Origin of the sequence: Nonomuraea sp. B5E05, from assembly GCF_039880665.1 — a bacterium.
Classification (GTDB): Bacteria; Actinomycetota; Actinomycetes; order Streptosporangiales; family Streptosporangiaceae; genus Nonomuraea.
Map to the genome: position 1 here is coordinate 283,725 of NZ_JBDPMJ010000009.1, position 56,462 is coordinate 340,186.

The window sequence follows — 56,462 nt, forward strand, 5'->3', positions numbered from 1 at the left end:
GCGTGATGTAAGTGATCTCGCCTCCGGACATCGCGAGATTGACCCGCTGCCCCGAGCGCAGCAGCCGCAGCGGCCCCGCGTCGAAGGCGGGCGTGCCGAACTCCAGCACGGTCCCGTCGTCGAGGAACACCGTGCCCGAGCGGGTGGCCTCGTCGAAACTCCGCACCGTCGCCTGCACGAGGACCAGCGTAAGGCGGCCACGCCGACCGGTCCAATCATCGTTCGTCCCCGCCCGCCCCCTGACCGCCGCCCGGTCATGCCTCCGGCGGTGACACCCCGGCCACCGGGCCAAGGTCGTGGGTCCGCCCCCAACTCCCTGACCACGCCCGGTCATGTGTCCGGCGACGCCCCGGGCCGCCGCGCCACGGTCATGTGCCCGGCCACAACTCCCTGACCACCGCCGCGGTGTGCCGGCCGAGCCCCAGGGCGACGGCCGCGCGCAGGTCGTCTGGTGTGTCGACGTCGCGGCGCACCGAGTCGATCCCCGGCACGGCCAACTCCTTGGCCCCGGCGGCCAGGTGCCTGGCCCGCGACTCCCCGCCGAACCTGGGGGTGAACGGCGTCCCAGGAAGCACCCCGTAGAAGGTCGTCCCCACGTCGAGCGCGTCGGGCACGAACGCCTGGTCGAACTCGGCCGCCGCCTCCAGCGCCAGGCCGAGTTCGGCCGGCCGCAGGGCGGGCAGGTCGGCCTGGAGCGCGCCCACCGCGTCGCCGGGCGCGACGCGTACGGCATGGGCGGCTCCGGTGCGCAGCGCGGTGTTCAGCCCGCGGTCGGGGTCGTGCACCACCTCGGCCCCGAGCCCGGCGAGGGGCCCCGCGGCGGCCGGGTCGGCGGTCACCACGATCACCCGCGCCACCCGCGGGCACGAAAGCGCCGCCGCCACGGTGTCGCAGGCGACGGCCACGGCCAGCCTGGTGCGGTGCGGCCCTGTGGCCGCGGCGAGCCGGGTCTTCGCCGCGACCAGCGTCTTCACCGGAATCACCAGTGACCACCGGATGCTCATAACCTTAAGCATCGCGCCTCGACATCCCGAGCGGCGAAACGGGAGACTTGGGGCGCATCCCGCAGGTGTTGGAGGAGACCATGAGCCGCCCCACGCGACCGTCGCGTTTCTGGGAAACCCTGGCCGTAGTCGTGGTGAAACCGCTCTCCCGGCTCCTGGTCAGGAAGGACTGGCGCGGCGGGGAGCGCATTCCCCGCACCGGCGGCGTGATCATCGCGACCAACCATCTCTCCTGGGCCGACCCTGTTCTGCTGTCGCACTTCCTCTACAACAACGGGCGCTGGCCGGTAATCCTCGCCAAGTCCGCGCTGTTCAGGGTGCCGTTCCTGGGCCGGGCCGTGGCGGCGCTGCTGGCCATCCCGGTCGACCGCGGCAGCAACGAGGCGGCCAGATCGTTGCAGGTCTCGGCCGAGCGGCTCGCCGACGGGTGCGCGATCATGTTCTACCCGGAGGGCACCTGCACCCGCGACCCCGGCCTGTGGCCCATGGTGGGCAAGACGGGCGCCGCCCGGCTGGCGTTGCAGAGCGGCGCGCCGGTCATCCCGGTCGCCCATTGGGGCGCGCATGAGCTGCTCCCCTATGGGGAGAAGAAGCCCAGGCTGTTCCCGCGCAAGACGTTCCGCGTGAGCGTGGGGCCACCGGTCGATCTGTCGAAATACGCGGGCCGGCCACCGCACGCGGCCGTGCTGCGCGAGGCGACGGCCGACATCATGGCGGCGATCACCACGCAGCTCGCGGAACTGCGTGGCGAGAAGGCGCCGGAAACCCCCTACGATCCCGCCGGACGGTGATGGCATGACAAAGGTGGCCGTTTTCGGCACGGGCTCGTGGGGCACGACGTTCGCCATGATTCTGGCGGAGGCCGGCAACGAGGTCACGCTGTGGGGGCGCAGGAAAGAGCTGGTCGAGGCGATCGACCGTGATCACGGCAACCCCGACTACCTGCCGGGCATCGCGTTGCCGGCCACGCTGCGCGCCACGACCGACGCCGCGCGGGCGCTCGACGGGGCCGACTTCGTGGTGCTGGCCGTGCCGTCGCAGCGGTTGCGGCCCAACCTGGCCCGCTGGCGCGAGCACCTCCCGCCCGGTGCGGTGCTGGTCAGCCTGATGAAGGGGATCGAGCTGGGCACGACCAAGCGGATGAGCGAGGTGATCCGCGAGGTCGCCGAGGTGCCGGAAGAGCGCGTCGCGGTCGTCTCCGGGCCCAACCTGGCCAAGGAGATCGCCATGCGCCAGCCCGCCGCCACCGTCGTCGCATGTGCCGACGAGTCCGTCGCCGCCCGTCTCCAGGAGGCATGCCACCTGCCGCCCTGGTTCCGCCCGTACACCAATCCCGACGTCGTCGGCGTGGAGTTGGGCGGCGCGGTGAAGAACGTGATCGCGCTGGCCGTCGGCGTCTCGGCGGGCATGGGCATGGGCGACAACGTCAGCGCCATGCTCATCACCAGAGGGCTGGCGGAGATCTCCCGGCTGGGTGCGGCGCTCGGCGCCGACGCGCACACGTTCGCCGGGCTGGCCGGGATGGGTGATCTCGTGGCCACGTGCACGTCGCCGCTGTCGCGTAACCGCACGTTCGGCGAGAATCTCGGCAGGGGCATGACGCTCGACGAGGTCGTCGCCGCCACCAGGCAGACGGCGGAGGGCGTGAAGTCCTGCGAGTCCGTGCTGGAGCTGGCCAGGAAGCACGACGTGGAGATGCCGATCACCGAGGTCGTCGTCGGAGTGGTGCACGACGGCATGTCGCCGGCGGAGGCGGGCATGTTGCTGATGTCGCGCTCGCCCAAACCCGAGCGTTACGGCGTATAAGAGAAAGGCCTGATTGCGGCGTGCTCGGCTCGCTGTGACAGGGACACCCCGGTAGATTCGGACACCATGAGCAAGCCACGCGTCGCCGTCGTTTTCGGAGGTCGCAATTCTGAGCACGCCGTGTCCCTGATGGGCGCGGGCAGCGTTCTGGATGCGATCGACAGGAGCAAATATGAGGTGATCCCCATCGGGATCGCCCAGGACGGCAGGTGGGTGCTGGCCACGTCCGACCAGCGGTTCGCCATCGAGTCGGGCGAGCTGCCGGTCGTCGACGGCGCGGGCGCGGCGCTGGCGCTGCCGTCGGGTGGCAACGCGCTGGTCGCCTACGATCCGGGCAGTATCCCCGTGGAGCTCGGCTCGGTCGACGTGGTGTTCCCGGTGATGCACGGGCCGTTCGCGGAGGACGGCACGATCCAGGGTCTGCTGGAGATGGCCGGCGTGCGTTACGTCGGCTCGGGGGTGCTGGCCAGCGCCGTCGGCATGGACAAGGCTCACATGAAGACCGTGATGGCCGCCGCGGGGCTGCCCATCGGCCGTTACGTCGTCGTCCGCGACCGCGACTGGCGGCTCGACCGGGAGCGCGTGGTCAAGGAGGCCGAGGAGCTCGGTTTCCCGGTGTTCGTCAAGCCCGCCAGGGCCGGTTCCTCGCAGGGCATCTCCAAGGCGTCCGACCGGTCCCAGCTGGAGGCGGCGGTGGAGGCCGCCAGGCAGCACGACCCCAAGGTGCTCATCGAGGCCGCCATCGCCGGCCGCGAGATCGAGTGCGCGGTGCTGGAGTCGCCCGGCGACGAGCCGGCCGCCGCGTCGATCCCCGGCGAGGTCAGGGTCGAGGGCGGGCAGGAGTTCTTCGACTTCGAGGCGAAATACTATCCGGACCAGATGTCGCTGACCGTGCCCGCCGACATCCCGGCCGAGACGGCCGAGGAGCTTCGGGCGATGGCCGTGCGCGCGTTCGAGGCGCTCGACTGCGAGGGGCTCGCGCGGGCCGACTTCTTCTACACGCCCGAGGGCGGGCTCGTCTTCAACGAGATCAACACCATGCCGGGGTTCACGTCGTTGTCGGTGGCGCCGCAGCTCTGGGCCGCCTCGGGCCTGCCCTACCCGGCGCTGGTCGACCGGCTCATCCAGCTCGCGCTGGCCCGGCCGGCGGGACTTCGCTGAACGACCACCTGGTCAGCGGGCCGACATCTGGGCTATCGGTTTCGACAGGTCCGCGAGCACCTCGGCCGGCACGTGCTCGCCTCCGACGGTGACCTCGACGTACGCGGTGTCGGTCACCGCGGTGAACAACGTGGGCCTCTCCGGATCGGCGAACCAGCCCACGCCGCCGATCTCCTGGAGCTGGTCGGTGGGCGCCATCCTGACCGGGCGGCCCACCCCGCAGCGCAGCGCGACGGTTCCTTCGCCCCAGACGGCGACGTACGGTGACTCCGGCGTGGACGTGCCGCGCTCGTCACCGTCGAGGGTCTCGGGCAGCAACCCGGCCAGCTTGTCGCACGCGGCCACCGCTTCCCCCTGCGGTGTGGGCGGATCGACCTGTACCGTGCCGCACCCGGCGAGTGTCAGCAGAACGAGCAGGACGGCGGCGGCACGCATGCGACGACTGCCTTCAGATGTGGACGATCGGACACGTCAGGGTACGCGTGATCCCTTCCACCGCCTGAATCTGCGCGACGACGAGCTTGCCCAGCTCGTCGACGTTGTTGGCCTCCGCGCGCACGATCACGTCGTAGGGCCCTGTCACGTCTTCCGCCTGAGTGACCCCGGGGATGCCGGAAATCTCGTGGGCCACGGCAGCGGCCTTGCCTACCTCTGTCTGAATAAGGATGTAGGCCTGCACCATTACGTCCTCCCGGGCGATTGGATCACGCCGATGGGTAACCGTACCCTGTGTGCGTCAGGAGGTGCGTCATCACAGTCGGAGATCTCGGCGAATTCGGTGTGGTAAATCGTATTACCGCACGCCTTCCCCAGGGTGCGGCGGTGATGGTCGGGCCGGGTGACGACGCCGCCGTGGTGGCCGCGCCCGACAGGCGTGTCGCGGTCTCGACCGACCTGCTGCTGGAGGGCCGGCACTTCCGCCGCGACTGGTCCGGCGGCTATGACGTGGGCCGCAAGGCCGCGGCCCAGAACCTCGCCGACGTGGCGGCCATGGGCGCTGTCCCCACCTCGATCGTGGTGGGGCTCGGCATCCCCGCCGACCTGCCCCTGGCCTGGCTCGACGAGCTGACCGACGGGTTCCGCGACGAGTGCGCCGTGGTCGGCGCCAGTGTCGCCGGCGGTGACGTCACCCGGTGTGACCAGGTCGTCATCGGGGTGACCGCGCTGGGCGACCTGCAGGGACGCGCTCCCGTGCTCCGCTCGGGGGCCAGGCCAGGGCACGTGGTGGCGGTGACGGGCCGGCTCGGGTACGCGGCCGCCGGATGGGCGCTGCTCGAGGAGGGCCTGCCGGCCGGCTCTGCGGCCTTGGAGGAGGTCGTGGCCGCGCACCGCAGGCCGTCCCCTCCGTACGCGATGGGGCCGCGGGCGGCCGAGCTGGGCGCCGGCGCGATGCTCGACGTCAGTGACGGGCTGCTGCAGGACCTCGGCCATGTCGCCGAGGCCAGCGGGGTGGGGATCGAGCTCGATCCTCAGGCGTTCGCCGTGGCGGAGCCTGTCGCGGTGGCGGCGAAGGAGGTGGGGGCCGATCCGCTGGAGTGGGTGCTCACGGGGGGTGAGGATCACGCGCTCGCGGCGGTCTTCCCCCCAGAGGTACGCCTGCCGGAATCGTGGCAGGTCGTGGGCCGCGTGGTCGAAGGGGCCGGCGTCGTGGTGTATGGCCGGCAGGTCGGGCGCCGCGGCTGGGATCACTTTGCGTGATTACTTATCCCGATTTGCGTGAGAATTTCCCGATTTGGGGCGTGACTAACGGGATTGTTGTGACAGCGGCGTAGTGAAGGTGTTATGAAGATTGGCGGCCACTGTAACCGGGAGAAAGGGCAGCCATGGGCCGCCACGGCACAGGTGGATCCGAAGATGGGGACGAACGGGGGAACGGCAGCGCATTCTGGGGTCCTGACGAGGAGGTCGACCAGCCAGGCTGGCCTTCCATGCCGGACCAACCCGAGGTGACGGGCCAGTGGGCTCCCATGCCACGGCGTACGGACGCACCCCCGCCGCGCGCGCCGCAGTCCGAGCCGTTCGAGACCACCGGAGCCTTCGCGCTGCCCGCCGACGCCGCCAGCGGATTCCCACCGGCCAACGACTCCAGGAGCCCGTTCCAGCCGCCTCAGGGGCAGGGGATCGAGGAGGCCGGGCCGATGGAGACGACGGGCGCGTTCGCCCGCCCGCCCGAGTGGGGCCCGCCCGCCGACCGGCCCTTCAACGGACCTGGCGCAGGCCCTGCGGGCGATCCCGCCGACCAGACGGCCGTGTTCGGCGGCCCCGCCGGCATGCCGGCTCCCGGGGCACCGGGATCGGGCCACGCGAGCGCCTTCAGCCGTCCCGCGGACGACGGGCAGTTCGGCGACCCGGCCCACCAGCCGTTCGGCGGCCCTGCGAACCTGCCTGGTCCGTCCGGCGCATCCGGGGATCCCTCTGATCCGTTCGCGCCGGACGACAGGTCCGGGCCGTTCGGGGGCCAGGACGACCGGACCGCGTTCTTCGACGGTGCCGCGGATCGTTCCGGGTTCTTCGACGAGCCCGATGACCGTACCGCCAGATTCGACGCACCCTCCGGCCCGATCCCCAGCAGCGGCCCGCCCGAGCCCGGCGACGTCAAGGTGGCCGGAGCGCCGACCGCCGCGCAGGCGCCGGCCTGGGCCGACACGGAGACCGGGTTCCTGGGCTCCGGCTGGTCGGCCGACTCCGGCCCCGCCGGGCCTGAGGGGCCCCGCGACCGTCGCGGCCGCCGCAAGGGCCGCCGCGACGACGAGTTGCTCTCCGGCGCCTCGTCGGGCGGCGGCAAGGGCCGGGTCGCGTTGCTGTCCGTCGCCGCCGTGGCCGTCGTGCTCGGCGGCACCGTGGCGGGCGTCAAGTTCATGAGCACCTCCGGCGGCACGGACAAGTGCGCGGGCACCACGTGCGCGGCCGTGCAGGGTGCCACCAACCGGCCGGGACCGGAGGCCTCCCAGCCTCCCGTCGAGGAGACCGAGCCGGAAGAGGAGCCCTCGGACGAGCCGGTGGAGGACACCGGGCCGGCCGAGACCCCGAGGCCCACCGTCACGTACCAAGCCCGCCCGCGCCACACCGAGCAGGCCAAGCCGACGCCCACCAAGACCAGGGTGAAGAAGTCGAAGGAGCCGGCCAAGGAGCCCTCGCAGGAACCGGTGCAGGAGCCGGACGACGAGAGCGTGCCCCAGGACACGCCGCTGGACGAGCCCTCCTCCGTGGATGCCGACATCGGCGCCGCGCCGACCACCACCAGCGTCCCCGAGCCCACGGACAGCGAGGGATCCTTCGGATCGCCGTCCGGCGGCAACGGCTCGGTGAACGTCCAGCAGACCATCAGGCAGCGGATGACCACGTACGCGGTCAACCTGCGCCTGTCCAACACCTCGGCGGGGACGCTGCGGAACCCCACGGTCTCCGTCCCGGTCGAGGGCAGGGTCGTGGACGTCCGGGGCGCCGACTGGACGCAGGACGGTGACCTGCTGATCCTCGACCTGTCGGCGCAGCTGGCCACCGGGGCCACGGTCGAGGTGTCGTTCACCGCGACGGGCAGGGGCGCGCCCGCGGCCAACTGCGGGATGGTCAGCGGGGAGTGCGTCGTCAGCTGAGTGGTTGGATAGGGGACATGACGGAGCGATCCCCGCAAAGCACCCCTTCCACTGCGGTCTCCACCCCGCCATGCGTGCTGACCATCGCCGGCTCCGACTCGGGGGGCGGCGCGGGCATCCAGGCCGACCTGAAGACCATGATGGCGATGGGCGTTCACGGCATGAGCGTCATCGCCGCCGTGACCGCCCAGAACTCGCTGGGCGTCCAGGGCTACTGGGAGCTGCCTCCCGAGGCCGTACGCGCGCAACTCGACTCGGTGCTCGGCGACATCGGCGCGCAGGCGGTGAAGACCGGCATGCTCGCCTCGCCGGTGCTGGTCGAGACGGTGGCCGACGCACTCGGCCCGTACGACGCGCCGCTGGTCGTGGACCCCGTCGGGGTGTCGAAGCACGGCAACTCGCTGCTCGCTCCCGAAGCGGTCGAGACGATGCGGACGCGCCTGCTGCCCGTGGCCACCGTGGTGACGCCGAACCTGTGGGAGGTGGAGCAGCTCACCTCGGTCAAGGTCGAGGACGAGGACGGCCTGCGCAGGGCCGCCGACGCCGTCCTGGAACTGGGGCCCGCGTGGGCGCTGATCAAGGGCGGCCACCTGCCCGGGGCCCCGGTCGACCTGCTCACCGACGGCACGGAGGAGTTTCGCTTCGCCGCCGAACGCCTCGACAACCGCCACACCCACGGCACGGGCTGCACGCTCGCCTCGGCCATCGCCTCCCGCCTGGCGCTGGGCGACGACGTGCCGTCGGCGGTGGGCAAGGCGAAGGAGTACGTGACGGGAGCGATCGCCAGGGGTTTCCCCCTCGGCGGCGGCATCGGCCCCGTCGACCACGCATGGCGCTGGCGCTGACCGTCTCCTCCGTGAACGACGGCGAGGGAGAACCGTCCACCGGGGTGCTGGGCCGCCCTCCGGCCGCCGGGCCAGAGTCAGGCGGCCGAGGCACCGCCGGCGCCCCGCACCGGCTCTCCTGGGCTGTCGTGTCCCGCAGCGGGCCGGGACCCCGCCGCGCCTCGCGCCTCACAACCCCCGCCCAGGCGTTCCTCCGGCCCAGGCGAGGTGCTTCGGAGGTGAGGTGAGAGCCTCGCCACGGGGGATGGGGATGACGAAAGCCCGCCGGCTCCCTCAGGAACGGACGGGCTTCGTGAAAAGTGCGGACTAGCGGGTGACCTTGCCCGCCTTGATGCACGAGGTGCACACGTTCAGCTTCTTCGGCGTGCCGCCGACGACCGCGCGGACCGTCTGGATGTTGGGGTTCCAACGACGGCGGGTGCGGCGGTGGGAGTGGGACACGTTGTTGCCGAACGTCGGCCCCTTGCGGCAGACATCGCAGACGGAAGCCACGGTATCGCTCCTTAAAACAGTCGATGTAGCCCTGTCCGCGGATGAATTCCGGGCGGAGGGCATGCCGGGACAACCGGCCAGCCAGACGAGAATATCCGATCCACCCCGATGGGCGCGAACCAGAGCACTGGACCAGGTCCGATGCGGCGATATTCTCCTCGCACAACCGTAGCGCATCGGGGAGGTCGGAGGGCCGGCATGAAGATCCTCGACCCGCCCGCGGTGCGCCGCTGGGCCCGCCTGGCCGCCGACGCGCTCGGCCGAGGCGGGCCCGGCGGTCGAGGCGGGGCTGCGGGCGGGCAGCACGATCCGCTGCGCCGTTTCGACGACGATGTGGTCGCGATGACCGACGCGGCGGGCCACACGCGGCGCGGACACGTGACGGTGGCCGACAGGGAGGCGTTCACCAGCGCGGTGACGTGCTCGGCCTGATCGGCGGGGACGTCGCCGTGATCGGCGACACGGTCGACCACGTGGCCACCACGGTCGTGGACCGGATGGTGGCGGGCGGCGGCGAGCCGGTGACCCTGGTCACGGGCGCGCAGGCGCCCGCCGGGCTCGCCGGCCGCGTCGAGGAGCATCTCAGGCGCGCTGCCGGATTCCCATGAAGGCGGCCAGGATCGGCACGCGGGCGGCGGGGAAGGGGATTCCTGTCGGCCTCAGGCGGTAGAACTAAATGCCGTGAGCCGTTTCGAAGAGCCTCTGACGAAGGCCCTCGACCCGAAGACCGCCAAGCTGCTGCACAGCGTGCTCGGCCTGGAGACGGTCGGCGACCTGCTGCGCCACTATCCGCGCCGCTATGCCGAGCGCGGCGAGCTGACCTCACTCGACGCGCTGGCGGTCGACGAGCACGTCACGGTGGTCGGCGAGGTGACCAGGCTCATGCGCAAGCCCATGCGCAACCGGGGCGGCACCTGGCTGGAGGTCGAGATCGTCGACGGCAACGGCAACCGGCTCTACCTGTCGTTCTTCGGCAAGGGCTCCCACGCGGCCGAGTCGCGGCTCAAGCCGGGGCGCCGCGGGATGTTCGCCGGCAAGGTGGGGTTGTTCGGCGCGCGGGCCAAGCCGCGCTGGCAGCTCGCTCATCCGGAGTTCGAGTTGTTCGAGGAGGGGGAGGCGAGCGCGGAGGAGTTCGCGGCGGCGCCGGTGCCGATCTACCCGGCGGGCAAGGACCTGACGCCGTGGGCGATCAGGCGCGCGGTCGGCGTCGTGCTCGACACGCTGGGCCCACTCGATGATCCGCTGCCCGCCGAGCTGCGGGCCCGCCACGGCCTGCAGGACCTGGGCGAGGCGCTCGTGGCCATCCACCGGCCGAAAGACTTCGCCGAGGTCGGCAGGGCGCGCAAGAGGCTGAAGTTCGACGAGGCGTTCGTGCTGCAGGCGGTGCTGCTCCAGAGGCGGCAGGCGGCCACCGCCTGGCCCGCCAGGCCGAGGCCCAGGCGGTCCGGCGGCATGCTGGACGACTTCGACGCGCGACTGCCGTTCTCGCTGACGGAGGGCCAGGCGAAGGTCGGCGAGGAGATCGCCGCCGACCTCGCGCTGGAGCATCCGATGCACCGGCTCCTGCAGGGCGAGGTCGGCGCGGGCAAGACGGTGGTGGCGCTGCGCGCGATGCTCCAGGTGGTCGACGCGGGCGGCCAGGCGGCGCTGCTGGCGCCGACCGAGGTGCTCGCCCAGCAGCACCACCGCTCGATCACCACCATGCTGGGCGACCTGGCGCAGGGGGGCATGTTCGGGGGGACGGCCGTCACCCTGCTGACCGGCTCGATGGGCGCCGCCGGCCGCCGGTCCGCCCTGCTCGACGCAGCCTCCGGCACGGCGGGCATCGTCGTCGGCACGCACGCGCTGCTGCAGGAGCACGTCCAGTTCGCCGATCTCGGGCTGGTCGTGGTCGACGAGCAGCACCGGTTCGGGGTGGAGCAGCGCGACGCGCTGCGCGAGAAGGCGGGCGGGACACGCCCGCACGTTCTGGTGATGACGGCCACGCCGATCCCGCGCACGGTCGCGATGACGGTCTTCGGCGACCTGGAGGTCTCGACGTTGTCCCAGCTCCCGTCGGGTCGTGCCCCCATCACCACCCACGTCGTCCCGGCCGCCGAGAAGCCCCACTACCTCGAACGCACCTGGGAGCGGGTCAGGGAGGAGGTGGGGCTGGGGCGGCAGGCCTACATCGTGTGCCCCCGCATCGGCGACCTGGAGGGCGACGAGGGCGATCTCGCGACCCCCGCCGACGAGGAGCGGCGCCCGCCGCTCGCGGTGCTCGACGTGGCCAATCTCCTGTCCGAGGGGCCCTTCCACGACCTGCGGGTCGGCACGCTGCACGGCAAGCTGCCTCCGGAGGAGAAGGACGCGCTCATGCGCGCCTTCACGCGAGGCGAGCTCGACGTCCTGGTGGCCACCACGGTCATCGAGGTCGGGGTCGACGTGCCCAACTCCTCCGTCATGATCATCATGGACGCCGACCGCTTCGGCGTCTCCCAGCTCCACCAGCTGCGCGGCCGCGTCGGCCGGGGCGGCCTGCCCGGCCTGTGCCTGCTGGTCTCCGACTTCTCCGAGGGCACCCCGGCCCGCGCCCGCCTCGACGCGGTGGCCGCGACGCTCGACGGGTTCGAGCTGTCACGGGTCGACCTGGAGCAGCGGCGGGAGGGCGACGTCCTGGGCGCGGCGCAGTCGGGCAAGCGTTCCTCGCTGAAGCTGCTGCAACTGCTGCGTGACGAGGACGTCATCGCCACGGCCAGGGAGGAGGCCGGCGCGCTGCTGGCCCGCGATCCCGAGCTCACGTCCCACGAGGGTCTGCGCGCGGAGATCGCACGGCTGCTGGCCGACGAGCGTGCGGAATACCTGGAGAAGACCTGACGCGCGGCCGGGCGGTCGCCGATGAAGATGATCATGCAAAAGGCCCAGCCGCGGGGACGGCCTCCCCCCGAATGCCGTCCCCGGCTGGGCCCACCCTCGGGTCAGGTGCCGAGGGAACCGGCGTGCGGAAGGGCTCACGACCACGCCGGTCGGCCTTCACGTGGGTCACCTTGAAGGCCGCAGAACTCATCATGCGGGCCGATCCCCCCGATGTGAATCACCCTTGCGTACTCGAGGCAGACACTTGTGCATCCTTGACCTGCGCGAACATACGGAACAATGGGTCACATGACGCGGATCATCGCAGGCATCGCGGGTGGCAGGCGCCTGGCCGTGCCGCCGGGGCGCGGGACGAGACCGACCAGTGACAGGGCGCGAGAAGGGGTCCTCTTGACGCTCGACTCCCTTCACGGGATCCGCGACGCCCGGGTGATCGACCTGTACGCCGGTTCGGGCGCGGTCGGGCTGGAGGCGTTGTCCAGGGGTGCGGCCGCGGCCCTGCTCGTCGAGTCCGATGCCAGGGCCGTCAGGACGATCAGGGCCAACGTCGAGTCGCTCGGCCTCGACGGCGCCCGCGTGGTGGCCGACAAGGTGACGCGGGTGCTCGGGAGGGCGCCAGATGAGCCGTACGACATCGTGTTCGCCGACCCGCCCTACGCCACCACGGACGGCGAGGTGGAGCGGGTTCTGGAGTTGCTGCGCGACAACGGCTGGCTGGCTGAAGAGGCGTTGGTGGCGTTCGAGCGGGAAAGCAGGGGAAAGGCCCTTATGTGGCCGGAAGGCTACGTTGAGGAGAGGGTCCGTCGATATGGTGAAGCGTCCGTTTGGTACGGTCGCGCCGCCGGGAACCCGTAGACCTGCCCGTAAACCTGGGAGGCGTCTTGCGCCGTGTAGTCTGCCCGGGGTCGTTCGACCCCATCACCAATGGCCACCTCGACATCATCGGCCGGTCCGCGCGGCTGTACGACGAGGTGACCGTGGCCGTTCTCATCAACGTCGAGAAGAGCAGCCTGTTCACGGTTGACGAACGGATCGACATCCTGCAGACCGTGACCAAGGAATATCCGAACGTCAAAGTCGAGAAGTTCCACGGCCTGCTGGTCGATTTCTGCAGGCAGCACGACATCCCCGCCATCGTCAAGGGCATCAGGGTGGTCAGCGACTTCGACTACGAGCTGCAGATGGCGCAGCTCAACTACCGCCTGTCGGGGGTCGAGACGCTGTTCATGCCGACCAACCCCGAATACTCGTTCCTCTCCTCCAGCAGGGTGAAGGAGATCGCCCGATACGGCGGGGACGTGTCGGGCCTCGTACCGGATCTGGTGCACAAGCTGCTCATCGAGCGCCTCAGAAGCTAGCGCCGAAGCGGAGCTTCGGCGCCGAGAAAACGGGCGCAGCGCGATGCTGTCGGGGGGTATGCGGGGGGCATGTCCCCCGCAGGGCTGCTATTCTTTCTATTCGGCCTTGTACGACGGCGACGGTTTTCGCCATGCCTAGCGAGAGCAGGATGACTCAGCACCTCGACCCCCGCTCCCCTTGGGTGATCTCCACTCATGACCTGGGAAAGCGGCCGGGCACGATGAGGCAGACGACCCTGTCGCTCCCGGCACCGGCAGATCTCGGCGTCGACATGATCGGTGTCCCCAAAGACGCCGAAGTCGAGCTGGATCTCCGGCTCGAAGCAGTGATGGAAGGCGTGCTCGTCTCAGGCACGGCGCAGGCCCCGCTGGCCGGGGAGTGCGCGCGGTGCCTCGACCCTGTCACCTCGGATGTCGAGGTCAACTTGCAGGAGCTGTTCTTCTACTCCGACGAGGACGCCTCGGAGGAGGATTCGCTGCTCGACGGGGAGCTGCTCGACCTCGAGCCGACCTTCCGCGACGCGGTGGTGCTCGCACTTCCGTTGAGCCCGGTGTGCAGGGATGACTGCGAAGGGCTCTGCGCGGAGTGCGGGATCAAGCTGGCCGAGGCCGGCGCGGATCACCGGCACGAGAAGATCGACGCCCGCTGGGCGTCGTTGCAAGGTCTGATTTCCGAGAACGATAACGATCAGGAGAAGTGACGTGGCCGTCCCGAAGCGAAAGATGTCGCGGAGCAACACCCGCGCCCGTCGCTCCCAGTGGAAGACGACTGCTGTCGCCCTGGTGAGCTGCCCGCAGTGCCGTTCGCCGAAGCAGCCGCACATCGCGTGCCCCACCTGCGGCACCTACAACCGCCGTCAGGTCATCGAGCCGTCCGCCTGATTGACGTGATGCCGACCGGGTGCCATTGTGCCTCGGTCGGCGTTACCGTTTCAGATGCGTGCGGCGGCGGTTCGCCCGCGGCCGTGGTGGACGCCGGGGCTACGCGTTACCCCGACGCCCACCACGTTTTCGGGCATCTTCCGCAGCCGGCGCGCCATGTGAAGATGTCCGAGGAGGAAGCACGTGGGCGCAGGTCCTAAGCCGGTGGCCGTGGAGGTCGCCAGAGACGAGCTGGAGCGGGTCCTGGCGGTCGCCCTGGACCCCGCGATTCTCGAGCGGGGGCTGACGCACCGCTCCTACGCGTACGAGAACGGTGGCCTGCCCACCAACGAGCGCCTGGAGTTCCTGGGCGACTCGGTGCTGGGTCTGGTGGTCACCGACACTCTCTACCGCAACCATCCCGACCTGCCCGAGGGCCAGCTGGCGAAGCTGCGCGCCGCGGTGGTCAACATGCGGGCGCTGGCCGATGTGGCCCGCGGGCTCGGGCTGGGCCGGTTCCTGCGGCTCGGCAGGGGCGAGGAGGGCACCGGCGGGCGCGACAAGTCGTCCATCCTGGCCGACACGCTCGAGGCGCTGATCGGCGCGGTCTATGTCGACAAGGGTCTCGACGAGGCGTTCCGGGTGGTGCACCTGCTGTTCGACCCGCTGATCGTGCGTTCGGCGTCGCTGGGCGCGGGGCTCGACTGGAAGACCTCCCTGCAGGAGCTGACCGCCTCCGAGGCGCTCGGCGTGCCCGAATACCATGTCGAGGAGAGCGGCCCCGACCACGCCAAGTCGTTCACGGCGATGGTGCGGGTCGGCGGCGAGTCCTACGGCTCGGGCACCGGGCGCAGCAAGAAGGAGGCCGAGCAGCAGGCGGCCGAGGCGGCGTGGACCCGCATCAGGGCCCGCAGGGAGCAGCGGGAGAGCCAGCCCGCGAGCTGAGTGTCCGCGTGCGGGGTTTCCACAAGGTGAGAGTTCGGCGTCCAGAGGGCGAGGTGCGTGATGCCCGAGCTGCCCGAGGTCGAGGTCGTCAGGCGCGGCCTCGCGCAATGGGTCATCGGCCGTGAGATCGCCTCGGCGGAGGTGCTGCACCCCCGCGCGATCAGGCGTCACATGCCCGGCCCCGACGAGTTCACCGCGCGGCTGAAGGGCCGCACGGTGCTGTCGGCCGAGCGCCGCGGCAAATATCTGTGGTTGCCGCTGTCGGGCGCCGAGGAGGCGCTCTTGGCCCACCTGGGGATGAGCGGCCAGTTGCTGGTGGTCGACGGTGACGCGCCGCCGGAGAAACACCTCAGGGTACGCCTCCGTTTCGAGGACGGCGGCCCCGACCTGCGCTTCGTCGACCAGCGTACGTTCGGTCACGTCATGCTCACCGCCCTGGCCGGCGGGGTGCCCGAGCCGATCGCCCACATCGCGCCCGACCCGTTCGAGCCGGCGTTCGACGAGGAGGAGTTCACCCGCAGGCTCAGGGCCAGGCGCACCGAGATCAAGCGGGCCCTGCTCGACCAGTCGCTGATCAGCGGCGTCGGCAACATCTACGCCGACGAGGCCTTGTGGATCGCCCGGCTCCACTGGGCCCGTCCCACGCAGACGCTCACCAGGCCCAAGATCGCCGAGCTGCTCGCCGCCGTCCGCACGGTGATGGCCGCCGCCCTCCAGCAGGGCGGCACGTCGTTCGACAGCCTCTACGTCGACGTCAACGGCGACAGCGGCTACTTCGAGCGTTCCCTGGAGGTCTACGGCCGGCGCGACCTGCCGTGCTCCCGCTGCGGCGCCCCGATCCGGCGCGAGGCGTTCATGAACCGGTCGTCCTACTCCTGCCCCAGATGCCAGCGACGACCGCGCCCAGAGCGGCCAGGCCCGCCGCCAGCCCCATCACCGCGCTGATCGAGACGCCGTCGACCACCCGGCCGCCGGCGAACGCGCCGAGCGCGATGGAGACGTTGAAGGCGCTGACGAACAGTGCCGTGCCGAGCTCGCCGCCGCCCTCCCGCATGATCCACAGCTGGAGGGCGACGCCCACGCCGCCGTAGCCGAGTCCCCACACCACGAGCACGGCCAGGGGCAGCTCGATCACCGGCAGCGCCGCCGTGGCCAGGGCCATGAGCGCGGCCAGCGCGATCAGCACCGGCCTGGGGTTCCTGGCGGCCAGCGCGCCCGAGGCGAAGTTGCCCGCCACGCCGGCGGCGCCGTACACGAGGAGCGCGGTGCTGATGAGGGCGGGGCCGGCGTGCGAGACCTGCTCCAGGAACGGCCGGACGTAGGTGTAGGCCGCGAAGTGGCCGGACACCAGGAGGACGGTCAGCACGAGCACGAGCCTGAGCGGCCGTGAGAGCCACGCCGGCCGCCTGCCGGCCCGGTGGGTGGCCTCGGTGCCCCCGGCGGCGTCCCGCGCCGGTGTGGAGCCGTTCTGGGCGCTTTCGCGGTCGTTTCGCGGCCGGGTGGGCGCGGGCGGCGGGTCGCCGGGCAGCGGCGGCAGGGTGGCGGCCAGTACGGCGAGCAGGACCAGCGCCACCACCCCCATGGCGATGAACGCGCTCCGCCACCCCGCGAACGACGACACGAACGTGGCCGCCGGCACCCCCAGCACCGACGCCACCGACACCCCGGACAAGATGATCGACGTGGCCCGTCCGACCGACCGGCCGGGCACCAGCCGGGGCGCCAGCCCGGCCGCGAACGCCCAGAAACCGCCGATGCTCACCCCGGTCAGCACCCGGGCGGCCATCATGACCACGTGGCTCTGGGCGAGCGCGCCCGCCAGGTTGGCCACCGCCAGCAACGCCATCAGTCCCAGCAGCGTGACCCGCCGGTCGACCCGGCGGGTGGCCACCGCCAGCAGGGGCGCGGCGACCGCCGCGACCAGCCCAGGGGCCGTCATCATCAGCCCGGCCGTGCCGTCGGAGACGCGGAGGTCGGCGGCGATCGCGGTCAGCAGCCCGACGGGCAGCATCTCGCTGGTCACGATGGTGAAGGTGCCGACCGCGACCGAGGTCACGGCGAGCCATCGCGCCTGGGTGGAGGCGCGTACATCGGTCAATGTCATGTCGTTCAGCCTTCTGGCGTCCGCGGGCGGGAACAATGGCGAAGGCCGAAAGCTTGGTTTAGGCAGGCTAAGCGATCGGTGGAGGTGGAGATGGAGTTCAGGGAGCTGGAGTGCTTCGTCGTGCTCAGCGAGGAGTTGCACTTCGCGCGTACGGCCGAGCGCCTCTACCTGTCGCCGGGCCGGGTGAGCCAGCTCATGCGCTCGCTGGAGACCAGGATCGGCGGCCGGCTCTTCCAACGGACCAGCAGGCGGGTGCGCCTGACACCGCTCGGCGAACGTTTCCTGGCCGACCTGAGGCCCGCGTACGAAGGGCTGGCCACGGCCGTGGGCCGGGCGAAGGCGGCCGCCCGCGAGGTGACGGGCGTGCTCAGGGTGGGGTTCCTGGCCACGCCCACGGAAGTGGTCACGGGCAGCGTACGCGCCTTCGAGAGCCGCCACCCCGGGTGCGAGGTCGAGCTGGTGGAGATCCCGCTGTCCGACCCGTTCAGCAGGCTGCGGGCCGGACAAGTGGACATCGCGTTCACGCTGCTGCCGGTGGACGAGCCCGATCTGGCGGTGGGCGAGGGCCTGAACCGGGTGTCGTACGAGCTGGGCGTCTCCGCCCGCCATCCCCTGGCCGGCCGGGCGAGCATCGGCGCGGAGGAACTGGCGGGCCTGCCCCTGATCGGCCTGGACGGTCCGGCGCCGCGCGCCTGGCGGGAACGCGTGGCACCCTCCGTGACCCCTTCCGGACGTGCGATTCCCCTGGCAGGTACGGTGACCACGAGCCAGGAGGGCCTGACCCAGGTGGCGCTCGGCCGGGGCGGCATGTTGTTCTGCGCCCCCACGGCCGCCCACCACAGGCGTCCCGACGTGAGCTTCGTTCCCGTCATCGGCCTGCCTCCGTCGATCCTCGGCCTGGCCTGGGCGCGGGCGGCCGAGACGGCGGCGATCCGGGCGTTCCGCGACGCGGCGGCCCGGCACGCGCTCGGGTCGGAGGCCTTGGTGGCGTGAGAGCACAGGGGAGACCAAATGTCGGAGAACACGAAAAATACGGAAAAATCGGAGAGCGTCCGGGTGACCGCCTGGGTGCGGGGGAGGGTCCAGGGTGTGGGGTTCCGCTGGTGGACCCGGGCCAGAGCGCTCGAGCTCGGACTGGCGGGATGGGCGCGCAACACCGAGGACGGCCGGGTGGAGGTGGTCGCCGAGGGGCCGCGGTCCGCGTGCGTCAAGCTGCTGGAGCTGCTCAGAGGTTGCGACACGCCGGGCAGGGTCGATGGAGTAGTGGAACGTTGGAGCGAACCACGAGGTAGTTTGGGCGGTTTTGTGGAGAGGTAGCGACTTCCCTTAAACCCCCCAAATGGGGTATAGTTGTATGTCGGGAGTGCCCATCAGTAGGGCTCAGCGGTTCGATCGACTTGACCGCCCACACTGCCGGTGCGACTCTTGTTAAGTACCACGCGCACCCCTCCCGCGGAATAGAAGTGCGCGAACCAGTCTGGTCACTCAGCGTGGAGGACCCTTTACCATGGCGAAGGCTCTACTCGGCCACGTCGGCGGTCCTGACCCTCGAATGGTCTCGGAAATGCGCCGCCTGCAGCAGCGTATCCGGGATCTGGAGGCAGAACTCATCCGACTTCAGGCCACGAATGACGCTCTTGCGGCGCAAACCCGCGACGAGGCGCTAAGTCGCATGCAAGAGCGCGAGCCGGCACTCACCTGAGAGTGATCGGAGCGCAAGACCCAGGGACGTCTCGAAGAGGCGTCCCTTGTTATTTTCCCCTGCTCGGAAAGCTTCCTTTGCCCTGGTCACGCCGGTTCCGACGGCATGCGCCCGCGAGGCGCATCGGAGACCAGTAGTCTTTTCCGAAGTCGTCGAGGGAAAGGGGGCCGCGCTTGTATTTGAAGACCCTCACCCTGCGTGGCTTCAAGTCCTTCGCCTCCGCGACCGCCCTGCGGTTCGAGCCCGGCATCACCTGCGTCGTCGGCCCCAACGGCTCGGGCAAGTCCAACGTCGTCGACGCCCTGGCCTGGGTCATGGGCGAGCACAGCGCCAAGTCGCTGCGCGGCGGCAAGATGGAGGACGTCATCTTCGCCGGCACCTCCTCCAGGCCCCCGCTCGGGCGCGCCGAGGTGACGCTGACCATCGACAACAGCGACGGCGCGCTGCCGATCGACTACACCGAGGTCACGATCAGCCGGCTGATGTTCAGGTCGGGGCAGAGCGAATACGCGATCAACGGCGACACCTGCCGCCTGCTCGACATCCAGGAGCTCCTGTCCGACTCGGGCATCGGCCGCGAGATGCACGTCATCGTCGGGCAGGGCCAGCTCGACGCCGTGCTGCACGCCGGGCCCGAGGATCGGCGGGCGTTCATCGAAGAGGCCGCCGGCGTGCTCAAACACCGCAAGCGCAAGGAAAAGGCACTGCGCAAGCTCGACGCCATGCAGGCCAACCTGACCCGCGTGCAGGACCTCACCACGGAGCTGCGCCGCCAGCTCAAGCCGCTGGGCCGCCAGGCCGAGATCGCCCGCAAGGCCGCCGTCATCCAGGCCGACCTGCGCGACGCCAGGCTCCGGCTGCTGGCAGACGACGTGGGCACGCTGCGTGCCACCCTGGAGCGCGAGGCCGCCGACGAGGCCGCGATCACAGCCAGGCGCAACCAGGTCGAGATCGAGCTCGCGGAAGGCCAGCAGCGCGAGACCGCGCTGGAGGCCGCCGAGGCGGAGGCGCAGCCCCGGCTGGCCGCCGCCCAGGAGACCTACTTCCGGCTCTCGTCGCTGCGCGAGCGCATCACCGGCCTCGAACAACTCGCCGCCGAACGCCACCGGCACGCGCTCGACGCCGCCGCCATCGAGCGCAGGGGCCGCGACCCCGAGGAGCTGGAGCGCGAGGCCGCCGAGGCCCGCGAGCAGGAGCTGATTTTGCGGGCCGAGCTCGAACACGCGCACGAGCTCCTGGAGGCGGCCGTCGAGCGGCGCACCGAGGCCGAGGCCGAGCTGAACGCGGAGGAGCAGCGGCTCGCGATGGCCGCCAGGGCCGCCGCCGACCGCCGGGAAGGGCTGGCCAAGCTGCGCGGCCAGGTCGATTCCGTACGCAGCAGGGCCAGGGCCGCCGAGGAGGAGATCGGCAGGCTCCAGGCGGCGGTGGCCGACGCGACCGAGCGCGAGCGCCAGGCCACGGAAGACCTGGAGGCGCGGCGGCTGGAGGAGCCCGCCGCCGACCCCGCGCTGGCCGAGGAGCTGGCCACGGCGCAGGCCATGGTCGAGGAGGCCGCGGCGGTGGCCGACGAGGCGCGGGCTGCGGCCGAGGAGGCCAAGTCCTGCCTCGACGCGCCGCGGGCCGCCCTGCAGGCCGCGAAGTCGGCCGTGGCCACGGCCCGCGCCGCCGACCAGGAGGCCCAGCGTTCGGTGGCCGCGCTGGCCGCGCGCAAGGAGGCGCTGGAGCTGGGGCTGGCCAAGGGCGACGGCGGCGCGGCGCTGCTGGACGCCGGCCTCGACGGGGTGCTCGGCCCGCTGGCGGCCGCCATGCAGGTCACGCCGGGGGCGGAGCCGGCCGTGGCGGCCGTGCTCGGTCCCGTCGCCGAGGCGATCACCGTGAAAGGCCTCGACACCGCCGTCGAGGCCATCGACCTGCTCCGCGCCCAGGGCAAGGGCCAGGCCACGCTCCTCGTCGCTCATGCCCCCGACCACCCCTCATCGGCCCCGTCCGGCCAGGAGGCCGCAGCCGGCCCCGGAGCGGCGGGCGCGGGGGCTGCGCGGCGAGGGGAAGCTCCCGACGGCAGTCGCTGGGTGGCCGACCTCGTCACGGTGCCCGGCCATCTCCGTCCGGCCCTCGATCACGTCCTGGCCGGCGTGGCGGTCGTCGACGGCCTGGAGGCCGCCCGCGAGCTGGTCGAGCGCCATCCCGGCCTGCGGGCCGTCACCACGCACGGCGACCTGGTGGGCGCGTACGTGGCCGATGGCGGATCCGACGGCGGCACCTCCGTGCTCCAGGTCCGCGCCGCCCTCGACGAGGCGGTCAAAGACCTGGAGGAGGCCGAGAGCAGGGCGGAGGAGACCGTCCGCGCCCTCGACGAGGCGATCGGCCAGGAGCAGTCCGCTCAGACGGCCCTGGAGGCCGCGCAGGCCCGCGTCAGCGAGGCCCAGACCGCCGTCACGACCGCCCAGGCCGGCGTGAGCGCCGCGCAGGGCACGCTCGACCAGGTCAGGAGCCGCCAGCGGGAGGCCGACCAGCGCAACGCCGCGGCCGCCAGGCAGCTGGCCCAGCTCGAGGCCGCCGCCGGCGCCGCCCGTGCCGAGGCCGAGCGCCTGGCCAGGAGCGTCACCAAGGCGGAAGAGGCCCGCGCGGAGGGCCTGGAAGAGCTGGCCGAGCTGGAGATCCGGCTGGCCGAGGCCGAATACGCCCAGGAGCTGGAGTCCGAGCCCACCACCGACGGCCGCGACGAGCTGGCGAGCGCCTGCGAGGCCGCCAGGCAGCGCGAGATGGACACCCGCCTGCAGGTGCGCACCGCTGAAGAGCGCGTCAAGGGCATCGAGGGCCGCGCCGACGGCCTGCTGAGGGCCGCCCAGCGCGAGCGCCAGGAACGCGCCCAGGCGGCCGCCCAGCGCGCCAGGCGCAGGCAGCAGGCCGCCATGGCCGAGGCCGTCAGCAAGGGCGCCAAGCGGGTGCTCGAGGCCCTGGCGACCTCCATCCAGCTGGCCGCAGGGGAACGCGACGAGGCCGACCTCACCAGGGTCGCCGTCGACGCCGAGCTCAAGCAGGTGCGCCTGCGCGTACGCGAGCTCGGCCAGGAGCTGGACAAGCTGGTCAACCGGGTGCACGGCAGCGAGGTGGCCCGCACCGAGCAGCGCCTGCGGCTGGAGCAGATGGAGCAGCGGGCACTGGAGGAGTTCGGGGTCGAGGTCGAGTCCCTGATCTCCGAGTACGGCCCCGACGCCCCGGTGCCCGGTGACCCGCCCGTGCCGTACGTCCGCGAGGAGCAGGAGAAGCGCGCCAGGGCGGCCGAGCGGCAGATGAACCAGCTCGGCAAGGTCAACCCGCTGGCGCTGGAGGAGTTCGCGGCGCTGGAGGAGCGGCACGCGTTCCTCACCTCGCAGCTCGAAGACCTCAAGAAGACCAGGCGCGACCTGCTGACGGTGGTCAAGGAGGTCGACGACCGGGTGGAGCAGATGTTCGCCTCGGCCTACGACGACGTGGCCAGGGAGTTCGAGCAGATCTTCACCAGGGTCTTCCCCGGGGGCGAGGGCCGGCTGGTGCTCACCGAGCCGGCCGACATGCTGACCACCGGCATCGAGGTCGAGGCCAGGCCGCCGGGCAAGAAGGTCAAGCGGCTGTCGCTGCTGTCGGGTGGCGAGCGCTCGCTGACGGCGGTGGCGTTCCTGATCTCCATCTTCAAGGCGCGTCCGTCGCCGTTCTACGTGATGGACGAGGTCGAGGCCGCGCTCGACGACACCAACACGCAGCGCCTGCTGACGTTGTTCGAGGAGCTGCGGCAGAGCTCGCAGCTCATCGTGATCACCCACAACAAGCGCACGATGGAGATCGCCGACGCCCTCTACGGCGTGTCGATGCGCGGCGACGGCGTCACACAGGTGGTCAGCCAGCGACTGAGAGAGCGCGAGTCGGCCTGATAGGTGTGCCTTGGGCATGAGCATGGGGGTCGATCTGGAAAACTGACATGTTGTGGATGGTTACCTCGGCGTCATTGTGATCGTGGCCGTCGTCGCCCTGCTGGCGGTCGGCGGTCTTTTCCTGCTCTTCCGGCCGGGCCGAAAAGCGCCTCCGCCGGTCAAGCCGCCCGAGCCTCCCGTGCTTCCCGAGGAGAAGCGGCCCGCGGGGGCCGGCGAGGAGGGCGAGGGCGCGACCACCACGCTGCCGCCTCCGGCCAAGCCGGCCGAGCCGGTCGTGGTGGAGCCCGAGGTCGAGGTGCCGCCGCCGTCCGCGGGCCGGATGGTGCGGCTGCGCTCGCGGCTGGCACGCTCGCAGAGCGCTCTCGGCCGCGGGTTGCTGGAGCTGCTCTCCCGCGACCGGCTCGACGACGACGCGTGGGACGAGATCGAGGAGAGCCTGATCACGGCCGACGTGGGCGTCGCGCCGACCCAGGTCATGGTCGAGGAGCTGCGCACCAAGGTCAAGGTGCTGGGCAGCCGCACGCCCGAGGAGGTGCGCGGCCTGCTGCGCGAGCAGCTGCTCGCGCAGGTCGGCCCCGATCTCGACCGTACGCTGCACGTGCGCAAACACGGCGAACGGCCCGCGGTGGTGCTCGTCGTGGGCGTCAACGGCACCGGCAAGACCACCACCACGGGCAAGCTCGCGCGCTCTCTCGTCGGCGACGGCAAGAGGGTCGTGCTCGGCGCGGCCGACACCTTCCGAGCGGCCGCCGCCGACCAGCTCCAGACATGGGGCGAGCGGGTCGGCGCCGACACGGTGCGCGGCCCCGAGGGCGGCGACCCGGCCTCCGTGGCCTTCGACGCGGTCGCCAAGGGCACGGAGGAGAAGGTCGACGTCGTCATCGTCGACACCGCCGGCCGCCTGCACACCAAGACCGGCCTCATGGACGAGCTGGGCAAGGTGAAGCGGGTCATCGAGAAGAAGGCCACGGTCGACGAGGTGCTGCTCGTCCTCGACGCCACCACCGGCCAGAACGGCATGCGCCAGGCCCAGGTGTTCGCCGAGGTGGTCAACATCACCGGCATCGCGCTGACCAAGCTCGACGGCACCGCCAAGGGCGGCATCGTGATCTCGGTGCAGCGGGAGCTGGGGGTGCCGGTCAAGCTCGTGGGGCTGGGCGAGGGGCCCGACGATCTGGCGCCGTTCGATCCCGAGGTTTTCGTGGACGCGATCCTCGGCGACTGAGGACAATTTCCGGCTTGGCCGTAAATAGTCCTGAAATAGGCATTACCAAATAATCATTGCTTAATGTCTTTTTCGTGTGCTGACATGTACCGGTCATCAAACTGAATGCTCGGTTCCATTCAACGACGAAGGGGCACCATGAAGAAGATCGTTGTTCACCGGCCAGGAACCGTGAAGCCGACCGCCGCGGCAGCGCCGAGGCACGGCACCTGACGCACCCCGGCCGGCGCCTGACAGCGGGCGCCGGCCCTCGCCTGAGCACGGAAATGGGGTCGTGTGGAAACGATCACGCTGGACGCGGACCGCCGCATCGGCGGCCCCTACACGTTCGCCGCCGGGCTGCTCGGCCATCTCGTCCCGGCTGCCCTGGCCCGGCATCCCGAGCTGGTCGCCGCGCATGACATCGAGATCCGGACGGCCGGGCCGAAACTTCGCGACGTCGTGCCGGCACGCAGGCTCTCACTGGCCGACGACCTCCCCCGCGCGCAGCGCATCCTCATCCCCGCCGCCCGGCGCAGCCTCAGGATCGCCAACGGGCTGGCCGAGTTCGTCCGTGACCACCTCGACCACGCGGGCCCGCTCGCCGTGACCGTGGCCAACCTCGACGCCGCCGACCACACCGACGCCGAGCTCGTCGCCGTGCTGCGGCGCCGGCTCGACCCCGGCCTGCTGCGGATCGACGAGGGCCCGCAGGCGCCGTCGACAGGTGCGCTGCCGGCCGACTTCGACCGTTACCGCGACGAGGGTTTCCACCACGCGATGGCCGAGTCGGGCCTGGAGGCGCTGCGCGGCATGGCGCACGACGCCGACCCGCGGCGGTGGCGGCAGCTCCTGCAGCGCGTGGCCGCCTCGCTGGAGGCCATCGAGCGCGAGGACGAAGCCCGCGAGCTCTACGACCGCGCCAGGCGCGAGAGCACCGACCCCAAACACCGCGCCACCATCGCCTACGCCACCGCCATGATCCTCGTACGCCACCACGACCCCGCCCGGCGCGACCCCGAGGAGGCGCTGGCCTGGATCAACGAGGCGATCACGATCACGTCGCTGCTGCCCGACCCCAGGGAGCGGGCCTTCCACCTCGGCTTCGACCTCAACGGCAAGGCCCTGGTCGAGGTGCGCAGGGGCCGCCGGGCCGCCGCGATGGAGCTGGTGCAGCAGGCCATCGACCTGGCCGAGGCCGACCTGCCGGCCGAGCATCCGATCCACAAGCTCGTGCTCCACGCCAACCGGGCCCAGCTCCTGGCCATGACGGGCCGGGCGGAGGAGGCGCTGGCCGACTACACGCGGGCCGTCGAGGCCGACCCAGGCTATCCCGACTACTACCTCGACCGGGGCAACCTGCTGCACAAGCTGGGCCGCGACGGCGAGGCGCTGGCCGACTACGAGAGCGTCATGCGCCTCAGCCCGCCCTTCCCCGAGGCGTACTACAACCGGTCCGAGCTGCGTTACGCGGCGGGTGACCTCGCGGGCGCCCGCGCCGACCTGGATCACACACTGGAGCTTGACCCGGAGTTCGCGCCCGCGTACGTGAACAGGTCAGGGCTGAGCGCGGCGGCCGGCGCGTACGTCGAGGCCCGGCAGGACGTCGAGCGAGGGTTGCGGCTCGCGCCGCGCGACCCGCACCTGCTGTGCGTGCTCGGCCAGGTCGAGCTCGCCGGGGCGCGCCACCCGGAGGCGCGCGCCGCCTTCGACCGGGCCCTGGAGCTCGACCCCGATCTGGTCGCGGCCTGGGCGGGGCGGGCCGAGCTGGCCTTCGAGCTCGGCGACCACGGCGCGGCCCTGGCCGACCTGACGAGCGCGCTCAAGCGTGCGGAGACGGCCGAGGTGCTGTTCAACAGGGCGGTGGTGCACCGGGCCGCGGGACACCCGGACAGAGCCCGCGACGACCTGCTCAGGGCCGCGGCCCTGGCACCCGGCGACGGCGACATCGGGCAGGCTCTCACCGAGGTCTGAGTCCATGGGACGGCGCTACTGGCTCCTGCTCAGCGCGTTCCTCGCCTCCTCGCTCGGCACCTGGATCTACCGGCTGGCCCTGCCGCTCCTGGTCTACGACCTGACCGGCTCGGCGCTCGGCACCGGGCTCGTGTACGCCATGGAATACCTGCCGTACGTCGCGCTCGGCATGGTCGGCGGGGCGCTCGCGGACCGGGTGAACCGGCGGCGCCTGCTCGTGATCGGCGACCTGACGTCCGGCGCGGTCACCGTGCTGCTCGCGGTGATCGTGACGGCCGGCGTGCGGCAGCTCTGGGCGATCTACGCGGTGGCGTTCCTGCTGGCCTGCGTCGACCCCCTCTACCAGCCCGCGTTCCGCTCGATGGTGCCCTCGCTGGTCCCGGTCGAGCGGCTGCCGCAGGCGAACGCGCGGCTCCACATGGGCGAGCACGCGGTGAACATGGTCGGCCCCGTGGTCGGCGGCGCGCTCGTCGTGGGCCTCGGCCACCAGGCCGCGATCTACGTGGACGCGGGCACGTTCCTGCTGTCGGCCCTGCTGATCTGGCCCGTCAGGGTGGCGCGGGGCGCGGTGACGAAACGCGGCCGGTCCATGCTCGCGGACATCGGGGAGGGCCTCAGCTTCCTCTTCCGTGGCGACAAGGTGGTACTCACCACCGCGCTCGCGACCGCGGCGTGCAACTTCGGGGTCTGGCTGCTGCTGGCCGGGCTCGTCTACTACCTCAGCTCGTACCACGGGTTCACCCCGGGGGAGATCGGCGTCGTCTACGCCTTCCAGGGGGTGGGCGCGGTGCTCGGGGCGGTGCTCGGCAGCCGGCTGCTGCGCAGGTATCCGCCGGGGCCGGTGATCTGCTGGGCCATCGCCGCGGGCGGCCTGTCGATGCTGGCCATGATCGTGGCGCGCGGCCCTGTGCCGATCGGGCTCGCCTGGCTGGGGCAGTTCGCCGCGGCGGGGACATCGATCGTGGCCGTCGTGACCGTGCGCCAGCTGCTCATCCCTGACCATCTGCTCGGACGGGTGCTCGGCACCGCCAGGATGATCGCCTTCCTGTCCATCCCGCTCGCGTCGCTGGCCACGGGCGTGTTCGAGTCGGAGACGCGCAACGCGTACGCGCTGATGGCCGCCGCGGGGGTGGGCTGGCTGGCCATCGCCGCCGTCGTGGCGCACACGCCGCTGGGCCGGCTCAGGCTTCCCGCTCTGCGGGACGCGCCCGCGAGCCGATCGGCACCACCAGGGGAGTGCCGGCCACCGGATCCTCGATGACCTTGGCGTCCAGCTCGAACACCTCGCGCAACAACTCCTCGGTCAGCACGTCGTGCGGGGCGCCCGAGGCGATCACCTGCCCGGCGCGCATGGCCACGAGCCGGTCGGCGTAGCGGGCGGCCAGGTTGAGGTCGTGCAGGACCATGACGACCGTGCGTCCGGCCCGCTGGTGCAGGTGGCGTACGAGCTCCAGCACCTCGACCTGGTGGGCGAGATCGAGGAAGGTCGTGGGCTCGTCGAGCAGCAGCAGGTCGGTGCCCTGGGCCAGGGCCATGGAGATCCACGCCCGCTGCCGTTGCCCGCCCGACAACTCGTCCAGCGGCCGTTCGGCCAGGTCGGCGAGGCCCGTCATCTCCAGCGCCGCGGTGACCGCGCCCTCGTCGTCGGAGGACCACTGCCGGTACCACGTCTGGTGCGGATGCCGCCCCCTGGCCACCAGGTCGGCCACGGTCAGCCCTTCGGGCGCGACGGGCGCCTGGGGAAGCATGCCGAGGATCTTGGCGACCTCCCGGGTGGGGAGCTTGTCGATGCGCTTGCCGTCGAGCAGCACCTCGCCGCCCTGCGGCTTGAGCAGGCGGCCGAGCGCGCGCAGCAGGGTGGACTTGCCGCAGCCGTTCGGGCCGATGATGGTGGTCACGGTGCCCGCCTCGATGCCGAGGTCGAGCCCGTCGACGATGACGCGCTCGCCGTACCCGAGCCTGACGTCGGCGGCCTGCAGTCTCACTTGCGTGACCTCCAGATCAGATGGATCAGGTAGGGCGCGCCCAGCACGGCGGTGACGATGCCGACGGGCAGTTCGAGCGGGGAGAACGCGGTGCGCGCGATCAGGTCGGCGCCCGTGGTGAGCACGCCGCCGATGACCGCCGAGCACAACAGGGGCGGCCGTCCTGACCGGACCAGCCTGAGCGCGATCTGCGGCGAGGCGAGGGCCACGAACGCGATCGGGCCGGCGGAGGCGGTGGCCACGGCCGCCAGCAGCACGGCGGCGAGGATCAGCAGGGCGCGGGCCGGATTCATGCGGACGCCGAGGGCGGTGACCGTGTCGTCGCCGAAGCGCAGGGCGTCGAGCGAGCGGGTGCCGAGCAGGGTCAGCGGCACCAGCACGGCCAGGGCCAGCGCCGTGGGCGTCACGTGCTCCCAGCCCCGGCCGTTGAGCGAGCCGCTGATCCAGATCATGGCGCGGCTGGTGTCGTTGACGTCGCCGACCGTGAGGAGCCAGAACTTGACGTTGGTGAACACGGCGGCCACGCCGATGCCGACCAGCACCAGGCGGTAGCCGTCCAGGCCGCGCCGCCAGGCCAGCCCGTAGACGACGGCGGCGCCGAGCAGGCCGCCGAGCAGGGCGAGCGCGGGGATGCCGAGGGTGGACAGCAGGCCGCTCACGCCGCCGTAGACGCTGCCGCTGGCCACCACGCCGGCCACGACCGTGACGGAGGAGCCGGTGGTGACGCCGAGGATCTCGGGGCTGGCCAGAGGGTTGCGGGCGATGGACTGGATGATCGCCCCGGACAGCGCGAGCGCCGCGCCGACGAGGGCGCCGGTGAGCGCGCGCGGCAGGCGCAGTTCCATGATGACGAAGTGGCCCGCGTCGCCGGCGTCGAACGTGCCGGCGAGCACGTCGGCGAGGCTCATCTCGATGTCGCCGATGCGCATGTTCAGGGCCATGAGCAGGGCGAGCAGGACCAGCCCGGTCAGGGTGAGCACGACGGCGCGCGGGCGTACCTGCCAGGACAGGCCGGCGACGCGCAGGGGGAGAGTGGTCACAGGCGCACCGGCTTCCTGCGCCGCACGAGGGCGACGAAGAACGGCGCCCCCAGCAGCGCGAGCACCACACCGACCTCCAGCTCTCCCGGCGGGGCCACCACGCGGCCGATCACGTCGGCGAGCAGCAGCAGCGCCGCGCCGACGAGCCCGGAGTACGGCAGCAGCCACCGGTGGTCGGTGCCCGACAGCGGACGGACCAGGTGCGGCACGATGAGCCCGACGAACGCCAGCGAGCCGCAGGCGGCGACCGACGCGCCCGACAGCAGGGTGACGGCGGCGACGCCGACGGCGCGGGTCACGGGGATGTTCTGGCCGAGGCTCCTCGCGACGTCCTCGCCGAGCGAGAGGGCGTTGAGCCCGGGGGCGTTGACCGCCGCCAGCATGAGGCCCACCAGGATGAACGGCAGCACCTGCCAGACGACGTCGGCGCCGCGGGCCGCGATCGAGCCCGCCTGCCAGAAGCGGAAGACGTCCATCGCCTGCTCGTCCAGCAGCACGATGGCCGAGGTCAGCGCATAGAGGAAGGCGCTCACGGCGGTGCCCGCGAGCGCCAGCGTGACCGGGGTCGGGCTGCCCTTGCCGCCCGTCATGCCGAGCGCGAACACCGCGACGCTGGCCACCAGCGCCCCCGCCAGGCCGAACCAGATGTAGCCGAGCAGGCTGGAGACGCCGAGCAGGACGATCGAGGACACCATCGCGAACGCCGCCCCCTGCGTGACCCCGAGCAGGCCGGGGTCGGCGAGGGGGTTGCGGGTGTGGCCCTGCATGAGCGCGCCGGCGACGCCGAGCGCGACTCCGGCGAGCACGCCGAGCACCGTCCTGGGGACGCGCAGCGCGCGGATGACGATGTCGTTCTCGGTGCCGGTCGGCGCGGTGAGCGCGTGCCAGGCGTCGGTGAGCGGGACGGACTTGGAGCCGACGGTGACGCTCAGCACCACGGCGACGAGCACGGAGGCGACCAGCACGAACAGGACAGTGAGCCGCCGGTGGCGGACGCCACGAAGCCCGGGGGCGACGGCCGTTGCGCTCACCCGCGCCCTCCTCGATGTTTGCCGGATCCCGGTGCAGTATGCCAGCTTAGGCAGGGCTAACCTAAATTAGGTTTGCCTTATCTTGACCGAAAGGGTGCTGATGAGACCGTTGCGCGCGCTGGTCTGCGCTGTCCTCGTGGTGGGGCTCGCCGCCTGCGGTTCCGCGGAGCCCGCCGACGCCCCCTCGCCGAGCGCCCCCTTCAGGACCGTCAAGCACGTCATGGGCGAGACGGTGATCCCGGAGCAGCCGAAGCGGGTGGTGGCTCTCGACCAGAGCTTCGTCGACGCGGTGCTCACCCTGGAGACGCCGGTGGTGGGCTACACCACCTACCGCTCGATCGACACCGAGCTTCCCGGCTATCTCGGGGCCGTCGCCGAGCGGTACGGCAAGCAGGCCGCTCCGGTCGGAACACTGGAGCAGCCGAGCCTGGAGAAGATCATCGCGCTCAAGCCCGACCTGATCGTCTCGGCCAGGGTCCGCCACGAGGCGCTGTACGACAAGCTCTCCAAGATCGCGCCAACGGTCTTCAGCGAGACCACCGGGGCCATCTGGAAGGACAACCTCCGGCTCATGGGCCGGGCCCTGGGCAAGGAGACCCTCGCCGACACCAGGATCAAGGAGTACGAGGAGCGCGCCGCCGCGATCGGCGCGGCGATCAAGAAGCAGGACGGCGAGCTGCCGACGATCTCCGTCGTGCGCTTCGCCGGCGAGCCGACGACCCGGCTCTACGTGGAGAACTCCTACTCCGGCGTGGTCATGAAGGACGTCGGGTTCCCCCGCCCGGAGGGCCAGCCGACCGCGAAGGACGCCATCGCCGTGGACGTCAGCCAGGAGCGGATCGCGGAACTGGACGCCGATCAGATCTTCGTCGCGACATATCCGGATCCGTCGTCTGACGGGCCCAAGGAGAAGTTCGTCAACAACCCGCTGTGGGGCAAGCTCAAGGGCGACAAGCACGAGGTCAGCGACCTGACCTGGATGAGCGCCGTGGGCATCCAGGGGGCGCACGCCATGCTGGACGACGTGGCGAAGGTCTTCGCCGTCGATCCCGCCAGGCCCGCCTCCTGACGCTCATGGAGGTCGGGGAATAGCCGGCCCGGCGCTGTCGTTGTGCACAATCTCGCGGTTGTCACGTGCCCGGCGACGGCCGTGGCCGGCCCGATCCAGTCCCGCCGTGGACGACGGGGAACCACCCAGTTCGAACTAATTCGATGTTCGAGTGAACTCCCGGCCGCATCGGCTCGTCTTTCAAGGCAAGGTTTACACCCCGGCCCGAGGGCAGCGGAAAGACGTGCAGATGTGTGTCACGACAACGGTCGGCATCGACCTCGTGCATGGCCTCGGCCACCCGACGGCGAGTGCCAGGGACGTGACGGTCGACGCAACTCATGCCTATACGCTATCCCCTGTGACTCTTGCCACTCTTACTGTGAAAATGGGTGGGTAGTGTTATGATAATGAGACTTGTCCGGCCGTGGACGTGACCACGCACGCCGCGAGCAGATGGACGGAAACCCCTTCTGACCAAGGCGGAACCGCACTAACGCGCCCCTTACCTGGTGCTTGCGATGATGGAACCGCTGTCAGGCGGCTTGTGCCGAAACGGGGGATAGCGCAAGGGGGATTGATTTGATCACTATGACCGATGAGCAGCGTCAGGACTGGTTCGAACGGGACGTCGTGCCCGTGACGTCGCAGCTGTTCGCCTCCGCCATGCGCCTGACTCGCAACACCGCCGACGCGGAGGACCTCGTGCAGGAGACGGTGGCGAAGGCGTACACGTCCTACCACCAGTTCCGCGAGGGCACGAACCTCAAGGCGTGGTTGCACCGGATCCTGACCAACAACTTCATCAACGACTACCGCAAGAAGCAGCGCTCTCCCAAGCTGTCCGCAGCCGAGGACATCGAGGACTGGCAGCTGCACGCCGCCGAGTCCCACTCCTCGACCGGGCTGCGTTCCGCCGAGAACGAGGCGCTCGACCGGCTCCCCGACAACATCGTGATGAACGCCCTGCGCAGCCTGCCCGAGGACTTCCGCGTGGCCGTCTACCTGGCCGACGTCGAGGGCTTCGCGTACAAGGAGATCGCTGAGCGCATGGGCACACCGATCGGCACCGTGATGTCGCGCCTCCACCGCGGCCGCCGCCAGCTGCGCGGCATGCTGGAGGGATACGCCCGCGAGGAGGGCGCCGTACGCGTGCCCGTGCAGAGCGCCGCCTAGAACCCCATGGCGAGATGGAGGCGGACGCGTAACCACCCGCCTTCCGCGTCGTCGTGCATGCAGGCCTCCCTGGCGTAGTCGCCGACGGTCCGACGCAGCCGCCTCAGCTCGCGCGCGGTCGTCACGGAGTTGTCGCGGCACGCTCGGACTCGCTGCGGAGGACGCAGAACTCGTTGCCCTCGGGGTCGGGCCTGTCCTCGGGATGCAGGGGACACACGACCAAAGCTTCACCTGAATGCGCCGCGTCGCGGACGCCCGGTGTTTGGGTACATCCCTGATGTCCGCGGAACGTCGGCAGGGGGTGGCGGGTGAACGAGGCCCGAGCGGCGACTGAGAAGCTCCAGGCGGAGCTCCACGGTCTGGGGGTCACCAGCGCGTACGACGTGGGCGACGATGCGACCGTCTCGGTGTGGATAGGCCTGGTCGTGCGCTACAGGGATGGCTTTTACCGTTGGCAGGAAGGGCCGGTGAAACGTCGGCATCTGGGTACGGATCCGGCCGGATGTGCCATGCGCGTGGCGCGCCGCTCCGAAGAACTACGGGCCTATATCCCACCCTGGTGGGAGGACCTGGTCAGGGAACTGCGGGGGAAACCGGCCCAGGACTATCCGTAGCCCCCGTACGCGGTGTTTCGGGGGGACGCATGCGCGGGTGGGCTCTGCCGCTGGCCCTGTTGGCTCTGGTCAGCTCCGCCACCCAGGTGGTGGTGCACGCCCATCCTCCGGCGCTCCCGATCGTGCCCGTCCAGCCGCCGCCGGTCGAGCGCTCCGTCCTGGCCAGGCGGCTGGAGTCGATGCAGGCCGACTGGCCGCGCCACGTCGACTGCGCTTCGGCCAAGTGCGTGGCCCTGACCTTCGACGACGGACCGGGCAAGCACACGGGCCGGCTGCTCGACCTGCTGAACGAGCGCCACGTCAGGGCGACGTTCTTCGTGGTCGGGGAGATGGTGGCGGCCGGCGGCAGGCGAGCCGTCCAGCGCATCGCGGCCGACGGGCACGAGCTCGGCAACCACTCCTGGAGCCACCAGGCGCTGTCGGAGCTGACACGGAAGGAGCTTCACCGGGAGCTGCGGCACACCGGCCGCCTCGTGCGCCGGCTCACCGGGGTCAGGATGCGGGTGATGCGGCCGCCGTACGGACTGACGGACCGGCACGTCGCGGCCGAGGCACGCCGCGCGGGCATGGCCCAGATCCTGTGGAACCTCGACACCTTCGACTGGCGGGACCGGACGCCCGAAGTCGTGGTCCGGCGGGCCGGCCGGGCCACACCCGGCTCGATCATCCTCATGCACGACATCCACCGCACCACCGTGAAAGCCGTGCCCGCCCTGCTCGACGCGCTCGCGAGAAAGGGCTTCACGTTCGTCACGGTCTCCGAGCTGTACGGCGACCGGAGCCCCGCGCCGGGGAGGAAGTACATGAGGCGGTGACCCGGGGCGCCCCGGCCGCGTGGCAGGCTTGTCCTCATGGGGTTCACCGGCTTTCCCGACGAGGCGTTCCTGTTCTACGAGGGTCTCGAGGCTGACAACTCGAAGACCTACTTCGGCCGGCACAAACAGCTCTATGAGGAGGCCGTGCGAGAGCCGATGCTCGCGCTCGCCGACGAGCTGGCCACGGAGTTCGGGCCGGCGCAGCTCTTCCGGCCCTATCGTGACGTGCGCTTCGCCAAGGACAAGTCGCCGTACAAGACGCATCAGGGCGCGTTCGTCGACCTGATGCCGGGCATCGGGCTCTACGTGGAGCTGAGCGCGGCCGGGCTGTTCACCGCGGGCGGCGTCTACACGAAGGCCTCCGACCAGGTCGCCCGCTATCGCGCGGCCGTCGACGAGGACCTGTCGGGCAAGCCGCTTGAGTCGATCATCGACTCGCTGGAGGCGGGCGGCTACACGCTCCACGGCGAGCGGCTCAAGACCAGGCCGCGCGGCTTCGACGCCGGCCACCCTCGCATCGAGCTGCTGCGGCACAGGTCGCTCCACGCGGGGAAACGGTTCGAGCCGGAGCCGTGGGTGCACACGCCGCAGGTGCGCGAGCGGGTGGCGCGCACGTGGCGCGACTTCGGGCCCCTGGTCGAGTGGCTCTGCACCCATGTGAGAGGCAGCGAGCTGCCGCCCCGCTGACCTGGCGCCGGAGCAGGAGACCGCCGCCCCGCCGCGCCTGGCCGCCGGAGGCCGTCAGGCGCGGCGGGGCGGGTCAGGCGCGCTTGGCGCGGGCCGCCGCGCGGCCGCGGGTCGCGGCGTCGAGCACCACCTTGCGGATGCGCACGGCGTCAGGAGTGATCTCCACGCATTCGTCCTCGCGGATGAACTCGAGCGCCTGCTCCAGGGAGAGCACGCGCGGCGGAATCAGCTTCTCCGTCTCCTCGCTGGTGGAGGAGCGCATGTTGGTGAGCTTCTTCTCCTTGGTGATGTTGACGTCCATGTCGTCGGACCGGGAGTTCTCGCCGATGATCATGCCTTCGTAGACCTCGGTCGTCGGCGAGACGAACAGCGTGCCGCGCTCCTGCAGGTTGAGCATCGCGAACGCGGTCACCGGGCCGGACCTGTCGGCCACCAGCGAGCCGTTGTTGCGGGTGCGCAGCTCGCCGAACCAGGGCTCGTAGGAGTCGAAGACGTGGTGGACCAGGCCCGTGCCGCGGGTCTCGGTGAGGAACTCCGTGCGGAACCCGATCAGGCCGCGCGCCGGGACCACGAACTCCATGCGGATCCAGCCGGTGCCGTGGTTGGTCATGTGCTCCATGCGGCCCTTGCGCACCGCCAGGAGCTGGGTGACCGCGCCGAGGTATTCTTCCGGGCAGTCGACCGTGAGGCGCTCGACGGGCTCGTGCACCTTGCCGTCGATCTCTTTGGTGACCACCTGCGGCTTGCCGACGGTGAGTTCGTAGCCCTCGCGGCGCATCTGCTCGACCAGGATGGCCAGCGCGAGCTCGCCGCGGCCCTGCACCTCCCAGGCGTCGGGCCGCTCGGTGGGCAGCACCCGCAGCGACACGTTGCCGACCAGCTCCTTCTCGAGGCGGTCCTTCACCATGCGCGCGGTGACCTTGGAGCCCTTGACCTTGCCCACGAGGGGCGAGGTGTTGGTGCCGATGGTCATCGAGATGGCCGGCTCGTCGACCGTGATGAGCGGCAGCGGGCGCGGGTCGTCGGGGTCGGCCAGCGTCTCGCCGATCATGATCTCGGGGATGCCGGCGATGGCGATGATGTCGCCGGGGCCCGCCTGCTCGGCCGGCTTGCGCTCCAGGGCCTCGGTCATGAGCAGCTCGGTGATCTTCACGCGCTGGATCGTGCCGTCGGTGCGGCACCAGGCCACCTGCTGGCCCTTGCGCATGACGCCCTGGTGGATGCGGCACAGCGCGATGCGACCGAGATAGGAGGAGGCGTCGAGGTTGGTGACGTGGGCCTGGAGCGGCGCGCTCGGGTCGTAGGTCGGCGCAGGGATGGTCGACTTGATGATGTCGAACAGCGGCTCGAGGTCTCCCGAGTCGGGCATGCCGCCGTCGTCGGGGCGCTCCATGGAGGCCCTGCCCGCCTTGGCCGAGGCGTAGACGATCGGGAAGTCGATCTGCTCCTCGGTGGCGTCGAGATCCATGAAGAGCTCGTAGACCTCGTCGACGACCTCTTTGATGCGGGCGTCGGGGCGGTCGACCTTGTTGATGCACAGGATGACCGGCATCTTCGCCGACAGCGCCTTGCGCAGCACGAAGCGGGTCTGCGGCAGCGGGCCCTCGGAGGCGTCGACCAGCAGCACGACCCCGTCGACCATCGAGAGCCCGCGCTCGACCTCGCCGCCGAAGTCGGCGTGGCCGGGGGTGTCGATGATGTTGATGGTCATGCCGCCGTGCTTGACCGCGGTGTTCTTCGCGAGAATGGTGATGCCCTTCTCGCGCTCGAGGTCGTTGGAGTCCATGACGCGGTCGTCGACGTCCTGGTTGGCGCGGAAGGCCCCGGACTGCCAGAGCATGGCGTCGACCAGCGTGGTCTTGCCATGGTCGACGTGCGCGATGATCGCGATGTTCCGCAGGTCTTCGCGGCTGTTCAAAGGCATGAGAGGTCTCGCTCTGTGTCGTGGAGGCGGCCGCGCGAAGTCGCGACCAACCAAGTCTAGTTGATTGCCTCTGATGGCGAGCGCGAGCAGGACGACGGCGGCGCCCTACGTACATAGCCGGTTGCACAATTGTGCGCATGGCAATCTTGGCCAGGGTCCCTACATTAACGGCATGACCTGGACAGAGCTGGTGATGGCCGCGGCGCCGACACGGGCCGAAAGGCCGGCGGTGAGCGATGTCCGGACAGGCGAGGTGCTGTCGTACGCGACCTTCGTCAAACGGGTCACCCGCGGCGCGGCGGGCCTGCGCCGCCGGGGTCTGGGCTACGGCGAGCGGGTCATCGTCAACGTCCCGCCCGGCGCGACGCTGCCGGTCGCGATCCACGCCGTCGCCTGGGCGGGCGGCGTCGCGGTGCTCGCGGCCTCCGGCTCCGCCCGCATGATGATCACCCAGCGCCACTACGACCCCGCCGCCGCGCAGGTCGAGCAGGTCTACTCCTTCCTTCCGGTCGAGGGGGCCGAGCCGTTCTCCGAGCTGCTCGACGAGCGCGGGGTGGAGTTCGGGCCGCTGGCGGGCCCGGCGCTCACGTTCGACGGCCGGCGCGTGTTCGACCACGACGAGCTGGCAGGCGACCTGCGCAGGCTCGCCGCGCGGGTGGCCATCGCCAAGGACGACGTCCTCATCAGCGCGGTCAACGATCCGTTCAGAGTGCTGCGGGTGATCGACCTGGCCATGATGTCCGGCGCCCACGTCGTGGTGGCCCACGAGCCGAGCCTCGTCGGCTGCCGCGTGCTCGCCCAGGAGCGGGGGGCGAACGTCGTCGTCGCACCCTACGACCTGGCCAGGAGGCTGCTCGGCAGTCCCGCGCTGCGCGTCGTCGACGAACGGACGGTCGTGAGCTCGCTCGGCCTGTGAACTCGATGGGCGCCGCCGCGTTCCTGGCCGGGCTGGAGGAACATGGGCGAGCGGCCTGATGCGCAGGTCTCCTGGCGGGGAAAGTGCGACACTGTCGGAGAGTGTGATCCTTCTGCGATGCGCGGGTGACCACATGTCTGAGCTGCCCCGGCACAACCTTCCCGCCGAGCCCAACCGGTTCGTGGGCCGCGAACGCGACGTCGGCGACCTGCGCCGGCTGATGGGCGAGACCCGGGTGGTGACGCTGTGCGGGGCCGGCGGCATCGGCAAGACCCGGCTCGCGCTGCGGGCGGCCGCCGGGCTGCTGCCCTCCTATCCGGGCGGCGTCTGGCTGGCGGAGCTGGCCGGGGCCGGCCGTCCCGAGCTCGTGGAGCGGGAGCTCGCCGGCGTGCTCGGCGTGCGCGAGGAGGCCGGCCGCCCGCTGCTCGACACGGTGGCGGCCAGGCTGCGCGGTCAGCCCTGCCTGCTGCTGCTCGACAACTGCGAGCACCTGGTCGAGCGGTGCGCGGAAGTGGTCGCGGCGCTGATCGCGGCCTGCCCGCCGCTGAGCGTCATGGCGACCAGCAGGGAGCCGCTGCGCATCGCCAGCGAGCTGGTCTGGCGGGTGCCGCCGCTCGAGCTGCCGCCCGTCACGGGCCGCCTCGGCGCCGAGTCGGTGCGGTTGTTCCTCGACCGCGCGGCCGCCGCGGGCACGCGGCTGGGCCCCGGCAGCCTGCCCGACGTGGCACGCCTGTGCCGGGCGCTCGACGGGCTGCCGCTGGCCATCGAGCTGGCCGCGGCCCGTACGAGCCTGCTCAGCCCCGGGCAGATGGCCGACCGCGTCGACGACAGGTTCGTGCTGCTGACGACCGGCGGCCGTACGGCTCCCGCCAGGCAGCGCACGCTCCTCTGCACCGTCGAGTGGAGCCACGACCTGCTGTCCGCGAAGGAGCAGGTGCTGCTGCGAAGGCTGGCGGTGTTCGCCGGCGCGTTCGACCTCGACTTGGCCGAGCAGGTCTGCGCCGAGCCGCCGATCTCCGAGGCGGAGATCGTCGACCTGCTCGGCGGCCTGGTCGACAAGTCGCTCGTGCTCTGCGACGAGGGCCGCGCACGCTACTGGCTGCTCGAGACCATCAAGCGGTACGCCGCCGAGCGCCTCGACACGGCGAGCGAGCGGGAGATCCTGCGCGAGCGGCACCTCGGCGCGCTCTGCGAGCTGCAGGAACGCCATTTCGCCACCGAGCTGGTCGAGCCGGGCGTGCCCTGGGAGGGCCGGCTGGAGGCGCTGACCACGAGCCGGAGCCTGGCCGACGACCAGCGGGTGGCGCTCGGCTGGGCCGCCGAGTCCGGAAACCCGGCGCTGGGCCTGCGCCTGTGTGCCGCCGGCACGGCGCTGCTGCCCGTCGGCGGCAACCCGGCGGAGATCGTCGCCTGGACGGAGCGGCTGCTCGCCCTCGACCTGTCGGAGGTGCCCGGCGAGCGGATCGCGCGGGCCGAGGCCTGCCTCGCGTACGGGCTGGAGGCGGGCGACGAGCTGGACCGCTCGCTGGAGGTGGCCCGGCGGAGCCTGGCCCGGTTGCCGCCGGACGACGTGTTCACCCGCTGCGTCCTGCACAGCGTCATGGCCGTGGTCCTGTTGCGCATGGGCAGGCCCGACGAGGCGCTGCCGCACGCCCAGGAGTGCCTGGCCCTCGCCACCCGGTCCGGCGACGCCTGGAACCAGGCGGCCGGGCTGGCCGGGTTGTCGGCGGTGGCCCTGACGCGTGGCCGGCTGCGGGAGGCGCAGCGGCACGGCGAGGAGGCACTCGCGCGGGCGCGCGAGCACGGTCACCGCTGGATCATGGCGCGGACGGCCGCCCAGCTCGGCTCGGTGGCCGAGGCCCGCGGCGACCTGGTGACGGCCAGGTCCCGCTACGAGCTGGCCGTTTCGTGGTTGCGGGAGCTGGGTGGCGACCTGGAGCTGGCACGCTGCCTGGCCAGGATCGGCAGGGTGGCGGCGATGTCGCACGAGTTCGGCGTCGCCAGGGAGCGGCTGGCGGCGAGCCGCGCGCTGGCCGGGGCGACGGGGCAGCGTCAGGACATGGCCCGGTGCCTGGCCGGGTTGTCGGTGCTGGCGGAGTGCGAGGGCGATCTCGCCTGCGCGGTGCTGGTCGCGGCCGCGGCGGCCACGCTGCGCGCCTCGATCGGCCGGCACCCGGCCACGACGCGGATCGAGGAGCTGCTCGGCCGGGCCAGGGCCCGGCTGGGAGAGGGCCGCACCACCTCGCTGTGGTCGCGGGGCCGGGCGATGGACCCCGACGACGCCGCGCGCCACGTGCTGGAGAGCGAACGGCTGACGGCCGGGACGCCCGCGGTGACCGAGCCCGTCAGGCACTCGCTGCTGACCGCGCGCGAGCAGGAAGTCGCCGGGCTGCTCACCCGCGGCCTGTCCAACCGGGGCATCGCGGAGGAGCTGGTGATCAGCCCCGCGACGGTGGCGCGCCACATCGCGAACATCATGGAGAAGCTCGGCTATACCTCGCGGGCGCAGATCGCGGTGTGGGCCGCGGAACACCCCAGGGCTTCTGCATAGGGATCTGCATATTCCGCCCCATGCATGCACGAGACGCCCTCCCTACCGTTGGCCCCATGGAGGAGCGCATCGTCATGGTGGACTTGGGCACCGGCCTGACGCTCACCGAGGAGCAACTGGACGAGAGGTCCGCCATGGCGACCGTCCAGTTGCGGCGCAGAGGCGTTCGCGCTGGTGACACCGTGCTCATCTGCCTGCCCGTCGGAGCCGACCTGATGATCGCGACGGACGCGGTGATCGCCGCGGGCGGTGTCGCCTGCCCGCTGCCGGCCGATCTCGACGTCGACACCCTCAGGAGCCGCATCCGCGCGACCGGCGCCCGCGTGATGATCTCCGAGATGCCGCGGGCGCTGGAGGCGGCGGACGAGACGCTCGTACGGATCGTGATGGGCGTCGCAGACCTGGGCGCTCTACCTCCCTATCCGATCCGTCGTGATTTCTGCACGCAAAGTGATCGCATCGAGCGCCGAAGCAGTGGAGACTGAGCGGGACGGACAGTCCCGGCGACCCCCCATGGGCTCTCACATGATGGCGCAAGTCCCGCACAACCTTCCCGCGGAGCCCAACCGCTTCGTCGGGCGCGCGCGAGACGTGGCCGAGCTGAGCGCGCTGATCCACGAGGAACGGGTGATCACGCTCAGCGGCGTCGGGGGCATCGGCAAGACCCGCCTGGCGCTGCGCGTCGCTGCGCGGGCGATGCCCGGGTTCGCGGGCGGCGTGTGGCTGGTCGAGCTGGGCCGCATCAGCCGGCCCGCGCTCGTCGTCAACGAGCTGGCCGAGGTGCTGGGCGTGCGCGACGAGACGCCGGGGAGGCTGCTCGACGGCCTGCGGGTGCGCCTGCGCGCGGCCAGGGCGCTGATCGTCCTCGACAACTGCGAGCACCTGGTCGAGCGGTGCGCCGAGCTGGTGGCCGAGCTGATCGCCGAGTGCCCCGAGCCGGCGTTCCTGATCACCAGCCGCGAGCCCCTGCGCATCCCCGGCGAGCTGGTGTGGCGGGTGCCGCCGCTCGAACTGCCCGACGACCACCACCCGGATGCCGAGTCCGTGCTGCTCTTCGTGGAGCGGGCGCTGGCCGCCGGCGCGCGCGGGGTCCCGGGCAGCATGGACGACGTCGTACGCCTGTGCCGCGCGCTCGACGGCCTGCCGCTGGCGCTGGAGCTGGCGGCGGCCCGCACCAGCCTGCTGAGCCCGGGCCGGATCGCCGACCGCATCGGCGACAGGTTCGGGCTGCTGACGACCGGCGACCGTACCGCCCCCGCCCGGCAGCGCACGCTCCTCGCCACCGTGGAGTGGAGCCACGACCTGCTCTCGCCGCAGGAGCGGGTGCTGCTGCGCAGGCTGTCGGTCTTCGCCGGGCTGTTCGATCTGGAGCTGGCCGAGCGGGTGTGCGCGGACGGCGGCATCCTGCGCGGCGCCGAGCTGCTCGACCTGCTCAGTGCTCTGGTCGACAAGTCGCTGGTGCTCCACCCCGGCGCCGGCCGCTACCGCCTGCTGGAGACGATCAAGCAGTACGCCGCCGAGCGGCTGGAGGAGGCGGGCGAGGCCGCACAACTGCGCGACAGGCACCTGCGCGTGATCTGCGAGGAACTGGAGCGGTGCTACGGCGCCGACTCGCTCAACCGCGGGATGTCCTGGGAGGCGATCAAGCAGGCGTTCACCAGGGGACGGTCCCTGCTCGACGACTGCCGCGCGGCCGTCGACCGGGCGGTGGAGTCCGAGCAGCCGGTGCTCGGGCTGCGGCTGGCGAGCACGGCCCTGGCGATCCAGGCGGTCCGCGGCGACCTCGGCGAGAGCGTCGGCTGGCACGAGCGGTTGCTCGCGCTCGATCTGTCGGAGGTGCCGCCCGAGCTGGTGGCGGTGGCCAACGGCGGCCTGGCGTACGGGCTGGAGCTCGGCGACGAGCTGGCCCGCGCGGAGGAGCTCGTCGTGCGGGCCGTCGAGGAGCAGAAGAGACACCCCTACACGCACTGGCTCGGCATCACCTACTGCGTGGCGCTGACCGTGTTCTTGCGCAGGGGGAAGAGCAAGGAGGCCCTGGCCTACCTCGACGAGCTGGAGGCCGCGGCCACCGCCCACGACGACCTGTTCAACCTGGCCACCGTCCGGATCGCCCAGTTGAACGTGGCGCTCTTCCACGGTCGTCTGCGCCAGGCCCGGCGCTACGGCGAGGAGGCGCTGGCCATCGCCAGGAAGACCGGTCACCACTGGACCCTGGCCAGGGCGCTGACCCATCTGGGCGCGGTGGCCGAGGCCGCCGGCGACCTGGAGACGGCCATGTTCCACCACGCCTCGGCGCTGCCGCTGCTCGCGGACATGGACAACCGGATCGAGCTGGCCCGCTGCCACACCAAGATCGCGAGAGTGGCGGCCGGGCTGCGCGACTTCGCGACCGCCGGTGAGCACGTGGCCGCCGGTCTGGCCCTGAGCTTGCGGACCGGCCAGCGGCGCGGAATCGTCCGCGCTCTCATGGCGCTGTCCGCGCTGGCCAGGGCGCGAGACGACATCGAGGGCGCGGTGTCGGCCGCGGCGGCCGCCACCGCGCTGCGCGAGGCCATCGGGCAGTTCGGCGCGCCCGGCCGCGTCCAGGAGTTGCTGGCTCTCGCCCGCGCGCGGCTCGGCGAGGGCCGGGTGGCGCTGCTGTGGGCCCAGGGCATGAAGCAGACGCCCGAGGAGGTGGCCGAGCGGGCGCTCGACCGCGCTCGATCCGGGGTGGCCGCTCCGGGGCCGCCGGGGTCCTCCGCGCTTCCCGGCCTGCGCTACGACGGGCTGACCGGCCGCGAGCGGCAGGTCGCGGCGCTGCTCACCCGGGGGATGAGCAACCGTGCCATCGCGCTGGAGCTGGTGATCAGCCCGGCGACCGTGGCCAGGCACGTCGCCAACATCATGGACAAGCTGGGCTTCGACTCGCGCGCCCAGATCGCGGTGTGGGCGGTCAAGCACGGGATGGACGCGGAACGAACCTAAGCTCGTCTTCATGCCTTTCGCGCCCAACTTCCCCGTCATGCTGAGGACCGAGGACGGGGTTCGCATCGACGCCTCGCACACTCCCGCCAGGTTGCCCGCCGCCGGGGCCGATCCTGCGCCGTCAGGGCCCCTGGACGTCGGGATCGTGGTGGCGCACGGCTTCACCGGTTCGTGGCGTGAGCGGGCCGCCCGCCGCATCGTGCACGTGCTGAGCCGCTACGGCGGCGTGGTGGCGTTCGACTTTCGCGGCCACGGCCGTTCGGGCGGCCTGACCACCGTGGGGGACGCGGAGATCCTCGACGTGGACGCCGCCGTCAGGCACGCCCGGGTGGTCGGCTACTCCAGGATCGCGGTCGTGGGCTTCTCCATGGGGGCGGCGGTGGCCGTACGCCATGCGGGGCTCAGGCGCGGCGTGAACGCGGTGGTCGCGGTGAGCGGCCCGGCCCGGTGGTACTACCGAGGCACCAGGCCGATGCGGCAGGTGCACTGGGCCATCGAGCGGCGGGCCGGCCGGTTGGCGGCCCGGCTGGTCAAGCGCACCAGGATCGCCCCCGGCGCGTGGGACCCGATCCCGATGCCGCCGCACGAGGCCGCCGGGCTCATCACGCCGGTGCCGCTGCTGATCGTCCACGGTGAGGCCGACGCGTTCTTCCCTGTGGAGCACGCGCACCAACTCTACGACGGCGCGCGCGAGCCGAAGGAGCTCTGGATCGAGCCGGGGTACGGCCACGCGGAGACCGCCGCCACCCCCGAACTCATCGGCAAAATTGGCAAATGGATCTCTTCGAACTTTTCGTGAGTAATACACGTCTACCTAGGGCGGATGGATAAAAACCGCCGGGAGAAAGTCTCTGGGGATGGAAGCCGTCATGACGGTGACCATGGGACATACTTCAGTAGTCAGGCGGTCGCCCACCGTGGCTCGCCGCCGGCGGATCACCATGGGTGAGGCGATCCGCACTTTCAGTGCCTCCATCGGGTGGATCACCGCGGGGAGTGGGGTATGCACTGTGAGTGGCGGGGTCTGCACCTAGCGTTGCGGGGGCGCGCTGGGTGCACATCCCGTACGACGAGGGCCCCGCGGCCGGCCGCGGGGCCCTCCTTTCCGCCCGGTCAGCCGAGCCGGGCGATGGTCTTGTACTCCAGATAGCCGTTGAGCCCCTCCGGGCCGAGCTCGCGGCCGATGCCGCTGGCCTTGTAGCCGCCGAAGGGCGCGTTGGTCTCCAGCATGTAGCAGTTGACGCCGTACGTCCCGGTGCGGACCTGGCGGGCCACCTCCATGCCGTGGTCGGCGTCGGCCGTCCACACCGTGCCGGCCAGGCCGTAGTCGCTGTCGTTGGCGATGCGGACGGCGTCGGCCTCGTCGTCGTACGGGATCACGGCCAGGACCGGGCCGAAGATCTCCTCGCGGGCGATGCGCATGTCGTTGGAGACGCCGGCGAAGACGGTGGGCGCGACGTACCAGCCCTGGTCGTAGGGCCGCTCCAGGCCGCCGACCACGATCTTGGCGCCCTCGTCCATGCCGATCCTGATGTAGCCCTCGACGCGTTCCTGCTGCCTCCTGGCCACCAGCGGGCCGATGCCGGTCGCCGGGTCGGCGGGGTCGCCGACGGGCTGGGAGCCGACCATGCTCGCGATGGCGTCCACGACCTCGTCGTAGCGGCTGCGCGAGGCGAGGATGCGGGTCTGGGCCACGCACGCCTGGCCGTTGTTCATGAGGCTGGCCATCGACAGGAAGCCCATGCTCGCGGTCAGGTCGGCGTCGTCGAGGATGATGGCGGCGGACTTGCCGCCCAGCTCCAGACTGACCCGCTTGAGCTGCTCGCCGCAGATGGCCGCGATGCGCCGGCCGGCCGCCGTGGAGCCGGTGAAGGCCACCTTGTCGACGCCCGCGTGCGAGACCAGGTGCTCGCCCGTCTCGCGGCCCGCGGGCACGATGTTGAGCACGCCCGCGGGCAGCCCCGCCTCGACCGCCCACTCGGCCAGCAGGTACGCGTCCAGCGGCGTCTCCGGCGCCGGTTTGAGCACGACCGTGCAGCCGGCCAGCAGCGCGGGCGCGAGCTTCGTCATCGTGACGAACTGCGGCACGTTCCACGGCACCACGGCCGCCACGACGCCCACGGGCTCCCTGCGCACGGTGAGCGGGCCGAACAGCCCCGGCCGCTTCTCCTCCTGCTGGAACGTCTTGCCGAGCTCGGCGTAGAACTGCAGCATGCCGAGCGGCTGGGGCGCCTGCGCGAGGTTGGAGAAGGTGATGGGCGAGCCCATCTCCTCCGTGATGAGCCGCGCCATCTCGCCCTGCCGCTCGTTGTAGATCGCGGCCAGCCTGCTGATCACCTCGGCCCGCTCGGCGAACGTCATCCGTGGCCAGGGCCCGTGGTCGAACGCCTGCCTGGCGGCCGCGACCGCGCGCTCCACGTCCTCGGGCGTGCCGTCGGGCACCCGGCCGACGACCTCCTCGGTGTGCGGGGAGATGACGTCTATCGTCGCGGTGCCCGCCGGGGCCACCCATTCGCCCCCGATGAACAGCTTGTCGTGCTGGCGCATGTCGTGAGCCTCCTGCTTGACCGAATGCTTGCTTGCTCTGGGGATGCCTCAAGGTGACCGAACCATGTTCTGGACGCGCACGCAAGAGGGGTGCGGCTGGTGCGCCGCACCCCTCCGCCGCGGTCCCTGACCTCGTGCTGGACGACGTCGAAGCCCTTCTCCCTGAGGGGCTGGGCGTTTGGAGCGATCTACACAAGACCCAATGTTCTGGTTCGTCCGGTGTTGGACAAAAGCCGTGAATCATCGCCAAAGGTGCGGCAGTTCGGTCGTTCGGATGACAGAGATCAAGATCATCTTCTATAGTTTCGGTCCGTCTATGAGGGGAGGGGACGGGTGTGAGGATCTGGCGCTTCGCCGTTCTTGTCACCGTCCTCGCCGGGCTGCTCGGCCTCCAGCCCGGACAACCGGCCGCAGCCGATCCCTCACCCGCCGAGCTGCGCAAACTCACCAAGCAGGCGGCCCGGCTCAGCCAGCAGTATCGCGGCCAGATCCAGATCCTGGAAGAGATCAGGATCCAGGCGAAGAGGGCCACCGACACCTCAGGCGATCTGGCGGCCAAGCTCAAGGCCGCCCAGGCCGAAGTGGGCCGGATCGCGCAGACCGCCTACATCATGGGCCCGCTCGACAACTTCCGGCTGATCGCACCCAACGAGGACCCGTACAAGATCCTGGGCCAGGCCGCCAACATGGGCTACATGGCCAACGAGCGCACCGAGCGGGTCAAGAGCATCCAGACTCTGATCAAGAAGCACAAAGAGGCGAAGCTCAAGGCCAACGACAAGATCGAGAAGCTCCGCAAGGAGATCAAGGCCATGCAGGCCAAGCGGCGCGACATCCAGCGCCTGCTCGCCAAGTACGGCTTCCAGCAGCCGGGCGGGTCAGAGGGCCTCACACAGCGCATGATCTCGGTCCGCGCGGAGATCATGCAGAACTTCCCCATGAAGTACGGCGTCGGCTGCCTGCGCCCCGGCGATCCCGGCGAACACGGCAAGGGCCGGGCCTGCGACTTCATGATGTCCAGAGGTGGCACCGTGGCCTCCGGCGCCGACGCCGCCAACGGCGACGCCCTCGCCGCGTGGCTCATCAAGAACGGCCCCAGGCTCGGCGTGATGTACATCATCTGGAAGCAGCGCTACTACGACATCCGCTCGGGCGGCGGCTGGGACCCGATGTCCAACCGGGGCGGGGCGACGGCCAACCACTACGACCACGTTCACGTGTCGGTGTTCTGACCCGCGAGAAACTCCCTCAGCCACGCGTACGACGCCTTCGGGGTGCGGCGCTGCGTCGCGAAGTCCACGTGGACGAGGCCGAAGCGCTGGTGGTAGCCCTCGGCCCACTCGAAGTTGTCCAGCAGCGACCAGACGAAGTAGCCGCGCACGTCGACGCCCTCGGCCATGGCCCGCCGCATCGCCTCGATGTGGTCCCGCAGGAAAGCGATGCGCCCGCCGTCCTCGACCGTGCCGCGCTCAGTCGGTACGTCGTCCTGTGAGCAGCCGTTCTCCGTGATGAGGACCGGGGGGAGGGCGGCGCCGTACCGCGCTTTGAGGCCCGTGAGCAGCTCGCGCAGGCCGTCGGGGACGACCGGCCAGCCGAAGGCCGTGGTCGGATGGCCGGTGATGCCCGCGTCGGCGAACGGCAGCCCTTCGGCCGTGGGGGCGGCGATGCGGGTCGGGTGGTAGTAGTTGATCCCGAGGGCGTCCAGGGGTGCGGCGATGGTCACCAGGTCGCCGTCCTGGACGAAGTCGAGGGCGGCGGTGTAGGCCGACAAGTCTGGATATTTACCGAGAAGCACGGGGTCGTTGAACAGGCGGTTGTGCAGGGCGTCGTACGCCTCGGCGGCCTTGACGTCGGCCTCGTCCGCCGACGCCGCCCTGACCGGGGTGCAGTTGTTGGTGAGCGCCACCTGCCGGGCTCCGGCCGCGCGCAGCGCCCGCACGGCCAGGCCGTGGCCGAGCAGCTGGTGGTGGGCGGCGGGCAGCGCGTCCGTCATGAGGGCCCGGCCGGGGGCGTGCACGCCCATGGCGTAGCCGAAGGCCATGTGCACGAACGGCTCGTTCAGGGTGATCCAGAGCGGGACCCGGTCAGCCAGGCGGCCGGCGGCGATCGCGGCGTACTCGGCGAAGCGCCCGGCCGTCTCGCGGCTCATCCACCCGCCGCGGTCCTCCAGCGCCTGCGGGAGATCCCAGTGGAACAGCGTCGGCACCGGCTGGATGCCCGCCGCCAGCAGGGCGTCCACGAGCCGGTCGTAGAAGTCGAGCCCCTTCTCGTTCACCGCGCCCGAGCCCGCGGGTTGCACGCGCGGCCAGGCGATCGAGAACCGGTAGGCGTTCAGCCCCAGGCCCGACATGAGCGCGACGTCCTCGCTCCAGCGGTGGTAGTGGTCGCACGCCACGTCGCCGGTGTGGCCGTCGCGCGTACGCCCCGGCTCGTGCGCGAACGTGTCCCAGATGGAGACACCCCTGCCGTCCTCGTGGACGGCGCCCTCGATCTGGTAGGCCGCGGTGGCCGTGCCCCACAGGAACATTCCAGGCTCTCCTCGCTCACGTTACCGAGCCACGGTAATGGACCTTTCCTGCCGGTAATAGGACAGGATGGTGACCATGACGAGTACCTTGCGCCGCCGTCCCGCCCAGCGCCGCAGCGTGGAACGGGTGGAACGGATGCTCGACGAGTGCGCGCTCCTGCTCGACGAGGTCGGCTACGACGCGCTGACCACGAAGGAGGTCGCCCGCCGGGCCGAGGTGCCGATCGGTACCTTCTACCAGTTCTTCCACGACAAGCAGGGCCTGGTGCGGGCGCTGGCCAGGCGCAACCTGGAGGCGTTCCTCGGGCGCATCACCGAACGCGTCGCGACGGCCGACCTCTCGCACTGGACCGGCCTCGTCGACCTGGCCGTCGACGAGTTCGTCGACATGAAGCGCACGACTCCAGGGTTCTCGGTGATGGACTTCGGCGAGGTGCTGGTCACCGCGGGCGGGCCGGTGGCCGGGAGCAAGCAGGCGCTCGACGGCACCCACGAGAACAACGCGGTGGTGGCCGACCGGCTGCGCAGACTCACCCTCGAACTCCTGGACGCGCCCGTCGGCCCCGGCCTGGACCGGGCGCTGCTGGTGGCGGTCGAGGCCACGGACGCGGTGCTCAAACTGGCCTTCAGGACCGATCCCCACGGCGACGCGAGGCTGATCGCCGAGTGCAAGCAACTCGTCCACCGCTACCTCGCCGACCACCTCCCCTAGCGGCACCCGCGGGTCCGGGTACGTCCCCGCGGAGGTCACGTGCCCGGCTCTCCTCGACGCGAGAAGAATCTGGTCGCGACGCCGATGACGCGCCTGCGATGGCGCCGCCACCAGGCACGCGCCCAGATGACCTCCACCGTCGCGACCATGGCGAGCACGATCACTCCGTCCATGACAGCGGCCGTCGACTCCATGGCGGCGACCCGGCCGAGCGCCGACGTCACCAGCCGCACCATGACCGGCAACGTGACCAGCAGGAACAACGACACACAGATCAAACTCGACGGAACGAAGAAGTACGCGTACCCACGAACGATGCGTCGCTCTCGCGTGGGCAGGCGGGCGCTCGGATCGTCAGCCGCGAGGCCGGCGAGTCTGCGCACGAGGTAGCGGCCGTACAGTGACGCGTCCCGGTAGAGATTCCGGCAAGCGGCGAGGTCCTGCGCGACGAAGTAGACGTCCGTACGCATGAAGAACAGGAACTGGTTCGCCAGCAGCACGACCTGAGTGAGAAAGATCAACGGGCCGAAGGCGTGCAGGGGATGGGTTTCAGGCAGATGCAGGATCCAGATGCCCAGTGAAGCGATGACGGCGTTGACCGCCATGCCGGACAGATAGACGACCATGCGGGTCGCCCTGGGCGCCGACCATATGCCGCTGACGTCCGTCTGCGCGCAGAGGAACTGCAGCCGCGTGCCGAACTGCATGCGCCCCGGCACACCCACCGCTCTGGCCGTGAACAGATGCGCCAGCTCGTGCAGGAAGATCGATCCCCAGGCGACGATCGCCTGGCTGAGAAGGAAGACGCTGCCGCGATCGGTCCAGATCATGTCGGTCGGTCCGGGGACGAGTTCGGGGCTGAACGCGAGGGCCATCGACGAGGCGGCGACGACCAGTGCCGTCGCCAGGCCGGTCGCCGGGTGCATGAGCCAGCGAACGTGGGTGGGCCGAACCTTCGCGAAGGTGCACTTCGGCGTTTGCGTGGTGACCCGATGCCCGTCCACCTCGGACACGAAGCCAAGGTCCAGAAGGCTGCCGAGGAAGCCGTCGGTGTCGAACTCCTTGCCGAACTCTGCCAGGAGTCGCTGCTTGACGTCGACAACTTCGTAGCCATCGTCGATGAGCTCGATGAACCGGACGCCGACCGCGGGAAGAGCGACAAAGGTGCCGGTCTCGATGCGACCGACTATCCACTCACCGCCTTCCTCCTGCCTCGTCAGCGGATGGAGCCGTACTCGGGACGCGCCGGACATCTTTTCCTCCCCCGCATGTAGGGCAATCCAGCCGAGGCTTGTCGTCGGTTATGACGAAGTGGCCGTCAGGCGCTACGAGATTGATTCCTAGAATGCTGTTGGACGGCAACGCGGGCGCGCCAGTGATCAGGCTCATCGCCGCGTGCGCGACCAGGTTTCCCGACATGCCGGCGGTTACCGCGTTCGCGGCGTGGACGTTCGGGTACGAAGCCGGCTCCGGCCATTCGCCCGCCGAAGGCTCCCGCTCCTCGGCCTGGTTCTGCTGCAGGCATTCATAACAGGGCCCGCCGCCCGGCGTGAACATTCCTACGGTGACGCGCGGACCGTGGTAGCCCCCGTGCACCCACCTGACTCCGGATCGCCTGGCCGTCCGGTTCGCCAGCCTGCGGATCTCGGTGGGCCGGTCCGCACAGATCACGAGGATGTCGTGGCCTCGGACGCACTCGGTCAGGTCCTGCTCGCTGGAGATCTCCCGCCGGTCGGCTGTCAGGTGAACCGTTGAGTTGTGCGCACGCAGTCTCTCGACGGCGGCATCGACCTTCGGCCTGCCGATGTCCTGTTCGGTGTAGAGCAGCTGGCGGTTGAGGTTGGACAGTTCCACGACGTCGGGGTCGACGCAGTGGAGCCGGCCGACTCCCGACATGGCGAGTGCCAGCGCGGCGCTGCCGCCCGTTCCGCCCATCCCGACGACGACGACGCTCGCACGGCTGAGACACAACTGGGCATGCCAGCCTGTCTCGCGCGGCCGCAGATCGATCCACCGGAAGTAGGCATGACTGCGGCTGTAGCGCTCCTGGTCCTGAGCGGACAGTTCGGCCGGCGGGATCTCTCCGCCATCCTCGAGATATCCGGCAGCCGCGAACTGGTCGATTCCACTGATGACTCGCTGTGGTGTCAGACCTGGAATGCGGTGGACCAGATGGTCGACCACCTGGTCCACCGTCCGCGTTCCGTCCAGACATTCGAGCAGCGCCCAGATCCAACCCTTGGGATCGACGATCTCGGCGGCGATGCCGTAGACCGTCCCGCCGATACGAATGCGATGATGACTCAATCTGTACGGGCGGTGCTCGGATTTGATGCGTGGCCGCTGCAACGAAGCCTCCGATCGGTCGCGGTCAACTAGTCATCCAGGGCGCGGGATCAGGTCTCGCATCGACCGCAGTCGGCAGTCGTCTCGACTCGATCCAGCTTGCGGATCTCGATGGTCTCCATGGGCGTCCTCCCTTCGCTCGTCTCGTATGGTGGGTGGTCATCCCGAGCGGGATTTCTGGAGTCGTCAGGCGACGTCCTCATGGCATTCGCAGGTCGTCTCCACGCGATCCAGCGTCCGGATCTCGATGATCTCCATCGTCCTCACCCCCTTCGCGTGTCGCCGGGACCGCGCATGCGCGGTCAGACGGGCCGTGGCCCTGGATTCGCCCCTGAGCCCTCACCTGAATCCCAGGAGGGCGGCCGGGCGCCACCGACTCTGCAAGCTCCGCCGCCGCCACCACAACGTGCTGCCGCCATGCTGGGGCGAATGGGAGGTCACATGGGCGGTCACCTGCGAGTATTGGAGCAACACGGGACGGCGTGGGACGATCTGCGGGACGTTTCACTGAACCAACCGGGGACGCACTGTGGTCTCGCCACGCACCAGGCCGGCTCTTGGGCACCTTCTGCGCCACTTGAAGGAACGCAGCGGGCAGAGCTATGCCGACCTCGCCAGAAAGACCTACATCAGCAGTTCGACCCTGCACCGCTACTGCACGGGAAAGGCGAGACCGCCGGACGCCGGGGTCGTGACACGGATCGCGCGAGCGTGCGGCGCCACCGAGGCGGAACTTCGCGAACTGGCCAGGGTGTGGGCCGTCGGCGACGAGGTTCCCGCCCCTGACCAGGACGGGCCGCCGTCCGCCGCGGAGATCGCGCCCTCGTCTGCCTTACCCGTGACTCCCGACACGGGCACGGCGGGGCAGGGCACGCGAACGGCGGCGCGGTCGCGGCGAAGGACGCTCGCCATTGTGCTGGTCGCGGCGTCGGTCATGGCGTTCGGCACGGCCTCGTCACAGGAGCCTTCCGGGAGTGCGGCGAGAACGGCGTCGCCGCAATGGGTGAGCGGCCCGAGCTGGGTGGTGGCGCCGAGGCCGGTGCAACCGGCCAGGTTCGGTGTGACCGTGGCCACGAACACCGGGGAGATGCCGAGCTTCCGGGTGGGGTCCGTCCGGTTCTGGGACAGCCAGACGCGATGGGCCAATCTGGAGCCGCGCCGGGGTGAGTACGACTGGACCGTTCTGGATCGCCTGGTAGCCGGCGCCCGGCGAACCGGACTTCCTGCCCTGTTCGTCATCGGCGGCACGCCGGCGTGGGCCGCTCCCGGCGCTCCGCGCATGGCCTATCCCGAAGGAGCCCGGTCGGGGCCGCCGGACGACCTGGCGGATTGGCGGCGGTTCGTTCGTGTGCTCGCCGAGCGCTACAGAGGGCGGTTCGAAGCATACGAGCTGTGGCCCGTCGCGAACGATCCCCGCTTCTACAACGGCGACATGGCGACCCTGGTCGAGATGACCCGGCAGGCCAACCGGATCATCAAACAGGCTGATCCCGGTGCGATCGTGGTGTGCCCAGGCATGGGGAGACTCTGGAGTCCCGAAGGACGTGACCGTCTACGCCGGTTCGCGGCGGCCGGAGGTTACGGGCACTGCGACGTCGCCGGCATCAAACTGCACCAGCGCTCCGCCTCCGATCCTCCGGAGACCATGCTGGCGATCCTGGACGCGGCCTACCGGACGATGCACCAGGCCGGCGTGCATCCTCCCATGTGGAGCACGGGCACGACACACGACATCGTCCTGCAGCGTCCCCTTGACGAGGAGCGCGCGATCGATCACGCCGTTCGGTTCTATCTGACCGGCTTGTACGGCAGCGTCAACGGCAATCTCAGCCGAACGTACTTCTACGCGTGGGGTGTCAGGAACATTCCGCTGATGCTGCAAGTTCCGGGGGCGGCGCCGACCAGGGCCGCCCTGGCCGTCGAAGAGTTGCAGCGGTGGCTCGCCCGTGCCCGGATTCGCGCATGCGGGCAGGGGACAGCCATTCAACTGCCGGTCAATGTGTGGCAGTGCGAATTATCTGTAACCGGCGTCGACGGCCGTTCTCGTCCTGCCGTGCTTCGCTGGACTCATGCCGGAACCGCGTCAACAGCCGTTCCGCCCCACTCCACCCGGCTCCTCAGATTGGACGGCACCGCCACGACGGTCGGCCAGGAAGGATTCGTCGAGATCGGCACCCGCCCCGTCCTCATCACCACTGACTAGCGGGCTTCCCGGTCCGTCCCGAGCTGTCCCTGTCGCCGCTGGTGAGGGACGTAGTGACGTCCCATCCGTCCCAGACAGGGCTAGGCCCGTTGCCGTGGTGCGGCGTCATGGGCACAGTTGCCGGCAATCCCTTCCCGCTCACTCCTGAGAGGTGGACCATGAGGATGGACATGGCCTCACACATGACCACGACCCGGCGGCTCCTGATCGCTCTCGGCGTCCTGGTCGCCTCGGCCGGGATCTCTCTCACGCAGACATCGCCCGCTCACGCGGAAGAATGCAGAACCGTCGCCGGCGTCAGACTGTGCGGTCGAGTCGTCAATCTGTCGGCTCAACGCATCATGATCTCCGATGCATGGTGTTTCAGGCAGGCGCCGAACGGCGACCACCCGTGTAGCCGGCAGTACAAGGACTGGTATACCAACGAGCACTTGCGATGGCTCAAGCCGCGAACCGTATCGACCAGGCATTTCACTGACACGGACGCATTCATGATAGATCACCACTGCACCGCCAAATGGATGGCCCTTCCGGGCGCGCCCATCCAGACCATCGAGACGGGCTCCCACGAGAAGTGGGTGCGGATCAGGAGCGGGCAGACGGCCACCGTTCTCGCCGTTTCGTGCAGACGCTAGCGTTCCTGGCCTTGAACCAGATCCCCGGCGAGGCGGGCCGCGGCAGCCGCCTCGCCGCAGGGACCGCGCGCGGCCGGTCAGGCGGGGGCGTCCAGGCGGGCGCGGAGGTCCTGGTCCAGCTTGAGGTCGGCGGCTCCGATGGCCTCCTCGAGCTGGGCCATCGTCGTGACGCCGACGATGGGGACGATGCCGTCGGCCATCAGCCAGGCGAGGACGACCTGGTTCGGGGTCGCGCCCAGCTCCTTGGCGACCTCGTGGAGCACGGCCAGGCGCCGGGTCGTGCCCGAATGATCGTACATTTCGGCAATGGGGCGGTCAGCGCGCGTGTACGCGCCGAACATCAGCGTGTTGTACGCCCACAACGTCATGTCCGGCTCGGCGGCCAGGTAGTCGAAGGTCTCGTCGGAGGCCAGCGTGTGCCCCGCCTCCGCCGGCCTGGTGAGCGGCCGGGGCCGCAGGTACGTGTGCCGGAGCTGCACGTGGGTGTAGGCGATCCAGCCGTTCGCGGCGGAGACGTTCCTGGCCCGTTCGAGCCGCCAGGTCGCGATGTTGCTCGCCCCCGCCGCGCGGATCTTGCCCTGCCGGGCCAGCTCGTCGAACGCCCCCAGGGTCTCCTCCAGAGGGACGGAACGGTCCTCGATGTGCGACCAGTAGAGGTCGATGTGGTCGGTCCCGAGCCTGCTGAGGCTGCCTTCCGCGGCCCTGGCGACGACCGGGGCGGACAGGCCCTCGGCCGAGTCGAGGGTGGTGTCGCCGGGGACGGAGGGCCGGGCGCCGGCCTTCGTACTGATGAAGATCTCGTCGCGGTTGCCCCGTGCGGCCAGCCACTTGCCGATGGCCAGCTCACTCTCGTCGCCCGTGCGGCCCTCCACCCAGAACGGGTAGTTGTTGGCCGTGTCGAGCATGGTGCCGCCCGCCTCGCGGAACCGGTCGAGGATGGCGAACGTGTCCGTCAGATCGACGGTCGTGCCGAACGGAATCGTGCCGAGTGCGATGTTCATGAGGCTGACTCTGGAATCTGGAGCGCACTCCATGTCAAGCCCTGCGCGGACCGGTTGACCTGGAGTGCGCTCGAGGTGGGATGCTTGGGCGCGTGGAGCAGCGTCACGAACGAACGCCGCCGGCGGAGGAGGGCACATGAGCGTGTACACACCCGCCCAGGTCGTGCAGGAAACCGGCTTCAGCATCGACACCCTGCGCTATTACGAGAAGATCGGCCTGCTGGAGCGCGTCGACAGGAACGCGGCCGGGCAACGCCGGTTCAGCCAGGAGGACATCGGCTGGCTGGGCACGCTGCGCTGCCTGCGCGACACGGGCATGCCCATCGCCCAGATGCTCCGCTTCGCCGAGCTCGTACGCGCGGGCGACCACACGATCCCCGACCGCATCAAACTCCTGGAGGAGCACGACGACCAGGTGCGGGCGCAGATCGCGAACCTCGGCGAGCGGCAGAGCTACATCCGTAACAAGATTTCCTACTACCGCAGCCTCATCTAGCCAGGCCTTTGCGCCCCGGTTGGTAGACCGAGGGGCATGGCATCGTGGGCACGGCGGATCGACAGCCCGCTCCGCCGCGTCGCCAGGTCGTGCGCGGCCATGCTGTTCGTGCTGCTGGCGCACGTGACGCTCGTCCAGGCGTTCGGGTCGCACACGCTCAACGCCGACCCCAGGAACGAGCGGCCCCTGATCGCCAGGTTCGAACGCCCGCGCGGCGACATCCTCACCTACGAGGGCACGCCCGTCGCCATCAGCCGCCCGACCGGCCATGGCCCGTACCTCTACCGGCGGGTCTACCGGCACGGCGCGGTGTACGCGCCCGTCACCGGGCACGTCTCCCTGTCGGGCTCGACCGGCATCGAACACGCGCAGGACGCGGTGCTGTCCGGCGACGACGCCAAGGTGAGGGTGCAGTCGCTGGTCAGGGACGGTGTCGTGGAGGGGGCCGACGTCCGGCTGACGATCAGCGAGCGGGCGCAGTGGGCGGCCTACCAGAGTCTCAAGGCGACCGGGGTCCCGGGCGCGGCGGTGGCCATCAGCCCGGCGACGGGGGCGATCCTGGCGCTGGCCAGCTACCCGAGCTACGACCCGAACGCCCTGACCACCTTCGACCCTGACCGGCTGGCCGAGACGGCCAGGCGGTTCCGCGACGCTCCTTCGCGGCCGATGGCGAACAGGGCGCTGCACCGGCTGTATCCGCCCGGGTCCACGTTCAAGCTGGTCACCACGGCGGCGGCGCTGGCCTCCGGCGAGTACACCCCGTCGACCGTGGTGGACGCGCCCGCCCGCCTGCGCCTGCCCGGCACCCCCATGTACGTGGACAACGGCGAGCGCTGCGCGCAGGAACGGCCGACGCTCGCGTACGCGTTCATGGCGTCGTGCGACACCGCGTTCGCCGGCATCGGGCTCCAGCTCGGGCAGGACCTGCTGCGGGACCAGGCCGAGGCCTTCGGGTTCAACGCGACGGGTCTGACGATCCCGCTGGGCACGACGCCGAGCCGCTATCCGGTCGCCATGGACCGGGCGCGGACCGCGCTGTCCGCGATCGGCCGCCACGACGACCGTGTGACGCCGCTGATGCTGGCCATGTTGTCGGCGGCCGTGGCCAACAACGGGGTGCTGATGCGGCCGTACCTGGTGGAGGAGCAGCGGCTGGCGGACGGCTCGGTGATCGGCCGGGCCGATCCCGCGCCCTACCGTACGGCCCTGTCGCCCGTGCTGGCGCGGTATCTCGCGGCGATGATGACGACGGTCACGCACGCGGGCGGCACGGCGGCCATCCCCGGGGTGGAGGTCGCCGCCAAGTCCGACACCTCCGAGAAGGGCATGGTCACCGGCGATCACGCGCTGGTGACGGCGTTCGCGCCGGCGGACGCGCCTGAGGTGGCGGTGGGGGTGGTGCTGGAGAACCCCGGCCTCCGGGCG

53 protein-coding genes and 1 pseudogene (2 of these 54 cut by a window edge) are annotated in these 56,462 nt (G+C 70.8%); 37 read left to right on the plus strand and 17 right to left on the minus strand.

From position 1 onward, the window contains the following. Together ABGB01_RS19465 and cofC are read right to left on the minus strand one after the other, a co-directional pair. On the minus strand, positions 1-178 hold the 5' portion of the coding sequence (locus ABGB01_RS19465; protein ID WP_347774907.1) for a hypothetical protein. 29 nt of this gene lie to the left of the window's left edge; the window shows 178 of its 207 coding nt (coding positions 1-178); its start codon is at positions 176-178; its stop codon lies beyond the left edge, outside the window. Positions 179-368: 190 nt separating this feature from the next. After that, complete coding sequence (cofC, locus tag ABGB01_RS19470; RefSeq protein WP_347774908.1) at positions 369-1,004, minus strand: 2-phospho-L-lactate guanylyltransferase; 636 nt, start codon at positions 1,002-1,004, stop codon at positions 369-371. A gap of 80 nt (positions 1,005-1,084) precedes the next feature. Between cofC and ABGB01_RS19475 the strand changes: the two genes are divergently transcribed. The 3 genes from ABGB01_RS19475 (at position 1,085) to ABGB01_RS19485 (ending at position 3,971) form a co-directional block, all read left to right on the plus strand. Next, positions 1,085-1,795, plus strand: coding sequence for a lysophospholipid acyltransferase family protein (locus ABGB01_RS19475; RefSeq protein ID WP_347774909.1), 711 nt, complete (start codon positions 1,085-1,087; stop codon positions 1,793-1,795). Between the two features lie 4 nt (positions 1,796-1,799). Further along, positions 1,800-2,810, plus strand: coding sequence for an NAD(P)H-dependent glycerol-3-phosphate dehydrogenase (locus ABGB01_RS19480; RefSeq protein ID WP_347774910.1), 1,011 nt, complete (start codon positions 1,800-1,802; stop codon positions 2,808-2,810). Positions 2,811-2,876: 66 nt separating this feature from the next. Then, positions 2,877-3,971: a D-alanine--D-alanine ligase family protein gene (locus tag ABGB01_RS19485; protein ID WP_347774911.1), complete on the plus strand. Its 1,095-nt coding sequence runs from the start codon at positions 2,877-2,879 to the stop codon at positions 3,969-3,971. Between the two features lie 12 nt (positions 3,972-3,983). Here ABGB01_RS19485 and ABGB01_RS19490 read toward each other — a convergent pair whose 3' ends face one another. Beyond that, entirely contained in the window at positions 3,984-4,406 is a 423-nt protein-coding gene (locus ABGB01_RS19490; protein ID WP_347774912.1) for a DUF3515 family protein, read from the minus strand. Positions 4,407-4,419: 13 nt separating this feature from the next. Next, positions 4,420-4,653, minus strand: coding sequence for an Lrp/AsnC ligand binding domain-containing protein (locus ABGB01_RS19495; RefSeq protein WP_132503568.1), 234 nt, complete (start codon positions 4,651-4,653; stop codon positions 4,420-4,422). Positions 4,654-4,700: 47 nt separating this feature from the next. On the opposite strand from ABGB01_RS19495, the gene ABGB01_RS19500 reads away from it, so the two are divergent. The 3 genes from ABGB01_RS19500 (at position 4,701) to thiD (ending at position 8,412) form a co-directional block, all read left to right on the plus strand. After that, positions 4,701-5,669, plus strand: coding sequence for a thiamine-phosphate kinase (locus ABGB01_RS19500; protein ID WP_347774913.1), 969 nt, complete (start codon positions 4,701-4,703; stop codon positions 5,667-5,669). A 230-nt stretch (positions 5,670-5,899) separates the two neighbouring features. Beyond that, positions 5,900-7,567, plus strand: a complete 1,668-nt coding sequence (locus tag ABGB01_RS19505) for a hypothetical protein (protein ID WP_347774914.1) — start codon at positions 5,900-5,902, stop codon at positions 7,565-7,567. A gap of 17 nt (positions 7,568-7,584) precedes the next feature. Then, positions 7,585-8,412, plus strand: coding sequence for a bifunctional hydroxymethylpyrimidine kinase/phosphomethylpyrimidine kinase (gene thiD, locus ABGB01_RS19510; RefSeq protein WP_347774915.1), 828 nt, complete (start codon positions 7,585-7,587; stop codon positions 8,410-8,412). 306 nt (positions 8,413-8,718) lie between these two features. On the opposite strand, the gene rpmB is transcribed toward thiD, so the two are convergent. Then, positions 8,719-8,904 carry a 50S ribosomal protein L28 gene (gene rpmB, locus ABGB01_RS19515; protein ID WP_043618345.1) on the minus strand — a complete coding sequence of 62 codons (186 nt, stop codon included), beginning with the start codon at positions 8,902-8,904 and terminating at the stop codon, positions 8,719-8,721. A 342-nt stretch (positions 8,905-9,246) separates the two neighbouring features. Between rpmB and ABGB01_RS19520 the strand changes: the two are divergent. The 8 genes and pseudogenes from ABGB01_RS19520 to mutM all read left to right on the plus strand — a co-directional run bounded on the left by ABGB01_RS19520 (position 9,247) and on the right by mutM (position 15,869). Further along, positions 9,247-9,512: pseudogene (locus ABGB01_RS19520) on the plus strand (hypothetical protein). A 73-nt stretch (positions 9,513-9,585) separates the two neighbouring features. After that, entirely contained in the window at positions 9,586-11,760 is a 2,175-nt protein-coding gene (recG, locus tag ABGB01_RS19525; RefSeq protein WP_347774917.1) for an ATP-dependent DNA helicase RecG, read from the plus strand. Positions 11,761-12,048: 288 nt separating this feature from the next. After that, positions 12,049-12,615, plus strand: a complete 567-nt coding sequence (rsmD, locus tag ABGB01_RS19530) for a 16S rRNA (guanine(966)-N(2))-methyltransferase RsmD (RefSeq protein WP_347774919.1) — start codon at positions 12,049-12,051, stop codon at positions 12,613-12,615. 26 nt (positions 12,616-12,641) lie between these two features. Then, a complete protein-coding gene (coaD, locus tag ABGB01_RS19535) occupies positions 12,642-13,118 on the plus strand; it encodes a pantetheine-phosphate adenylyltransferase (protein WP_347618539.1) in 477 nt (158 codons plus the stop codon). Between the two features lie 149 nt (positions 13,119-13,267). Further along, positions 13,268-13,819, plus strand: coding sequence for a YceD family protein (locus ABGB01_RS19540; protein ID WP_347774920.1), 552 nt, complete (start codon positions 13,268-13,270; stop codon positions 13,817-13,819). A 1-nt stretch (position 13,820) separates the two neighbouring features. Then, entirely contained in the window at positions 13,821-14,000 is a 180-nt protein-coding gene (gene rpmF, locus ABGB01_RS19545) for a 50S ribosomal protein L32 (protein WP_033409409.1), read from the plus strand. A 231-nt stretch (positions 14,001-14,231) separates the two neighbouring features. Further along, complete coding sequence (gene rnc / locus ABGB01_RS19550; protein WP_347774991.1) at positions 14,232-14,924, plus strand: ribonuclease III; 693 nt, start codon at positions 14,232-14,234, stop codon at positions 14,922-14,924. Positions 14,925-14,984: 60 nt separating this feature from the next. Continuing rightward, entirely contained in the window at positions 14,985-15,869 is an 885-nt protein-coding gene (gene mutM / locus ABGB01_RS19555) for a bifunctional DNA-formamidopyrimidine glycosylase/DNA-(apurinic or apyrimidinic site) lyase (RefSeq protein WP_347774922.1), read from the plus strand. On the opposite strand, the gene ABGB01_RS19560 is transcribed toward mutM, so the two are convergent. Then, positions 15,778-17,028 carry an MFS transporter gene (locus ABGB01_RS19560; protein WP_347774923.1) on the minus strand — a complete coding sequence of 417 codons (1,251 nt, stop codon included), beginning with the start codon at positions 17,026-17,028 and terminating at the stop codon, positions 15,778-15,780. The genes mutM and ABGB01_RS19560 overlap by 92 nt on opposite strands. Positions 17,029-17,118: 90 nt before the next feature. Between ABGB01_RS19560 and ABGB01_RS19565 the strand changes: the two genes are divergently transcribed. From ABGB01_RS19565 to ABGB01_RS19595, 7 genes are all read left to right on the plus strand, one after another. Further along, a complete protein-coding gene (locus ABGB01_RS19565) occupies positions 17,119-18,021 on the plus strand; it encodes a LysR family transcriptional regulator (RefSeq protein WP_347774925.1) in 903 nt (300 codons plus the stop codon). A gap of 18 nt (positions 18,022-18,039) precedes the next feature. After that, positions 18,040-18,345 (plus strand): acylphosphatase, encoded by a 306-nt coding sequence (locus tag ABGB01_RS19570; RefSeq protein ID WP_132594484.1) that lies wholly within the window; start codon positions 18,040-18,042, stop codon positions 18,343-18,345. A gap of 190 nt (positions 18,346-18,535) precedes the next feature. After that, entirely contained in the window at positions 18,536-18,730 is a 195-nt protein-coding gene (locus ABGB01_RS19575) for a hypothetical protein (RefSeq protein WP_090938435.1), read from the plus strand. A gap of 173 nt (positions 18,731-18,903) precedes the next feature. Next, positions 18,904-22,641: a chromosome segregation protein SMC gene (gene smc, locus ABGB01_RS19580; RefSeq protein ID WP_347774927.1), complete on the plus strand. Its 3,738-nt coding sequence runs from the start codon at positions 18,904-18,906 to the stop codon at positions 22,639-22,641. A gap of 52 nt (positions 22,642-22,693) precedes the next feature. Beyond that, positions 22,694-23,866, plus strand: coding sequence for a signal recognition particle-docking protein FtsY (ftsY, locus tag ABGB01_RS19585; RefSeq protein ID WP_347774929.1), 1,173 nt, complete (start codon positions 22,694-22,696; stop codon positions 23,864-23,866). A 276-nt stretch (positions 23,867-24,142) separates the two neighbouring features. After that, the gene (locus ABGB01_RS19590) at positions 24,143-25,819 is read left to right on the plus strand and encodes a tetratricopeptide repeat protein (RefSeq protein ID WP_347774930.1); all 1,677 of its coding nucleotides are present in this window, start codon (positions 24,143-24,145) and stop codon (positions 25,817-25,819) included. Positions 25,820-25,823: 4 nt separating this feature from the next. Beyond that, positions 25,824-27,080 carry an MFS transporter gene (locus ABGB01_RS19595; RefSeq protein WP_347774931.1) on the plus strand — a complete coding sequence of 419 codons (1,257 nt, stop codon included), beginning with the start codon at positions 25,824-25,826 and terminating at the stop codon, positions 27,078-27,080. Here ABGB01_RS19595 and ABGB01_RS19600 read toward each other — a convergent pair. From ABGB01_RS19600 to ABGB01_RS19610, 3 genes are read right to left on the minus strand one after another with little or no spacing between them, the layout of a single operon-like run. Next, positions 27,001-27,804: an ABC transporter ATP-binding protein gene (locus ABGB01_RS19600; RefSeq protein WP_347774932.1), complete on the minus strand. Its 804-nt coding sequence runs from the start codon at positions 27,802-27,804 to the stop codon at positions 27,001-27,003. The two genes, ABGB01_RS19595 and ABGB01_RS19600, sit on opposite strands and share 80 nt — an antisense overlap. Next, positions 27,801-28,844 carry an iron chelate uptake ABC transporter family permease subunit gene (locus ABGB01_RS19605; protein ID WP_347774933.1) on the minus strand — a complete coding sequence of 348 codons (1,044 nt, stop codon included), beginning with the start codon at positions 28,842-28,844 and terminating at the stop codon, positions 27,801-27,803. Before ABGB01_RS19605 ends, ABGB01_RS19600 begins: the two co-directional genes overlap by 4 nt. Beyond that, entirely contained in the window at positions 28,841-29,875 is a 1,035-nt protein-coding gene (locus ABGB01_RS19610) for an iron ABC transporter permease (RefSeq protein ID WP_347774934.1), read from the minus strand. The genes ABGB01_RS19605 and ABGB01_RS19610 overlap by 4 nt, the downstream gene beginning before the upstream one ends. A 100-nt stretch (positions 29,876-29,975) precedes the next feature. Here ABGB01_RS19610 and ABGB01_RS19615 point away from each other — a divergent pair, with 100 nt between their 5' ends. Together ABGB01_RS19615 and ABGB01_RS19620 are read left to right on the plus strand one after the other, a co-directional pair. Beyond that, positions 29,976-30,944, plus strand: a complete 969-nt coding sequence (locus ABGB01_RS19615) for an iron-siderophore ABC transporter substrate-binding protein (protein ID WP_347774935.1) — start codon at positions 29,976-29,978, stop codon at positions 30,942-30,944. Between the two features lie 570 nt (positions 30,945-31,514). Further along, positions 31,515-32,099, plus strand: coding sequence for a sigma-70 family RNA polymerase sigma factor (locus ABGB01_RS19620; protein WP_347774937.1), 585 nt, complete (start codon positions 31,515-31,517; stop codon positions 32,097-32,099). Here the strand turns inward: ABGB01_RS19620 and ABGB01_RS19625 are convergent. After that, positions 32,096-32,224, minus strand: coding sequence for a hypothetical protein (locus tag ABGB01_RS19625; RefSeq protein ID WP_347774939.1), 129 nt, complete (start codon positions 32,222-32,224; stop codon positions 32,096-32,098). The genes ABGB01_RS19620 and ABGB01_RS19625 overlap by 4 nt on opposite strands. 183 nt (positions 32,225-32,407) lie before the next feature. Here ABGB01_RS19625 and ABGB01_RS19630 point away from each other — a divergent pair, with 183 nt between their 5' ends. From ABGB01_RS19630 to ABGB01_RS19640, 3 genes are read left to right on the plus strand one after another with little or no spacing between them, the layout of a single operon-like run. Continuing rightward, a complete protein-coding gene (locus ABGB01_RS19630) occupies positions 32,408-32,713 on the plus strand; it encodes a hypothetical protein (protein ID WP_347774941.1) in 306 nt (101 codons plus the stop codon). Between the two features lie 29 nt (positions 32,714-32,742). Continuing rightward, positions 32,743-33,528, plus strand: a complete 786-nt coding sequence (locus ABGB01_RS19635) for a polysaccharide deacetylase family protein (RefSeq protein WP_347774943.1) — start codon at positions 32,743-32,745, stop codon at positions 33,526-33,528. 36 nt (positions 33,529-33,564) lie between these two features. Further along, positions 33,565-34,215: a DUF2461 domain-containing protein gene (locus ABGB01_RS19640; protein ID WP_347774944.1), complete on the plus strand. Its 651-nt coding sequence runs from the start codon at positions 33,565-33,567 to the stop codon at positions 34,213-34,215. Between the two features lie 73 nt (positions 34,216-34,288). On the opposite strand, the gene typA is transcribed toward ABGB01_RS19640, so the two are convergent. Further along, a complete protein-coding gene (typA, locus tag ABGB01_RS19645) occupies positions 34,289-36,139 on the minus strand; it encodes a translational GTPase TypA (RefSeq protein WP_347774946.1) in 1,851 nt (616 codons plus the stop codon). 172 nt (positions 36,140-36,311) lie between these two features. Here typA and ABGB01_RS19650 point away from each other — a divergent pair, with 172 nt between their 5' ends. The 5 genes from ABGB01_RS19650 (at position 36,312) to ABGB01_RS19670 (ending at position 43,369) form a co-directional block, all read left to right on the plus strand. Then, positions 36,312-37,055: an AMP-binding protein gene (locus ABGB01_RS19650; RefSeq protein WP_347774947.1), complete on the plus strand. Its 744-nt coding sequence runs from the start codon at positions 36,312-36,314 to the stop codon at positions 37,053-37,055. A gap of 133 nt (positions 37,056-37,188) precedes the next feature. Then, entirely contained in the window at positions 37,189-39,606 is a 2,418-nt protein-coding gene (locus tag ABGB01_RS19655) for a LuxR C-terminal-related transcriptional regulator (RefSeq protein ID WP_347774948.1), read from the plus strand. A gap of 56 nt (positions 39,607-39,662) precedes the next feature. Then, positions 39,663-40,091 carry an AMP-binding protein gene (locus ABGB01_RS19660; RefSeq protein WP_347774950.1) on the plus strand — a complete coding sequence of 143 codons (429 nt, stop codon included), beginning with the start codon at positions 39,663-39,665 and terminating at the stop codon, positions 40,089-40,091. Positions 40,092-40,131: 40 nt separating this feature from the next. Continuing rightward, on the plus strand, positions 40,132-42,570 hold the full coding sequence (locus ABGB01_RS19665; protein ID WP_347774952.1) for a LuxR C-terminal-related transcriptional regulator: 2,439 nt from the start codon (positions 40,132-40,134) through the stop codon (positions 42,568-42,570). Positions 42,571-42,580: 10 nt separating this feature from the next. Then, a complete protein-coding gene (locus ABGB01_RS19670) occupies positions 42,581-43,369 on the plus strand; it encodes an alpha/beta fold hydrolase (RefSeq protein WP_347774953.1) in 789 nt (262 codons plus the stop codon). 314 nt (positions 43,370-43,683) lie between these two features. On the opposite strand, the gene ABGB01_RS19675 is transcribed toward ABGB01_RS19670, so the two are convergent. After that, positions 43,684-45,117 (minus strand): aldehyde dehydrogenase, encoded by a 1,434-nt coding sequence (locus tag ABGB01_RS19675; protein WP_347774955.1) that lies wholly within the window; start codon positions 45,115-45,117, stop codon positions 43,684-43,686. Between the two features lie 335 nt (positions 45,118-45,452). On the opposite strand from ABGB01_RS19675, the gene ABGB01_RS19680 reads away from it, so the two are divergent. Beyond that, positions 45,453-46,349, plus strand: coding sequence for a hypothetical protein (locus ABGB01_RS19680; protein ID WP_347774957.1), 897 nt, complete (start codon positions 45,453-45,455; stop codon positions 46,347-46,349). On the opposite strand, the gene ABGB01_RS19685 is transcribed toward ABGB01_RS19680, so the two are convergent. Then, positions 46,331-47,644: a GH1 family beta-glucosidase gene (locus ABGB01_RS19685; protein ID WP_347774959.1), complete on the minus strand. Its 1,314-nt coding sequence runs from the start codon at positions 47,642-47,644 to the stop codon at positions 46,331-46,333. The genes ABGB01_RS19680 and ABGB01_RS19685 overlap by 19 nt on opposite strands. A gap of 76 nt (positions 47,645-47,720) precedes the next feature. On the opposite strand from ABGB01_RS19685, the gene ABGB01_RS19690 reads away from it, so the two are divergent. Then, entirely contained in the window at positions 47,721-48,356 is a 636-nt protein-coding gene (locus tag ABGB01_RS19690) for a TetR family transcriptional regulator (protein WP_347618568.1), read from the plus strand. A gap of 35 nt (positions 48,357-48,391) precedes the next feature. On the opposite strand, the gene ABGB01_RS19695 is transcribed toward ABGB01_RS19690, so the two are convergent. The 3 genes from ABGB01_RS19695 to ABGB01_RS19705 all read right to left on the minus strand — a co-directional run bounded on the left by ABGB01_RS19695 (position 48,392) and on the right by ABGB01_RS19705 (position 51,776). Next, complete coding sequence (locus ABGB01_RS19695) at positions 48,392-49,609, minus strand: hypothetical protein (protein ID WP_347774961.1); 1,218 nt, start codon at positions 49,607-49,609, stop codon at positions 48,392-48,394. Then, a complete protein-coding gene (locus ABGB01_RS19700; RefSeq protein WP_347774963.1) occupies positions 49,551-50,705 on the minus strand; it encodes a ThiF family adenylyltransferase in 1,155 nt (384 codons plus the stop codon). Before ABGB01_RS19700 ends, ABGB01_RS19695 begins: the two co-directional genes overlap by 59 nt. A gap of 648 nt (positions 50,706-51,353) precedes the next feature. Further along, on the minus strand, positions 51,354-51,776 hold the full coding sequence (locus ABGB01_RS19705; protein ID WP_347774964.1) for a hypothetical protein: 423 nt from the start codon (positions 51,774-51,776) through the stop codon (positions 51,354-51,356). Here ABGB01_RS19705 and ABGB01_RS19710 point away from each other — a divergent pair. Continuing rightward, positions 51,769-52,905, plus strand: a complete 1,137-nt coding sequence (locus ABGB01_RS19710; RefSeq protein ID WP_347774965.1) for a beta-galactosidase — start codon at positions 51,769-51,771, stop codon at positions 52,903-52,905. The two genes, ABGB01_RS19705 and ABGB01_RS19710, sit on opposite strands and share 8 nt — an antisense overlap. 107 nt (positions 52,906-53,012) lie before the next feature. Further along, on the plus strand, positions 53,013-53,540 hold the full coding sequence (locus tag ABGB01_RS19715; RefSeq protein ID WP_347774967.1) for a hypothetical protein: 528 nt from the start codon (positions 53,013-53,015) through the stop codon (positions 53,538-53,540). Between the two features lie 77 nt (positions 53,541-53,617). On the opposite strand, the gene ABGB01_RS19720 is transcribed toward ABGB01_RS19715, so the two are convergent. Further along, on the minus strand, positions 53,618-54,541 hold the full coding sequence (locus ABGB01_RS19720; RefSeq protein ID WP_347774968.1) for an aldo/keto reductase: 924 nt from the start codon (positions 54,539-54,541) through the stop codon (positions 53,618-53,620). 136 nt (positions 54,542-54,677) lie between these two features. Here ABGB01_RS19720 and ABGB01_RS19725 point away from each other — a divergent pair, with 136 nt between their 5' ends. Beyond that, positions 54,678-55,037: a MerR family transcriptional regulator gene (locus ABGB01_RS19725; protein ID WP_347618570.1), complete on the plus strand. Its 360-nt coding sequence runs from the start codon at positions 54,678-54,680 to the stop codon at positions 55,035-55,037. 36 nt (positions 55,038-55,073) lie between these two features. After that, a protein-coding gene (locus ABGB01_RS19730) for a penicillin-binding transpeptidase domain-containing protein (RefSeq protein WP_347774969.1) crosses the window boundary here: on the plus strand, positions 55,074-56,462 show its 5' portion. 51 nt of this gene lie beyond the right edge of the window; the window shows 1,389 of its 1,440 coding nt (coding positions 1-1,389); its start codon is at positions 55,074-55,076; its stop codon lies beyond the right edge, outside the window.

Coding starts and splice junctions, on each gene's coding strand:
- cofC (WP_347774908.1), bottom strand. CDS start 1,004: ATGAGCATCCGGTGGTCACTGGTGATTCCGGTGAAGACGCTGGTCGCG.
- ABGB01_RS19475 (WP_347774909.1), top strand. CDS start 1,085: ATGAGCCGCCCCACGCGACCGTCGCGTTTCTGGGAAACCCTGGCCGTA.
- ABGB01_RS19480 (WP_347774910.1), top strand. CDS start 1,800: ATGACAAAGGTGGCCGTTTTCGGCACGGGCTCGTGGGGCACGACGTTC.
- ABGB01_RS19485 (WP_347774911.1), top strand. CDS start 2,877: ATGAGCAAGCCACGCGTCGCCGTCGTTTTCGGAGGTCGCAATTCTGAG.
- ABGB01_RS19490 (WP_347774912.1), bottom strand. CDS start 4,406: ATGCGTGCCGCCGCCGTCCTGCTCGTTCTGCTGACACTCGCCGGGTGC.
- ABGB01_RS19495 (WP_132503568.1), bottom strand. CDS start 4,653: ATGGTGCAGGCCTACATCCTTATTCAGACAGAGGTAGGCAAGGCCGCT.
- ABGB01_RS19505 (WP_347774914.1), top strand. CDS start 5,900: ATGCCGGACCAACCCGAGGTGACGGGCCAGTGGGCTCCCATGCCACGG.
- thiD (WP_347774915.1), top strand. CDS start 7,585: ATGACGGAGCGATCCCCGCAAAGCACCCCTTCCACTGCGGTCTCCACC.
- rsmD (WP_347774919.1), top strand. CDS start 12,049: ATGACGCGGATCATCGCAGGCATCGCGGGTGGCAGGCGCCTGGCCGTG.
- ABGB01_RS19540 (WP_347774920.1), top strand. CDS start 13,268: ATGACTCAGCACCTCGACCCCCGCTCCCCTTGGGTGATCTCCACTCAT.
- mutM (WP_347774922.1), top strand. CDS start 14,985: ATGCCCGAGCTGCCCGAGGTCGAGGTCGTCAGGCGCGGCCTCGCGCAA.
- ABGB01_RS19560 (WP_347774923.1), bottom strand. CDS start 17,028: ATGACATTGACCGATGTACGCGCCTCCACCCAGGCGCGATGGCTCGCC.
- ABGB01_RS19565 (WP_347774925.1), top strand. CDS start 17,119: ATGGAGTTCAGGGAGCTGGAGTGCTTCGTCGTGCTCAGCGAGGAGTTG.
- ABGB01_RS19570 (WP_132594484.1), top strand. CDS start 18,040: ATGTCGGAGAACACGAAAAATACGGAAAAATCGGAGAGCGTCCGGGTG.
- ABGB01_RS19575 (WP_090938435.1), top strand. CDS start 18,536: ATGGCGAAGGCTCTACTCGGCCACGTCGGCGGTCCTGACCCTCGAATG.
- ABGB01_RS19595 (WP_347774931.1), top strand. CDS start 25,824: ATGGGACGGCGCTACTGGCTCCTGCTCAGCGCGTTCCTCGCCTCCTCG.
- ABGB01_RS19615 (WP_347774935.1), top strand. CDS start 29,976: ATGAGACCGTTGCGCGCGCTGGTCTGCGCTGTCCTCGTGGTGGGGCTC.
- ABGB01_RS19620 (WP_347774937.1), top strand. CDS start 31,515: ATGACCGATGAGCAGCGTCAGGACTGGTTCGAACGGGACGTCGTGCCC.
- ABGB01_RS19635 (WP_347774943.1), top strand. CDS start 32,743: ATGCGCGGGTGGGCTCTGCCGCTGGCCCTGTTGGCTCTGGTCAGCTCC.
- ABGB01_RS19640 (WP_347774944.1), top strand. CDS start 33,565: ATGGGGTTCACCGGCTTTCCCGACGAGGCGTTCCTGTTCTACGAGGGT.
- typA (WP_347774946.1), bottom strand. CDS start 36,139: ATGCCTTTGAACAGCCGCGAAGACCTGCGGAACATCGCGATCATCGCG.
- ABGB01_RS19650 (WP_347774947.1), top strand. CDS start 36,312: ATGACCTGGACAGAGCTGGTGATGGCCGCGGCGCCGACACGGGCCGAA.
- ABGB01_RS19655 (WP_347774948.1), top strand. CDS start 37,189: ATGTCTGAGCTGCCCCGGCACAACCTTCCCGCCGAGCCCAACCGGTTC.
- ABGB01_RS19660 (WP_347774950.1), top strand. CDS start 39,663: ATGGAGGAGCGCATCGTCATGGTGGACTTGGGCACCGGCCTGACGCTC.
- ABGB01_RS19665 (WP_347774952.1), top strand. CDS start 40,132: ATGATGGCGCAAGTCCCGCACAACCTTCCCGCGGAGCCCAACCGCTTC.
- ABGB01_RS19670 (WP_347774953.1), top strand. CDS start 42,581: ATGCCTTTCGCGCCCAACTTCCCCGTCATGCTGAGGACCGAGGACGGG.
- ABGB01_RS19675 (WP_347774955.1), bottom strand. CDS start 45,117: ATGCGCCAGCACGACAAGCTGTTCATCGGGGGCGAATGGGTGGCCCCG.
- ABGB01_RS19685 (WP_347774959.1), bottom strand. CDS start 47,644: ATGTTCCTGTGGGGCACGGCCACCGCGGCCTACCAGATCGAGGGCGCC.
- ABGB01_RS19690 (WP_347618568.1), top strand. CDS start 47,721: ATGACGAGTACCTTGCGCCGCCGTCCCGCCCAGCGCCGCAGCGTGGAA.
- ABGB01_RS19695 (WP_347774961.1), bottom strand. CDS start 49,609: ATGTCCGGCGCGTCCCGAGTACGGCTCCATCCGCTGACGAGGCAGGAG.
- ABGB01_RS19715 (WP_347774967.1), top strand. CDS start 53,013: ATGGGCACAGTTGCCGGCAATCCCTTCCCGCTCACTCCTGAGAGGTGG.
- ABGB01_RS19720 (WP_347774968.1), bottom strand. CDS start 54,541: ATGAACATCGCACTCGGCACGATTCCGTTCGGCACGACCGTCGATCTG.
- ABGB01_RS19725 (WP_347618570.1), top strand. CDS start 54,678: ATGAGCGTGTACACACCCGCCCAGGTCGTGCAGGAAACCGGCTTCAGC.